The following is a 49611-nucleotide window of genomic DNA, read 5'->3' as shown; positions in this document are numbered from 1 at the left end:
AATCCGGCCAATTTCCTCGCCGCCGTCAAACTCATTGCTACTCGCATCTGGATAAAGGCGTTATGAGTCTACTGCCTAGTTTTCTTAACGAATAATCCTTGGATGCGGCTATCTGATGGTCCCCTGCGGAAATTTCGTGCCACTTTTGATATTTCAGATACTTTACAGTCCCTAGTGGATCGCTGTTTTTTGCTTTTTTTTGCCAAAATTACGTCTCGGGTGGAGTACAGTCGCAGATATTCTCCTTTTTTGGTTTCCTTGGCGCTGGTCTTGATGAGGTCAGGCCTTACTTTGACTTCGCGCAGCTGCCTTGCTTGAGTAGGCCTGTTTTCATCCATCGTCGTAAGCTTCTTAAGGTCCAGCTCGGGTTCGGGTTTCCGGGCCTCCGCCCTGGCGTTCTTCAGAGCGGTGTAATAATTCTTCGCATTGACGGTATGGCGCCCAATCTCGGAGAATTTGACGACAGCGCGGCGCAACAAGCCGCCCAACCGGTAGCCGAAGACGGCGCGCCATTTGTACAGCGCCTTCATCGCCGGATAATTCGGAAAATGGGGGCGCGTATTATAGCGTATCGAGACCTTGTCCAAATTGCGAAGCGTGTCGCGGGTCTCCCCCTTGAACAAGACGACGTTGGTGGCTTTGAAATTGTAGTTGTTGCCGAATTTTAAGATGCCGATGGACATGAAGACCCTCCGTCGTTCGCTTTCGAAACACACTCTAGGTCAGACGCGCCTTAGGCTATGTAATGTGCAACACAGTGTCCGGATGCGGAGCGTTGCTGTCTCGGTGCAAATCGAGCCGGCAGTTCATGCCGTCGGCGGCATTTCGTGTGGGACCATAAGCCCACAAAAAAACGGGGGCCCCCGGCCCCCGGCTCTACGTCCCAATTCCGGAAATCCCTTATCCTATCTTGGGCGCCAAACTGCCGCTCTTATACCGCTTGGCCATCTCCGAAAGCCCGATCGGCTTGATCTTGTCGGCGTGTCCCGCCGTGCCGAAGGCTTCGAAACGGTCGATACAGAGCTTCTTCATCGCCGCCATGGCGGGCGCCAGATATTTGCGCGGGTCGAATTCGCTCGGGTTTTCGGTCAGCACCTTGCGGATTGCGCCGGTCATGGCCATGCGGTTGTCGGTGTCGATGTTGATCTTGCGCACCCCATGCTTGATGCCGCGCTGGATTTCCTCGACCGGCACGCCCCAGGTCGGCTTCATCTCGCCGCCATAGCGGTTGATGATCTCCTGCAGTTCTTCCGGCACGGAGGAGGAGCCGTGCATGACCAGATGCGTGTCGGGAAGCTTTTTGTGGATCGCCTCGATCACATGCATGGCGAGCACGTCGCCATCGGGCTTGCGGGTGAATTTATAGGCGCCGTGGCTGGTGCCCATGGCCACCGCCAGCGCATCCACCTGCGTGTCGCGCACGAATTGCGCCGCCTGTTCCGGGTCGGTGAGCAGCTGGTCGTGGGAGATTTCGCCCTCGATGCCGTGGCCGTCTTCCTGTTCGCCGCCGCCATGCTCCAGCGAGCCGAGCACGCCGATTTCGCCTTCCACCGAGACGCCGCCCCAATGGGCCATGTCCACCACGCGGCGGGTGATGCCGGCATTGTAATCGTAATCGGCGGCGCTCTTGCCGTCTTCGAGAAGCGAGCCGTCCATCATCACCGACGTGAAGCCGTGCTGGATGGCGGTGACGCAGGTGGCTTCGTTGTTGCCATGGTCGAGATGCATGCAGATGGGGATGTCGGGATGGATCTGCACGAGCGCGTCGATCAGTTTCGCCAGCACCACGTCATTGGCGTAGGCGCGCGCGCCGCGGCTCGCCTGCAGGATCACCGGCGAGCGGGTCGCTTCCGCCGCTTCCAGGATGGCCAGTCCCTGCTCCATATTGTTGATATTGAAGGCGGGGACGCCATAGCTGTATTCGGCTGCGTGATCGAGAAGCTGTCTGAGCGTGATGCGCGCCACGTGTTATCCTCCTGTTTCCCTGTGTCGGCGGTGTTGAAGTCTAGTCCCATCCCTGACATTTGCTATTTCAAACGTTTTAAATGGAATTAAACATTTAAGTCTCCGCCTAGGTGCAATCTCGGAAAATGAAAGTCAAGACCGGAAACAATTTGAAATTTTGAAATGAAATCAGTCCTCCGTCATTCCGCTCTTCCTGCCCGGACGGGATAAAATATTTAAATCGATTTTATAAATCCCCGTCTGGTCTTTGCCGTACGTGCCTCATAGTTCGAGGAAACGTTCCGGCGCCGCGTCCTGTTCCCAGCCCTTGCCAGCCGCCCGCCGATCGGCCAAAACCGGAGGCGGACAAGAGAAGGGGCGCGCATGAAATCGGACGATCGCCGCGACGGCATCATGCAATGGCTGCTCGCCGAGGGGCAGGCGAGCGTCGATGATCTGGCGCTTCGTTTCGCCGTGTCCAAGATGACTATCCACCGCGATCTCGACGAGCTCGAACAGAGCGGCTTCCTGCGCAAGGTGCGCGGCGGCGCCACCGTGCAATCCTCCGCCCGTTTCGAAAGCGATTACCGCTACCGGCAGAAAGTGGCCGCCGAGGAGAAGGAGCGCATCGCCCGCGCCGCAGCCGGTCTGATCGAGCCCGGCCAGACGGTGATCCTCGATGACGGCTCCACCTCCGGCCGCGTCGCCGCCCATCTCCTCGATCTCAAGCCGCTCACCGTCATCACCAACAATCTCGGCGTGATCTCTGCGCTCGCGGGCGAGACGGGCGTCAACCTCATCGCGCTCGGCGGCCAGTATTCCAAGAAGTTCAACGGCTTTTTCGGCCTGGTCACCGATGCGGCGCTCGCCTCGCTCTCCGCCGACATCGCCTTCCTCACCGCCTCCGCCATCCAGGGCGCCGCCGCCTTCCATCAGGAACAGGAGGTCGTGGTCACCAAGCGGGCGATGATGCAAAGCGCCGAGCGCAGCTTCCTGCTCGTCGATCGCGGCAAGTTCGACAAGCGCGCGCTGCATCTCTTCACCCCTCTCTCCGCTTTCGCGGGGGTGTTGACCGGCGGGGCGCTGGAGCCGGAGAGGGCGCGGGTGATCACGGAAAGCGGGGCGTGGGTGAGTGTGGCGGGGTGAGCGCGATATGCGTAAATTACATCGGATCTGGTCGGTGGCGCATGAAGTCGAGGATCAGAGTTTTTGCGAGCACTATCGCCTGATCGGCTATTTCCGAACGCGCGAAGAGGCGAGGCGCGTGCTCCGCGACATCAGGACCAAGCCCGGTTTCAGGGACCATCCGAAGGACTTCTTCTTCGGCGCGAACCCGGTTGACGGCGCGGGCGCCTGGGAGGAAGGCTTCGTCACGATGATGGGCGCCGAGCCGATGCAGGAGCGGGACGAACCGTGCGGCGCCCCTGTCGCGCTCACCGCCGATGTCGCCTTCAGCCCGGATGGCCTTTGGCTGGTCGAGCATCGCTATCTTGATGAGTGGGGCTGCGAAAACCACAAGGGCATCGGCGTCTATTCAGCGGTCGAGCTTGCGCGGCAAGCCGTCCGAAGCCGTTTGGACCAGCCGGGGTTCCGCCGCTGGCGTGAAGGTTTCAGCATTCAGCCGATAAGACTGGGGCATGTATTTTGGGTAACCGGCTTCTGATGGCGGTTCCCTATGCTCATTTTCCATCGGCGCGAATTTGGAAAATGTGTGTCTTTGTGGATTTTATTGCGAGTGTTTGCGGTAATTACATATAATTAACGAAAATATACAATCATCAATTGAGTGAGAGTGTAAATCTATTATGTGTAGATTTCTAATGTAAGGATATGCTTTAAATGAATTTGCGAAATTTGGGTATTGGCGCTCGCCTTGCGCTTCTTTCGGCCGTCTGCGTCGCAATCATTGTTCTCACCAATCTGGTGCAGTCAATCTTCGCAGCCTCAATGGACCGCGCGGTCGCTGATGGTGATCGTGAAGCTGGGATTGCCCGCAATATCCTTGACATGAAGGCGTCGTTGCGCGGCATCGAAATCGGTGGCCAGCGTTTGTTGCTGGCTGAGACTGAAAAGGAACGTGCCGACGCCCGGGCTTATCTTGAAAAGCGGCTTCATTCTGCGCGCAAATATTTGGGACTGGCGCAAGCGGACATGGCTTTGGACGCTGACCGCCAGCGCGCCGCCGCTCTTGACCTTGATCTCCAGCGTTTACATGACAAATGGGCCGATGTAGCCGCTGGCGGCAATCGCTCGCATGACCGCTTGGAGGAACTCGTCCCGCTCCGCGATGATCTCGCCAAGCGGGTCGATGACGCCGTGGAAACCGCCAAGTCGGCTTCGAAAGAGGCTGGTCTCGCGCGTCAAAAAATTGCCAGTTATATGTTTTTCATCGCGATGGGCAATTCTGCGGTGTTGATTTTGCTCATGATCGGCCTTGCCGTCATCGGCCGGCGCGCCATCGCCAGACCGATCGTCGGGATCACCGGCTGCATGACGGCGCTCGCCGAGGGCGATCTCGATCGCGACATTCCCTTTGCCGACAAACGTGACGAAATCGGCCAGATGGCCCGGGCGGTGCAGGTGTTCCGGCGCAATGCGCTGGCGGTGCGCGACCTCAATGCCCGCGAAGCCTCGCTTCGTCTCGAAAACGCCGATCTTCAGGCGCGGGTCGCCGCGGTCGTCGCCTCGGCCGCCGGCGGGGATTTCAGCGCCCGCATCGGCCGGCGCTATGACGACGCCGATCTCGCGCGCTTCGCCGAAAGCGTGGACGATCTCGTCGGATCGGTCGAGAGAGGCACGGCGGAAACCAGTCGCGTGGTCGCCGCCCTTGCCGAAGGCGATCTGACGGCGGTGATGCAGGGGCAGTACTGCGGCGTGTTTTCCGACTTGCAGGCCAATGTCAACGCCGCCATGGCGCGGCTCCGCGAACTCATGAGCGAGGTCCGATCCGCCATCGACTTGATCGAATCCGGCTCCGGCGAACTCCGCATCGCCTCGGGCGATCTGGCGATGCGCACCGAACGGCAGGCGGCGGCGATCGAGCAAACTGCGGCCGCCCTCGAGGAAATCACCGTCGGCGTCGGCCAGTCTACACGCCGCTCGGCCGATGTCTCAAAGCTCGTCGCATCTGCGCTCGGCGGCGCCGATCAATCGAGCGAGGTCGTCCGCAGCGCCGTGACGGCGATGGCGCGGATCGAAAGCGCCTCGGGCGAGATCAGCTCCATCATCAACGTCATCGACGAGATCGCCTTCCAGACCAATCTTCTCGCGCTGAATGCAGGCGTCGAGGCGGCCCGCGCCGGAGAGGCCGGCAAGGGTTTCGCCGTGGTCGCGCAGGAAGTTCGCGAATTGGCCCAGCGCTCGGCCGGCGCCGCCAAGGGCATCAAGGATCTGATCATCCGCTCCCGCAACGAAGTCGATCAGGGCGTGGGGCTCGTGACGCGCGCCGGCGAGGCGCTCGAGGCGATCCGCGCCCAGGTGGTCGACATCAACAGCCAGATCAGCGCCATCGCAGCCTCGGCCGGCGAACAGGCGTCCGGCCTCGCCCAGGTCAACGCCGCGATCGGCGACATGGACCAGACAACCCAGAAGAACGCCGCCATGGTCGAGGAAACCGCCGCAGCCACAAGCAGGCTGGCAGAGGAGGCGGTGGTGCTGAACAGGCTCCTTGCCTGGTTCAAGACCCAGCCGGATGCGGGCCGGGCGGGCCATATCCAGAGCCGTGCGGCTTGACGCGTCGGTCTCTTTGCCCGAGGGTCCCCGTCCGGCAATTCGGCCGGACTCCGGAGCATGAAACGCCATGAATTTTCCCGCCGCTGTCGAGATCTGTGTGCAAGGGCAACTCGACGCCTATAACGCCCGCGACATCGACGCCTTCATGCGGTTTTGGGCGGAAGACTGCGGCTACTACGCCTTTCCCGCGACCCTTCTCGCCCGCGGCGCGGCGGAGATCCGCGCCCGCCATGTCGAGCGCTTCCTCGAGCCCGATCTGCACGGCCGGCTCGTCTCCCGCATCGCGCTGGGCGATCTCGTCGTCGATCACGAGATCGTCACGCGCAATTTCGAGGAGGGTCGCGGCGAGGTGGACGTGGTGGCGATCTACGAGATCCGCGACGGACTGATCGCCAACGCCTGGTTCAAGATGGGCGAGAAAAGGTTGGACGGGGAGGGGTGAGAGTTTGGGCTCAACGCGAGGTCCCGACAGGCCTCAGGCGGGCTTCCAGCGCATCGCGGAGACGCGCGCCGTCTCCATCGGATGTGATACTCGTCTCGATGATCTGAGCAAGTTGGATTTGCGCCGGCACATCGCCGACCGAAACATCGAAGCCGTTTAGCCTCGCGAAAAAGCGTCCTGCCGCCCAGGCGGTGCGCTTATTTCCTTGTTCGAAGGCATGAGCCTTGCCGACGCCAAAAACGAGATCCGCTGTAAGACCCGATACCGATCTGTCGCCTTCATAGATAAATCGATTCCGTGGCCTGGCCACCGCCGACTCCAGGGCGCCTCGATCTCTCAGGAAATGCAGCTCCTCCGAGCCTTCCAAAATAGCCGCATTCAGTTCCACGACTTGCTCAGCCGTGATCCAGCGCGGCTCCACCATCAGCGAGCCAGATAATCCATGATCTCCTTGTCGCTCACCAACAAGGCTTTGGCGAACGCTCTGGGATCGATGTCTTCCTGCGCTGGCGAAACGGTGCGCGAAGCGTCACGCGTCTTGGTCACGTGTCCTGCTTCCGTCTTGTTGACAGCAACGGACCGCTCCAGCGAATGGGGATCGTGCTCTCCAACGACGCCGATGGTGCGATCTTTTGTTTTGTGCGTTTCTGACATCTCACGCTCCTATGGGTTGAATATAGCGGATGAATGCAGAATTACCAGCTTTTGTCGCTGACCTGTCTCATGCGTCAATGCTCACCCCAACGCCTCCGTCACCATCTCGGGAAACCGTGCGATCACCGTCACATAAGCCAGCGCGAAATCGGGCGGCGTGGCGCGGGCCTGCTCCCAGTCTCTCAGCGTGCCGACGGGCACGCGAAAGCGCGCGGCGAATTCCGCCTGCGTCAGTCCGAGATCCGAGCGCGTCCTGCGGATGATGCGGGCGCGTTGTCCACGCTCCAGCGCTTCGGCGCTGACGTCGAAATCCTCGTCGTCGTCAGGCGCCGCCATCAGCGCGATAGGTTTTTTCTTCACCGGAATTGTTCCTTCTCACGGATATGAAGCGGGGCCGACCATGACGCCATACAAAGACCCCGGTAAACATCTTCTGTCCAACAAGCCCAATCACCTTGAAACGCTCTTCGCCATCGATTTCCCGGATCGATGGCAGCACGAGATGTGCTTCGTCCTCGAACATCAGCGCGCCGAAGCTCAGGCCAACACCATGCTTCTTTCGATTTGCCGCGTCTTTTTCGGGATCAAATCTGTTGTCGGTCATGACTCATAGTACTGGATTTCCGTAGATGCGCAAGACCAAGTTCCAATGACTAACCCACGATTGACGAATCGTCCCCGCCGTCGCACCTTGCTCACCGGCGCGGCCCGCGCCTCACCTTCTGAGGCCATCCCCGGCATGGCCCTTGCGCGAAGGCAAAGGGAGTTTTCTCGGGTTCATCCTCCGTGGTTTGGTCTGCCGGATGCGGTTGCCGGGGAATGCGCGTCTGGCGTCGAAAGGCCCAATCATGACCGACAACAGACGCTTCAAGCGCCTTGTGCGCGCCCGTGCGGCGAAAACCGGCGAAAGTTATATGGCGGCGCTCCGCCATCTGCGCGCCCCCGAACCCGATGAACAGCAAAAGACGGCCCTGCGCATTGCCGTCTGCCAGACCGGCTATCGCGACGATCCCAGCGATGAACAGGCGCTCAGGACAGGCGGCGAAGAGATCCGCGCGCTGATGCGGCGGGCGAAAGGCGAGGGCGCGCGGCTCGCGCATTTCCCCGAAGGCGCGTTGGTCGCGCCCAACAAGCGTGTGATGTCCTCGCTCGGTCGCCGCGACATCGGCCCGTCCGACTGGAGCCGCTGCCGATTCGATGTGATCGCCTCGGAACTCCGCGCCATCGCCGCCTTATCAGCCGAACTCGGCCTTTCCACCGTGCTAGGCGCGCCGCATCGGCTCACCCCGCCGCATCGGCCGCATAACAGCCTCTATGTGATCTCCGACAAGGGCCGGCTGGTCACCCGCTATGACGAGCGCATGCTGTCCCACACCAAGCTGTCCTTCATGTATTCCCCGGGAGGCGCGCCGCAGGTCTTTACGGTCGACGGACTTCGCCTGGGCCTCGCCATGGGCATGGAGACGCATTACCCCGAACTGTTCATGGCGTACGAGGCGCAGGCGGTCGACGCCGTGCTGTTCTCCACCACGGGCGAGATCCCCGACACCGCGCCGCCCTTCGCCGCCGAGGCGCTTGGCCACGCCGCCAGCAATTCCTTCTGGGTGAGCTACAGCGCGCATGCGCCGCAAAGCCCCGGCGCGCCCGCCGGTCTCGCCGGGCCGGATGGGCGATGGGCGGCGCTGTGCGGAAAGACGGGCGAGCCGGATCTCGCGGTGGCCGACATCACCCGCGACCCCGATCACCCGGCGCGGCCCTGGCGCAGAAAGGCGCGCGCCGATCTCTATGCGGCGGCGCATCCCGCCGATGATCCGCGCAGCGGCGTCCGCACCCGGTTCTGATCCGCAACAATCGATGCAACTGTTCCTCGGTCCGGTCGCGTGTCGCGGTCGGGCCGAACTTTCTTCGCGGCAAACAGTTACCGACTCCAGCAAAAAACTTGCCGCCACCCTTTACAAAATTCGATAGCAGACTAAATGGTAGCACGCTATCGAAAAGGCCGAAACTATGTCGCAGTCGCTCTATGACCAGATGAACCTGCTGACCCGCAAGGTCCGCAAGGTGTTTGACCATCACGCCCGCGCCCGCGGAATAACGCTGGCGCGCGGGCGGCTGCTGCGGCTGTTGGGCGCCGCATCCGAGGGCCTGCCGCAGAATGTCATCGCCCAGGAGATCGAGGTCGAAGGGCCCACTTTGGTGCGCATGCTCGATGGTCTCGAGGCGCAGGGCTATCTTTTCCGCGAAAGCGATCCCGGCGACCGCCGCGTCAAGCGGGTGCGGCTGACCGAGGAAGGCCGCCGCCAATCCGCCGAGGTCGAGGCGCTGGCGCAGGCGTTTCGCGCACGCCTGCAGGAAGGGCTCGCGCCGGAGGATGTCGCCGCCTTCGAACGGGTCATTGTTATGATGTCGAAAAATGTCGAGGCGCTGGCATGAGCGAGGCCGCCGTGACAGCGCAGGCGCCGTCGGCGTCGCGGATCATCCATACGCCCAGGCCGTTCCTTGCCTATGTGCTGACGGCTGTGGCGCTCGGCCTCGCCCAGGGCTTCGGGCTGAACTTCATCGCCGCCAACATCACCCAGATCCAGGGCGAATTCGGCGTCACCACCAATGAATCCGCCTGGCTTTTGGCGGCCTATTACATCCCCAATGTCAGCCTCTCGATCATCCTCATCAAGGTGCGCAACCAGTTCGGGCTGAGGAATTTCGCCGAAATCGCCATCGTCGTCTTCCTCGCCGTCTCGGCGGTGCATCTCTTCGTCGATGATTTCCGCTCGGCGCTGATCCTGCGTTTCTTTGCCGGCGCGGCCGGGGCGGCTTTGTCCTCGCTCGGCTTTCTCTACATGCTCGAACCGTTCGCGCCGGCGCGGAAGATGACGGTGGGCCTGTCGCTGGCGCTCGCCAATCAGGCGCTGGCCGCGCCGCTCGCCCGCATCATCTCGCCGGCGCTGCTCGATATCGGCGGTTGGCATGCGCTCTATCTGCTTGAAGTGGCGATGGCGCTGATCGCCTTCACGCTGGTCTACAAAGTGCCGCTCGGCCCCGTGCCGCGCACCATGACAATCCGGCTGATCGATCTCATCAGCTATGGTTTTCTCGCCACGGGCCTCGGCTGCCTTGCCGTGGCGCTCACGCTCGGCCGCTATTACTGGTGGCTGGAAGCGCCCTGGATCGGCGTGCTGCTCGCCGTCGCGGCGGCGGGCGTCGCCATGACCGTTGTTATCGAGCTCAACCGCAAGGAGCCGCTGCTCGATATCGCCTGGCTCACCTCGCCGCCCATGCTGCATTTCCTCGGCGTGCTCCTGCTGTTCCGCGTCGCGCTGTCGGAACAGGCTTCCGGCGCGCTGGCGCTGCTCACGCAATTGGGGCTCGCGCCCTATCAGCTCACCACGCTCTGGACCGTCATTCTCATCGCTTCTGTCGGCGCGTCCGCCTTTTGCACGCTGATCCTCAAGCCGGGGCGCGAACCCCTCATCCATGCCGTTGCGCTGGTGATGATCGGAACCGGCGCCTGGATGGACGCCTCCGCCACCAATCTTACCCGCCCGGAAAACATCCTCATCAGCCAGGCGTTGATTGCGGCGGGCGGCGGCCTTTTCCTGCCGCCGGCCATGTCGGCCGGTTTCATCGGCGCGCTCAAGAAAGGGCCGAATTACATCACCAGCTTCATCATGGTGTTCATCTTTACCCAGACCATGGGCGGCCTGTTCGGCTCGGCGCTGTTCAGCACATTTGCGACCATCCGCGAAAAGGTTCACTCGGTCGATCTCGTGGCGAGCCTGGCGCGCACCGATCCTCTGGTGGCGGCCCGCGTCACCCAGCTCGGCCAGTCCTACGCCAAGGTGCTCACCGACAAGGCGCTGCTCACGGCCGAGGGCCAGCAATTGCTCGCCCAGCAGGCGACCCGCGAAGCCTGGGTGCTGGCCTATAACGATCTCTTCCTCGCCATCGCCGCCATCTGCGCGCTGGCGCTCATTGCCCTCATTGTCCACACTGCCTGGCGGGCGGTCTTCGTCCGTCCCGCCGCCGCCGCATAAATCTCTGGAACCACGCTCATGTCCCGTCTCGTCCGCGCCATCGCCAGCCTTCTCGCCATCCTCGCCGGCATCGCCGGCGTGCTCCTGATCCTCTATGTCTGGCAATTGCCGCCCTTCACCACCTCGGTCGAGACCACCGACAACGCCTATGTGCGCGGCCAGGTGACGTTCCTGGCGCCGCAGGTGTCTGGCTATGTGCTGCAGGCCCCGGTCACCGATTACCAGCGGGTGAAGAAAGGCGATGTGGTGCTGAAGATCGACGACCGCATCTATGTGCAGAAGGTCCGCCAGGCCGAAGCGACGCTCGCCGCCGACCAGGCGCAACTCGCCACGCTCGAACAGGAGCGCGCCTCCGACGACGCCAAGCTCAAGGCCGCCGAGGCCAAGGTCGACAGCGCCAATGTCGGGTTGGAGACCGCCCAGGCGACTTACGACCGCAACCTCTCGCTCGCCCGCCAGAACGCCATTTCCCAGACTGCGCTCGAACAGAGCGAAAGCGCGCTCGAAGCCGCCCGCGCCAGCCTCGTCTCCGCCCGCGCCGACGCCGATGTCGCCCAACAGGCGCTGGTGTCGATCACGGTGTCGCGCAAGCAATATGAGGCGGCGATCGAGGGCGCCCGCGCCGCGCTCGAACTCGCCCGCATCGACCTCGCCAACACCGTGATCCGCACCCCCTCGGACGGCCGCCTCGGCGAAGTCTCCGCCCGTATCGGCGCCTATGTCACCACCGGCACGCAGCTGATGTCGGTGGTCCCCGACCGCATCTGGATCTCCGCCAATTTCAAGGAGACCCAGGTCGCCGCCATGCGTATCGGCATGCCTGTGACCTTCACCGCCGATCTCCTCAAAGGCCAGCGCTTCACCGGTCGCATTGAGAGCTTCTCGCCCGCGACCGGCAGCGAATTCGCCGTCATCAAATCCGACAACGCCACCGGCAATTTCACCAAAGTCACCCAACGCCTCCCCGTCCGCATCGCCATCGATGAAGGTCAGCCGGCGGCGGAAAGGCTCGCGCCGGGGCTTTCGGTGGAGGTGAGCGTGGATACGGCGGGGTGAGGGGGGCCCGCCGCGCGCCAACCCCGGTCGGAGATTTCCGACCTTGCCATCGCCTCTGGCCTGGGCTCTACAGTCTTCATGCAAAGTCTCAGAAGCACCCTCAATCGGTTCTCCCATCAAAGAGCCGCCCGGTGGTGGGTAGGCGGCCGACCGGATTGTCCTGAAGCCGAATTACCGAGGTTGATCGCGGCGAAGGTCGGTTATCCCACATCACTGGACGACCCTTTCGCAACTGGCGGCATGGTGCGCTTGAACCGGCGACAAGCCGCGCATGTTCTCGCTGTCGCGGCATCCACGAGTCTGGCTTACGACAGGCCGTGTCCGGCAAGATCTGAGGTTGACGCAGCAACTGAGGCAATCGGTGACTTGGCGGACGACGCTGCGTTCTTTGGCAACGGATTGTGGGATCCCGCTGCATTGTCAAGCTGGACGCCGCTGACCGCAGCCACATTCGATTGCGGATTGATTGGCTATGACGCAGAGCAAGCGTTCATCTTCTGGGTCGAGGAAGAAGATTAGGCAGGCTGAGGCGCTACTTCGGACTTCTCCTCAAGGAAAAGGACACAGGTGTCGGCATGACCGACGACAAGTTTGGTTAGGCGGCGTAGACAAATTTGCGAGGGTCGTATGACGTGCTATTATCGCCTTATGACATGTTCCCAGTGTGAAAATCTTGACGAGCTCGTGCGCATCAGGACGCCCTATGAGCTGTTTTCGGTAGTCAGAATAGTGCGGCAGGCGTTAACTGACGGTGATATTGAAGAAATAGATGCTGGTCCTATGAAGGGTAGGACAGCGTTTTCCGATTTAACCGCTAACGGCCCGCTCGACGATCTTTTACTTTATCGGTTTCGTTGCCCCAAATGCTCGCAAAATTTCGAGTTAAGCGCAGAAACGTATCACGGAAGCGGTGGCTCTTGGCGCAAATCTACACCCATTGAATCTGCATGATTGACGCCGTCCCAATCAGTTAATTCAACGTTGCTTTTGGCGACGGGCTTGAGCCGGGGCGATCACACCGAAGCAGAGTTGTGGATTTTGAGGGTTTTGCTGCTAATCGAACCTGAGAACCGTGGGCGAGACAGGCGTCCCGAGCAGACCCGAGCTGTCATCATCGGAATACTCTGGCGGCTTCGATACGGAGCGGCTTGGCGCGAGATTCCGCCCAAACATTGGAATTGGAATGGAAGACACAGCGTTGACAACGGAAGCTGATCGTAGCGTCTGGGACGCCCTCTCCGACACCCCCGAGGAAGCCGCCAATCTCAGGGCGCGCTCGGCGCTGCTCTATGAAATCCGCAAGGCGGTTCTGAAATGGGATCTCCCGCAGGAAGAGGCCGCCAAACGCCTCGGCCTCACCCGTCCGCGCGCCAATGATCTCTTGCGCGGCAAGCTCGCGAAATTTTTGCTCGACGCCCTCGTCAACATCGCCGCCGCCGCCCGGCTCGATATCGAGATCCAGGTGCGGGACGCGGCGTAGCAAGATCGACGCCAGTTCCAATCCCTGACGGTTGACACAAGATTGACAAACAACTCAAATTGTATCGGACTTGTCCTTTGGATCAATTTCGCCCGATTTGACGGCAGCTCAACAAAGAGATGGTCTCCATTCTTCGCTGGCGTCGGCGCTCACGGATTGGGTTTCGTGCGGACCAGTTATCCAGATTTTGTGACATGGTCGAGGATGCCATAAGAAATTTCAGTTGAGGATGGCGGGGATGGAAGAAAATTTGGACGTAAAAAAAGAGAAACTTTGGAAGCTTATTGGTGCGGTCTTTTCTGCTTCGTGTAAAGAAATTGATCGGGATATCTTCGATGTTCAGTATGGGAAAAGCGAAGCCAGTATCGCGACTCAAAAATATTATTCGGAGATGGATAAAATTGAGTTTGCGAGGCGTTTCGCAAATGCAAGTATTCAAGGATTGTTGTTGCGTATTGCTAGTGCGTTCGAAGAATCGGAAGAATTCACGATTTGCTCAGGAAAATCGAATGGCCATTTCATGGATGTTTTGGCGGATGAGGACGATCTGAGGTTTCGCCTGCTGGATGCTTTGGAGGCGGAAGGCGAGCAATATGATGAGCTCGGCAGACAAGTTAATTTCATTGCTGAAGAATTGGGGCTGGGCTCGGTAAAGAAGTGATGATCGACGTCTGTTGATAACACACGTTTTGTACTTTCCATTCTTAAATCTACCGTGTCTAGCATCTCCCTCGTCCATCGCCTCTTGCATTGCTATCAACTTTTACGAGAATCGAAGTCGGCCAAGCCATCGTGGCGTGTTGGAGCGGCCGTCCATCACCCAGCAGGAGGCGGCTAATCTCAAGGCTTACCCCGGCATAGCCAGCGTCGTCCCGATCCCCCTCGTTGACATCATCACCCAAAACACCTCTAACCACCCCATGTTCACCGACCGCACCGCTCTCGAGCGCGCCTATCAAGCCGGAACGCCGCTCGAATTTCTAATGTTCTGGGGCCATCGCCCCCGGAACGATGGCCGCATCGGCGCGTCCTGTCTCAGCCAATGGTGGCCCGCCGTCTTCGAGGTATCGGGTCTTCGCTATCCCACCGCCGAACACTGGATGATGGCGCATAAGGCGCGGCTGTTCGGGGATCATGAGACGGCGGCGAAGATCCTTTCGGCTTTGAGCCCGCAGGAGGTCAAGCAACTCGGCAGGGAGGCGAGGGGATTTGATCCTGATCTCTGGGACCGCGAGAAGGCCGGGATCGTGGAAGAGGGCAATGTTCACAAATTCGCGCAGAATGCCGAGCTTGCGGCCTTTCTCATCGCCACCGGCGAGCAGATCCTCGTGGAGGCGAGCCCGGTCGATCGCATCTGGGGCATCGGGCTGGCCGCCGACCATCCGGATGCGCAAAACCCGCTGCTCTGGCGCGACGAGAATCTGCTGGGCTTCGCGCTGATGAAAGTCCGCAAGCGCCTTGCGCCGCCTGCAACCCCCGCTTAGTCCTGCCGCCTGAGCGCCATGGAATATTTGACGTTGTAGACGAAGAACTCACCCTCCGGGCTGATCACCAGCCCGGTGATGTTGCGTCGTTGAAAATCGTCTTCTTCGGCGGGGTTATTGACGTGCAATTCCACCGTCATTGCGCCGTCTTCACGAATGAGCCGCCAGCTATCGTAGACGACGGATGTTCCCATCACCTCGATGCGCGAGCCTTGGATCGAGACGGTGTAGCTGTCATCGTCCACTCCGATCCAGCTTCCCTGCATCTCCGCCGGCAAGTCGTTGATCTTTGCCTTGTCGTCAATCTTGTCAGAGGCCGAGGCCGGTGAAACACGGCAAATCCCCATAGCCACCCCAATGCCGAGGATCGTTGAGCGGAGAAGAGGTCGGCGCTTGAGGAGACTAAATTTCAGGCGCATGACATGTCTTTCCATTTCGACCGGCCGCTATCACTGCAACAAGGACGGAAAACATCCCACAAATTTGCCAGTGAATTTCGCGGAGCGCAATCTGACCGTCGACAAGAATACGTTTGCCCCAAGCCCGCCGCCGTTCCCGGCGACGGGCCTACGCTCGGCGGCGAAATCGCCCCCGCTTCACGCCGCGGTGCGCATCTCCGCTCTGTACTCCCCCGCCGCGCTGACTGCGCCGCTCAGCCGGAAGGCGCCCACCAGGTCCGCCAGTTCGCGGGAGCGGGCCTGCATCGTGGCGGTGGCGACGTTGGTTTCTTCCACCATGGCGGCGTTCTGCTGGGTCACGCGGTCCATGTCGGTCACGGCGCTGTTGATGTCCTGGATGCCGGCGGCCTGTTCGCGTGCGGAGGCGGCGATCGCGGCGATCACTTCGTCGATCTCGGCGACCTTCTTGACGATGCCGCTCAGCGTCTGGCTGGTGCTTTCCACCAACGCCACGCCGTGCTTCACCTGGTCGGAGCTGGTGGCGATCAGGCTGCGGATCTCCTTGGCGGCTTCCGCCGAGCGCTGGGCGAGCGCCCGCACTTCCGAGGCCACCACGGCAAAGCCTTTGCCGGCGTCGCCGGCGCGGGCGGCTTCCACGCCCGCGTTCAGCGCGAGAAGATTGGTCTGGAAGGCGATTTCGTCGATCACGGAGACGATGCGGGAGATTTCCTGCGAACTCTGGGCGATGCGGCCCATGGCGGTCTCCGCCTGATGCATGATGTCGCCGGTGCGGCTCACTTCCTCGCGCGTCGAGGACGCGACGCGATTGGCGGCGGCCGCGCCCTGGGAGGTGCGGCTGACGGTGGTGGTCAGTTCATGCAGCGCCGCCGCAGTCTCTTCCAGCGCCTGCGCCTGCTGTTCGGTGCGGCGCGACAGCTCCGTGCTCGCGCCGGTCACCTCGTCCATGCCCTGGCTGAGCTCGCCCACCGTGTGGGCGATCTTCTTCATGGCCTCGTTGAGCGCGTCGGTGGCGCGGTTGAAGTCACGCCGCGCGCCTTCGTTCTTTTCGGGCAGCGCCTCAGTGATGCGGGCCGAGAGGTCGCCGGCGGCGAGCGCGTTCAGCGCATCGCCCAGCGTCTTCATCGCCAAAGAATCGGCCTCGGCGTCGGCCGCGCGGGCCTGTTCGAACTGGGCGCGCTGCCGGCTGGTCTCGGTCTCCTGATCCGCCATCAGCACATGCACGGCCGTGGCAATGTCGGTGAAGATCGATTCCATGATGCTGCGCAGATAGGCCTCGCGCTTGCGCGGCGAAAACGTCGTTTCCTTGAGCACCACGAGCGACCATTCCGCCGCATAGATCGACGCCGCCTTGACGATGAAATTGGTGAAGCCGGTCTTTTCGGCGATCGAGCGGATCACCGGCGCCTGCGCGGAGAAATAATCCGCATTGAAATTGCCTTCGCAGAGATGGCGAAATTTCACCCGCTCGCGCGCCACCACATCTTCGGCGAGCACCGTCGTCGAGGGATCGAAATGCTTGTAGCATTTCGTGCTGACCTCGCGGATATGCTTGTCCAGAATGGAGAAAAGCTCTTCGCCCGTGCGACGCTTTTCGCCGGACCAGGGCTGAATATCATTGCCGATCGAATGCATGGTTTTCCCTCTGTAAAATGGGAATACCTATCGCAGTATAGGTTTAATATCGGGTGAATAAATGCAGGTTCACGATGCTGTTTAACTTCACACTAAGCGCCTAAGTATCAGTAAAATATAAATTAGTTTCCTCGTCGTCGCGTGGCGGGGTGATTATATATTGCTAAAGTGAAAATCAGCACGGCGCGACCCCAGGTTTCGGGCGCCGCGCCCGGGCGGGTCATGGGCCCGCTAGGGCGATCCCCTGCCAGCCATGCAGGCAGGTGTAGATCCCGACCGCCAGGATCAGCAGGCTCGAAAGATACGGCGCGCGGGCCGCGATTGTGCTGAAGCCGCTCCAGCGCTTGCCGGCCTGCCGGATACTCAGCGCGGCGAGCGCGCCGACCGAGACCAGCGTCAGCGCCAGCCCAATCGAAAAGCATAGGACCAGCGTGAAGCCCAGCGAGAACTCCTTGAGCTGCAGGCAGAGAAGCAGCACGGTGATGGCGGCCGGGCAGGGGATCAGCCCGCCCGTCAGCCCGAACAGCACGATCTGCCCGGTCGTGGCGCGGCCGTCGGCGAAGCGTTTGCGGACATCGTTGGCATGCGCCAGTTCATGGGCGTCCTGATAGCCGTCGGTGGCGCGCGCCAAACCGCGCATTTCGGCATGCAGCCGGTCGTCTCCCTCCGGCTCCAGAAAAGCGAGGTCATAGGCATGGCTATGGCCGCCATGGCGGAGCGTCAGCCGCGCCATGAACTCATGCGGCTCCTCCACCGCATCGACCGATTGCAGGAAGTCGCCGCGTTCGGTGAACACGAACACCCTGAGCGCGCCGTCCGGCCGCTCGGTGGTCAGCTTCACGTCATAGGCCGACCAGCGCGGCCCGCTTTCCGTCCTGAGCCGCCACACCGCCCGTCCGTCGCCTTCATGGAGTTCGAGCGCCACGGCGCCATAGCCGGTGTCGATCCGCCTGACATCGGGCGCGGGGACGGAATGGACATGGTCATGACCATGGGAATGCGGATGATGATGGCGATGATCCCCATGATGATGTGCATGGGAATGCCCGTGCCCCGCCGCCTCCCGGCCCAACTGATGGTCCCGCCGCACCCGCCAGACCATCCACAGCGCAATGGCGATGATCGCGAGGCCCGAGGCGAGCTGGAAATAGGGCTCGATCGCCTCGGCGTCGAGGCCTTGCCACAGCGTCATGCCGGCGAGCGCGATGCCCCACACCACCGCCGTATGCGACAGCGTCGCCGCCAGCCCCAGCAGCGCGGCTTGCAGCACGGTGCCGCGCACCGCCACGATGAAGGCGGCCATCATCGTCTTGGAATGGCCGGGCTCCAGCCCGTGCAGCGCGCCGAGCAGGATGGCGCTCGGAATGAACAGCCAGGCATGCGCCGAGCCTTGCTGCAACAACGCGTCGAAACCGGGCATGGGCGCTCCTCAGAGATATCTGGCGATGGCTTTGAACTCGTCGATGGTCTTGCGGTCGTCAGGGGAGAGCCTGCCCGCGGCGCTGTCGAGGCAATGGTCGAGATGATCTTCGATCAGCGTCCGCTTGGCGCTGGCCACGGCCTTTTCGACCGCCTGCAATTGCTGGGCGATGTCGAGACAGGACCGTCCGCCCTCGATCATGGCGATGACGCCGCGCAAATGCCCTTCGGCCCGCTTCAGCCGCTTGACGATCTCGGGATGGCTGTCGTGAGGATGATGATGTTCGCTCATCTCATGATCCTATCCCCAGGGAGAGGATAGGGCAATCCAGTCTCGGGCCTTTTCGCAGCAAAATGTCGGACAAGAAAAAGCCCTTGCGAAGCGGGGATTCGCAAGGACTTCGACTGGAGGTCGGGGCGAGGGAGCCCGATGTTATTCGATCACTCTCACCACGGTGTGGGTGCGGGGATCGACGATCACGCGGCGTTCGTTGACCACGGTATAGGCATAGGCCTCGTCGCCCGGGATCGGCGTCAGCGCCACGTCTGCGGGCAGGGGCTCGCCGACCACGATCGGCTGCTCCACCACCACGCGCTGTTCGGGGATCGGCTGTTCCTGCACATAGGTCACCACGCGTTCGGACGGGGGATCGAGCACGGCGCCGGCGGCGAGGCCCACGGCGCCGCCAACGACAGCGCCGACAGGGCCGCCGACGATCGCGCCCGTGGCGCCGCCGCCGGCTGCGCCGGTCAGCGCGCCGTCATTGTCGTCATCGGCGTAAGCCGGGGCGGAAGCGAGGGTGGCCAGCGCCAGGCAGCCGGCGGTCAACAGCTTGAGTTTCATGACAATCTCCTTTTTGATCGATTGCTCGATGCAGCCCTAACGCGGCTTTCGCGCGTTCGGTTCCGCAAGGAAATGCCGGGTCTCAGTCCAGTCGGGGAATGATGATGGTCACTGTCAGCCCGCCTGCCGCATTGGCGGACGCCTCCACGGAGCCGCCATGCGCCTCGATCGCCCGCCTTGTAATGGCCAGGCCGAGCCCATAGCCGGACTCGCTTTCCTGTAGCCGGGTGAAGGGGCGGAAGATCTTCTCGACATCCTCTTTCGACACGGTCGGCCCGGGGTTGCGAATGGCGAGCTCGAGCGTCTGACCATCGGCCGCGACAGTGGCGGCGATGATGATCCGGCTGGCGGGCGGGGAGTATTTGACGGCATTGCGCGCGACATTCTCGATGGCGCGATAGATGAGTTCGCCATTCACCCGCGTCACGAAGCTCTGGACGCCGGAATAATCCATCGCCACGCCCTTGGCTTGCGCCTCGAAGGCGGCGTCGTCGATGATCGCAGCGACGAGATCGAGGACGTCGATCCTCTCCCGTTCCAGCGAAGCGGCGGTGTTGGGGCCGAGCCGCGCGAGCGTCAGGATTTCTTCGACCAGCCCGTCCTGGCGCTTGATTTCCCTCTCCATTCGCGGCAGCAGGTCTTCGAGCCGGGCCGGGTTTTTGCGCAGCAGGCCGACGGCGGCCTGCAGGCGCGAGAGCGGCGAACGCAATTCATGCGACACGTCGTGAAACAGCCGTTTTTGCGCCGCGTCCAATTCTTCGAGCTTGGCGGCGGTGACGTCGAAATCCTTGCCGAGCGTGGCGAGTTCGTCGCGGCGGCGGCCGAGTTTTCCACCGATCCGCACGCGGAAGTCGCCGCCGGCGAGTGTCTTCAGCCCGCTGCGTATCTTCATGATCGGCGAGACGAGATAGCTCGCCAGCAGGAAGGACGAGATCACGCTCGCCATCAAGCCGGCGAGGATCGGCAGGACGGCCGGCGCGTAACGGTCGAAATAGGACACCCGATCCTTGACGATTTCGATGTGATAGCAGGCGAGCTGGCCGCGTTCGTCCAGCCTGACGACGCCATCCTTGTCCGGGCGCACCGGGAGACGCGGCGGCCATTCGGTCTTCCGGCTCCCGAAAGGGTGATCCTGCGCCGGCGGCGGGCCGGCGCCGAAGGCGGAATGATCATGACCACTTTCGCAATCGACCATATCGGTCAGCGGCGCAGGCTTGACCCGAGCAATGATCGGCGGCGTCAGCGTCGCCAGCATGGCGGCATAGGCGCGTGCGCCGTCGATTTCGTCCCGGCGAAGATAGCCGCTCAGCGCTTCGATCGTAAAATATTCGCGGCTGTCGAGGAAGCCGTCCTTCGGCGGCAGCACCTGCAAATAGGCGTTGGCGGCGGCGATGATGGCGATGGCGCCGGCCATGGTCAGCCAGATGGTCAGAAACGAATGCCAGAAGGTGCGACCCATCAGGCGTCCGTCACCAGTTGGTAGCCCTGGCCGCGCACCGTGCGGATCCACGACTGTCCAGTCTCGGTGATCCCCAGTTTCTGGCGGATCGAACTGACATGCACGTCGATGCGCCGGTCGAAGGGCGCGAGCGGCTGGCCGAACACGCGCTTGGCCATGTCCTGCTTGGACACGAGTTGACCGGCGTTGCGGGCAAGCACTTCGAGAATGCTGTATTCGGCTCCGGTCAGGTCGAGCTGCCGTCCCTGCCATTCGGCGCTGCGGGCGCCGATATTCAGCACCAACGCACCCGCTTCCACCAGCCGCGCCCCGGTCTCGCCGAGATTCTGCCGGCGCGAGCGGCGGAGGATGGCGCGCAGCCGCGCGACGAGCTCGTCCGGCGAGCATGGCTTTGGCACATAGTCGTCGGCGCCGAGATTGAGTCCGGTGATGCGATCGACATTGTCGCCTCGCGCCGTCAGCATCAGCACGGGCACGTCGCTGGTGCGGCGAATGCGCTGCAGCACCTCGATGCCGTTCATGCGCGGCATCATGATGTCGAGGACGATGATGTCGAACTGGTTGGAAAGGCTTTCATCCACGCCGAGCCGGCCGTCATGCACCGCGCGCGCATCGAAGCCTTCCTCGACCAGGTATTCGGTGAGAAGCGAAGTCAGTTCGACGTCGTCGTCTATGAGTAAAACCTTGGCCATGCGTTCGGGATACACCCTCAAGTGGTCTTTGCCAGCGATTTTACCTAACTTTACACTACCTTAACCGCACTTAACGCAGGGCGCGCTAATGTCGAAACGGGCCAGGATGACGCCTTGCCGAAAGATGCGCGATTGGGCAGCGAAATGCAAGACCTCTAGGGGTGGAGGTCGCCGGGCGCATCTGTCGGAAGGCAACCTGTGGTCAAGGGGTGAGCATGACGCGACAGCGGAGCCGCCGCAAGCAAGATCTGCCTGAGATGGCCGGTCGCGCTTCGGGGTCGGCTTCCTAAAAAAGATAGGAGCCCGATTTTGACGTTCGAGACATATTTCCATGCCGCCCCGGCGAATTTGGACCGCATGCTGGCAGGCGTTGCTGTAGACGGCGACGAAGTAACGCCGCCGCGGCGAGGGCGCGGCCGGCCGAAGGTCCGCACCGATGAAGAGCAGCGTGACATCATTGTAGAACGGGCCGCTGAAATCTACCTGCGCCATGGCTATATCGCGATGCGGATGGATGATGTGTCGTCGGCATGCCGCGTCTCCAAACGCACGCTCTACCGGCTTTTCCCGAGCAAGGTTCACCTGTTCCGCGCCATCATTGGCCTGATGAACGCCCAGCTGTTCGATTTCGACGACGTCGAACCCGGCGACACCGTGGAGCGCGCGCTGATCTCGATCTTCCGCGTCGAGGTCGATGAAGATACGGACCTGAAGCGCCAGAACTTCCTTAGGCAGGCCCGTCAGGATGCGGCGCTTTCCCCGGAAATCGGCGAAGCGCTGCGCGAGGATTGCATCGATCGCGCCCGTCGTCAGTTGTCAGACTGGTTTGAGCGTTGGAGCGCCGCAGGCCTGCTGAGCGCGACCAATCCCCAGGCCGCCGCCTATATGCTGATGGACATGATTTTCGGCGCTTCGGCGAACGAGCAGCGCACCGGCGCCTCCGGCCGCGCCTTCACGCGCACGTGCATTCAGTATTTTGTCAACGGCGTCCGCTGAGGCGCCGATTGCTCTTCCTGCTGCAAGCGACCGGAGTGACATGATCGCCCGGAGAGTGCTCCATGGGCCCCTGAGCATCAACAAATCCCGCCGCTGTCGCGCGCGGGATTTTTTTGCGCCTGCGGAGTTGCGACGCCAGTGATCATCCGGCGGCGCCCGGACGATCCCTGGCAGCGGAAATCGCGCCGATCGGACCTATTTCCGTCCGCAACTCACCCATTTGGGGGAGGTTCTTCTTGAGAACTTCGGTTAGGTCTCTCACGAGCGATTTATCGACGCTGTTTCAGATTTTGAGTAGCGTCGTTAGTTGTTCGATAAAGCCTTGTTGAGCACCCGACGACAACAAGGGATAGGATGCTTGGGGGACCGGATGATTGCAAACGAACCTGCCCAGATGATCCTGATCATCCTCGCGGCCCTTGCTTATGGCGCGGTCGCGTCCGGCTGCGTGTTGAAAACCCTGTTCGAAGGCTATGCGGCGCGTGCGCAATGGGACGTCTGGCGCATCCTCGGGCTTGCGGTCTGTTTCATCTGGCCGCTCTTGTTTCTTGCCCCGCTGATGCAGCTTGTCTTCCGCGGCAAGCGCGGTGAAAAGGTCGGCATGGACCGCCGCATTGCCGCCAATCCCGGCGCGGGCTCCAGCAGCGAAAGCCTTCGCTCGAACGGCTGACGCGCCTGTATGGCGCATGACCAAAAGCCGCCAGCACTATTGCCGTCGCTTGCGACAGCGCGCTGACCATCGATCAACAAATTCTAAGGGATGGCATGTCGGGAAGCTAGAACTTGGTCGGAGTGGCAAGATTCGAACTTGCGACCCCCTCGTCCCGAACGAGGTGCGCTACCAGGCTGCGCTACACTCCGTAACTCAAGTTGAGGGTCGTATAGACCGCCCCTTTTGTTTCCGCAAGTCATTTTGTCAAAAAAAGTTCAAGGAATTGGGAATCCAAGTGATCCTTTTGAAAACTATGGTCAATTGGCCAAACGCCGATCATCCGGAAGCGTGAATTTCAACTCAGACATAGATTTTGTTGATCTCGGCGAAGGCCTGGGCGGCATCGCTGAAATTGTCGAAGAAGGCCAGGCTTCCCTGATGGAGAACGCTCGCCGAATTGCACATTCGCGCCGCATAGTCCGCGTCGCTCGTGGCGATCAGCACGGTCAGGCGCCCGGCATTGTCCATGAGATAGTTGATGCATTTCTTGCGAAATTTCACGTCGCCGACATTGATCGCGTCGTCGATCAGGATGTGGCTGAAGCCGAGAGACAGGAGCGCGCTGGCCGAAAACCGCCCGCGCGCTTGGTTCGACAGGCTTCTCAGAGGCAGATCGATTTGCCGGCCCATTTCGGAAAAGGCGCTGCAGAATTCGAGGGCATCCGAGAAATTGACGCCGTACACGTCGGCCAGAAAACGGAGATTCTGTCGGCCCGTGAGTCTCTGCGACAGATGGGCGCGAAAATCCATCGCATAGGAAACCCGCCCCCAACGGCGGATCTCGCCCTCCGACACAGTGTCGTTGCCGCTGATCGTATTCATGAGCGTCGTCTTGCCCTGGCCCCTGGGCGCCAGAATCGCGTGGTTTTTCCGGTCAGGGAAAGTCGCGTTCAGGTTCCGAAACACCCACTGGATGCGGTTGCGGCGGTCGCGATAGGCTTTGCCGGCATTTTCAAACGCAATCATATGAACTCGTCTTCATCGTCATCGCCTCTCGCGCGGATGATTTCCTTGCGAAACAGCCGCTCCATCGCCAGCGAGAACAAAAGTAAAACTGTCGAAAAGCCAAGGAGATAGTAGGGCGAGTAGACCGAGATATAATCGAGATAGGAATGCGAGCGCAGCCCTTCCACACAGTGGAGGAATGGATTCCAGATGATGATCTGCAGGAACTCCGGCGGCATGCTGGCCGGCACGAAGATGACGCCCGACGTCATCATCAGCGGCATCGACATCATTTTCCACAAACTGCGCCAGATCGGCACCAGAGCGCCGACTGTGGCGTTGAACATCGCCATGGAGAGGCAGAAAAAGAGGATGAGCAACATGGAGAGCACGAAGCCCTGGAAATCCGTGATGATCTCCGTTTGGAGAATTCGCGCAACTGATGTGAAGAACACGGTGAGGATCACGATCCAGATCACGAATTCGACAACGCAGCGCGCAATCACCGTGTCCAGCGGCTTCACCAGACCGAATTCAAACAGGTTCCGATTGGCCAGGATCGCTCTGCCGCCATTGTTGATCACGGCGCGGACCGCCCGGAAGGCGACGATGCCGGTCAGCAGAAACATGACCGAGCTTTCGCCGAAGGCGGGGTTCATGTTTTTGAAATACAGGCGCGCCAGCAACAGGATGCCCACGAGGACCGCCGGTTCCACGATGGTCCAGGCATAGGCAAGCGGCGACGCGCCGAACCGATTGGCCGCCTCGCGGAATATAAGGCCGACGATGACGCGCAGATTGTTCTGCGCGCCCATCAACACGGATACATTTTGGTGTCGCGGGGATGCGTTCATCGCGTTCGGCAAGTCTCACCAGGCGTTGTTCGGGACAATCAGATCGCATGGTCCTTGAAGGACCGGTAGAAGAACTGTGCAATCAGCCAGACGGCCATCAACACGAGCAGCGATATGAACGAATCCAGAAGGCGCTGCGGATAGAGCGAGATTTCCGGCCGGACTGGCGAAACGAACACCGCGAAATAGCGATCTTGCTTCTGCGCTTCCGTGAGCGAGGTTTCGAAGGCGGCCAGCGCCGTCGTGTAAGCCTGCGTCGAAAACTCCAGCTGCACGGTCAGGTCTTCGAACTTTGTCAGCACGCCTGGAATATTGCCTTCTTCATTGACCCGGCCCGCCTTCGTCGGCTGTTCCGGCGAGTCAGCTTCGTCCGGAAGCGTCATCTTCTCCTTGAGAATGCCCAGCTGGTTTTCCAGACCCTTGATGGTGCGCTTGAGCACAACCACCTGAGGCGCATCGTTCGACACGCTCTGCAGCGCGGTGTTCAAACGGGTCTTGGCGGCCTGGAGTTCGGATTCGAGTTTCTGCGTCAGCGAGAAATCGAGTTGCGACAATTGCTTGGGGTCGATGATCTTCTCGGTCGACCGCAGGCGGCGGATCTCGTTGCGGACCATCTGCAGGCGGGCTTCCGCCCGTTCGACCTGCATCGAGGCGACACGCGTCATCTGCCTGCGGGAACTCTCGCTGAGCGAGTTCACCAGCTTCTCCGAAACCTTCAGTACAGCGTCGGTGATCGCCTTGGAGTCATCCGCCGAAAAGGCGTAGACATAGAGCGTCGTATTGCCCGTGGTCGAGTTGAAGCTGATTTCGACCATGTCGCGCCAGTATTCCGTGAACTTCTCGAGCGGCATGTCCGGCGAAATCCGGTACATGAAGTCGATATTCGGTTCGGAATAATACTGGCGCAGGTCGATGCCCAATTGGTCCCGGACGTCGCGCACCAGCTGCTGCGACTCGATATAGCTCGAAACGATATAGGAGTCGCTCGACTGGACCGAAGTTCCGAACAGGCTGCCGAGCCCCAGGCTCGCCATCGACGACGCGTTCGAACCACGGACGGAAAACTGCGATTCCACCACATATTGCGGGCTGGCGATCACCATGAAGTAGAGCGCGCAGAAGGCGCCCGGAATGACCACGAACAACAGAAACGACACATTCGTCCATGAGAAGCTGAACGCGCCCTTCTTCGGCGCCTTGAAATGCTCCTCCTCTTCCGTCTCCGCCTCCGGTTGCGGCTGAACGCGCCCCTTCTGCTGCGGAGCCAGACCCTCGCCGGCGACCACCGAAATCACGGGAGCGCCTTGCGACAACGTTTCAATGCCGAATGCGCCGCTTCCAGCTTCCTGCGCCTGCTTCTGGCGCTCGGCGCGCTTGCGCAGCCTTTGCTCGCGCTTCTCGTCCTTGTTGAGCGGAAACTGGATGGTTTCGGCATTCTCGTCCGTGGTCTTCGGAACTGTCATCTCTGATTCCAAAAAATACCGGCCGACCGGACAACTGTCCCGCCGACGCCAAGCAAGGGGCGCAAACCAGCATCGGGTGAAAATCCCAGCGGAGTTACGCCAATGAAAAGCCCGTCGGCGCCCCTGACGGCGGGCTGCTATAGGGCTGCAGGTTAGTATATTTCCTTTGCGCCAACAATATGGTGCGGGAAATGTAGGCAAGACCGTCGTTGTGAACGCCGGATCAGCGCCGCGACTATGGTGAATTCTCCTTTACCATTGGTGAACGCGCGCGTAGAGGCTTTGCACCCGCGGCCATCCGCCTTATGAGATCAGGGCGCACCGGGCGAGGGGCGAGGGAGAAAAGCAGAATCCGCGTCATGAAAATCACCCTGATCATTCCTCTTCGGCTGACTGCGGAAACCTTTGAAGGCGAATTGCGGCTGCGGCGGCTGGCCGCTGTGGTTCCGCGTGATCTCTTCGACATCCTGATCGCAGATTACGGCACGTCGAACGCCTGCGCCAAGCCGCTGCGCCTGCTCGAGGCTGGCGGAGTCGAAGTTGTGCGGCATCCGCGGCCGGAGAGATTGTTTTCGATCGGCAAGGTGCGGGATTTCGGCGCGGCGATGGCCCGTAATCCGGTCATCATGTTCAACGACATCGATTTTTATGGCTCTCCGGCGATGTATCGCGCCATCCACGCCGAGGCCATGCGGCGGGATATGGTTCGAAACCGTTTCGATTTCTTCACGGCCCCGATACTGTTCTTGACCGAAACCGGCACGCGGCGATGGTTCTCCGACATGGCGGACGGCTTGCCCTTCATCAAGAGATTCTCGCCCGATTGGCTGGACGGCCAGCCGGATCTCATCCAGTCGACAGCCTTCGGCAGTTCGGCCATCGTGGTCAATCGCGATCATTATCTGTCGCTGGGCGGACATGCGCCGGGCTTTTCGGGACATGGCGCCGAAGATTACGATGTGTTGCATCGCCTGTCCGCACTGGCGCCGAAGGGACCCCGACCGTCATCCTATTTTACCGATTTCCGGGACAACGCTGTTCGCTATTATTGCGGATTTCGCGCATTTTTCGCTCTCTATGGCCTCGAGCCGTTTCAAAGCGGCGTCCATCTCGTGCATCTCTGGCATCCCCGGCGGCGCGAGAAGGGCTATTTTCGGCCCGGCCCAAATTTTCGCCTCCTGCGCCGGCTGATGCGGGCCTTCGACATGTCAGGCGCCATGCCGTTGCCGATACCGGATCCGCGGGGCCGCGGCGTATGGCTCGTCTATTGCCGCACCGGCTCTGATGTGGCCCTGATGCGCCAGCTCCTGCCGCTTTCGGCGCGCTATAGGATACTCATGCGCCGGCGAGCTCCGAATTCGAAGGCGCTGATGACGGCAGCGGCGTCAATGGGCGCCGACACGGTCCTGATCGCTCCCGATGTCGGCGGTCAGGTCGCGATTGCCGGCGAGGCTGATCTCGCCGTCTATCAGTTCGCCCGCCACGCGGGCGAAGGCGCCTATCGTCTGATTCGGCTTGCTGGCTCATCCGCGCCGGGTGAGGGCGATCTCGGCGGCGTGACCCGGGATATCCGCTCCGAGCGAGGGGCGCTGCTTTTCCGCTACTGGATCCGTTTCGAGGGCGGGCCGCTCGGCCGGCTGGAAAGCGGCGACCGGCCATTGCCGCTGTCGCTGGATTCATCTGTTTTTTCTTCATTTGGCGGTCTCGACGCGCCGGCGCGGGTTCGCAGCGCGCGCGTCAAGCCCAAGAAGAAATCCAGTTGGTGGGTGCGGCTGAAGCGCCGCCTGACCGGTTTTTGACCCGTTTGAAGGCCGACATGGCTTCGCCGGTTGCCGGGAGCCGCAAATGGACTTTCCGCGCCGACATGAGGTCGCCACAGTTGTTGCGGATTGCAGGACGCGATCGGCAGCCGGCCCTTGTGTGTTACATCAGGGCCAATTAATGTGCAGGCCGATTGCAGGGTGCGATGCGGGGCTGGTCATTCCGAGATCAGGAGTGCTGAGCTCCTTTTGGGCTTCTCATTTTATTGCGAGGAAGATAGCAACGATGTCGACGGAAACTGCAGAAAAGACACTTCCGCCCAGAAAGCGCATCCAGGCGATCAACAGCGAACTCGTTGCGATCCGTGCGCGCGTTCAGGCTTTGAAGGCCGAGCGGGCGTCGCTCAAGGAAAAGGTCAAGGCCAATGTGGCCGCCCGTGCGGCCAAGAACGCCGCCGGCAAGGCGGTCGACCCGAAGCCGGCCGGCTGATCTCGACGCTTTCGAACGAGCGGCAGGGGGATTGCCCTCCTGCCGGATTCCAAATCATGATGATGATGTTTCATGGCGCATGACGATGTAAGCCCCCGGATTGCAGGCCTGTTGGCAGGCGAAACGACGGCTGCCTCACGATCGGCCGAGCATACCGGGTTTGCGCCGATGCGCGTCAATGTCCACCTAGGCGTCCACAAAACCGCAACCACCTTCATCCAGGCGCAGTTGCATGATCATCGTTCGCTTCTGGCCGATGGCAGCATCCGCTATGCCGGCATTTCCGCCGTGCGGCATAATTTCACCACCCTTTTCGACCGTTTGGCCTGGACCGACGCCCTCGGCGGCGCTGCCAGCCGGCCCTATCTGGGACGGCGGCTGGAGGCGTTGATCCGCAGCCAGGGGCGCGGCGACACCTTTATCCTCTCGGATGAGAATCTGCTCGGCCTGATCTCCGCCAATTACTGGACCGGTCGGCTCTATCCCGGCGCCGGTCGCCGGTTGCGGATGCTCGACGCCATGCTGAAGGGGAAAGAGGCGCGCTATTTTCTGTCGATTCGACGCTATACCGACTACCTGACCTCGTCCTGGCTGCAACTTGCCTCGCGCGGCAGGGCGCCGTCCTTCGACCGCTATCTCGCCAAGTTCCAGCCCGGCTGTCGCGGTTGGGCGGAGATCGTGTCCGACATGGTGGCGGCCTGCGGCGCCGACCGGCTGACCGTCTGGACCTATGACTGGTTGTCCTCGGATCCCGGCCGAGTGTTCGGACTGCTGGCGCCGGGCATCGCCTTCACCGTGCCGGATGAGGAACTGCGCCGCGACGTGCTTCCGTCTCTGACCATCAAGGGCCTGAAGGTGATCAACGAACTCAAGCCGCATCTGTCGGCCAACGAGTTGAAGAATGTCGCCCGCATGATGCGCGGCTTCCCGTTTGACGAGCCCAATCCTCGCCTTGAAATCGCCGATGCGGGCCTCATCAGCGCCTATGAGCAGCAATATCAGGACGATCTCGCCCGCATCCGGGCGCTCGGCGTTCAATTGCACGGCTGAACTCGCAAGCGTCGCGGCTTGATGTTGATCAATGCCGCCTGCGCGGCGCAGGCGCATTCTGCCCCCATGTCATTCAAGGCCAGGAGGCGCGACATGTACAAGAAGATCATCGTTCCCGTAGACATCGGTCAGCTCGACAAGGGCGAGAAAATCCTCGCCAAGGCCATTGAACTCGTTGATGACGGCGGCTCCATCCTGCTTCTCAATGTCGCCGAGGACATCCCGGGCTATATCAGCATCGAACTGCCGGTGGATTTCATCGAGGCCAGCATCAAGGAAGCCGCAGAACAGCTGACGGCGCTCAACGAGAAGACCGGCGCCAAGGCTCAGATTCTCACCCGCGTCGGATCGCCCGCCCGCGAGATCCTGGCGGCGGCGGAAGAGAACGCCGCCGATCTGGTGATCATCGCCTCGCATCGGCCTGATTTCTCCAACTATCTCCTGGGCTCCACCGCCGATCGCGTGGTCAGGCACGCCAAATGCTCGGTGCTGGTCGACCGCTGATCAGTCCATAATCTCAACAAAATCAGAACTCTGGGGAGAAGAGTCCATGCCGGATGTGAATGGCTTCGCCAATCGTCTCAACGCGCGCAAGAGCGAGCTCGAAAGCCGCCTCCGCGCCATCGAAACCGAGCTCGACGCCTCCGCAGGCGCCGATGCGGAGGAGCATGCGCTGGAAGTGGAGGGCGACGAAGTGCTCGAAGGCGTGGGGCAGGCGGGCCTCGCCGAATTGCGCGCCGTCAACGCCGCCCTCGGCCGCATCGCCCAGGGCTCTTTCGGCCTCTGCGCCAAATGCGGCGAACCGATTTCCGAGGCGCGGCTGCAGGCCGTGCCGCAGGCGGCGCTCTGCGAGAACTGCATTCACTGATCTTGGATCAGCCGCCCGACGCCACCGAATAGCGCGTGACTGGCGACAGCCGCCGGACGAAATCGGTCTGGCCGCTGCTGCCGGTCTTGCGATAGATGGCTTTTGCGCCGCTGCGCACGGTCTCATAGGCCACGCCCAGCTTCTTGGCGATTTCGGGCAGCGCCTCGCCCTCGAGCATCAGCGCGGCCACCCGCGCCTCGGCGCGGGTGAAGTCGTAAAGCGTCTTCAACAGCGGAAAGAGCGTCTCGTCGCCCTTGGTGGGGAAGGCGGCCATCACGATCGCCTGCGCGTTCGGGCCGAGATCTCGCGCCATGCGCCGCAGCGGCAGGATATGCATGACGCCCGGCGGCGCCGTTTCCTCCATCGAGGGCAGCGGCAGCGATTGCACCCGGTCGCCGCCGAGTGATGCGAGCGCCTCCGAGAATAGCGCTTGGGCCGCGCTGTCGCGCAGCGCCAGCCTGTTATGGGCGAGAAAGACGACGTAATTGCGAAGCCCGTCGAACTCGGCGTTGGCGGCGACCAGCCGCCCCTGTTCGGTGATCAGCGCCGCCGGCACGCCCGCCAGCGACAGCCCGTTCAACAGCGCCGATTGACGCTGCCGGCGCACCTCGCTCGACAGATTGAGCGCCCGGGCCATATGTGGCCTCAACCCGTTCAGAGCCGCGAGAAGTTCCTGCTGCACCGGCCCTTGCTCCAGCTTGCGCTCGAAGATGATCGACATGCGTCGACCGTCGGCAGCCTGCACGATGGTGGCCGAGCCCATGCCGAGCCCGCGCGGCGTCAGGAAATCCCGGTAGATCGGAATGCGCGCCTTGTCTTCATCACTATAGAGTTGGGTGTCGCAGACGAAATCGAGATCGCCCGACTGCACCAGCCCATAGAGACGCTCGTTGCGCGGCTGCCATCCCTGGTCGAGAAATTCCTGAAAGAGGGGAACGACGCTCGGCGTCAACACCCAGTCGGCGCGCGTCACGTCGTCGATCGCCACCATGCCGCCGAAAAAATCGCCGAGGCGGCAGATCTCGTCCAGCACGCCGATCCAGGCGTCGGGCAGCACCGCCGCTTCATAGATCTTGTCGATGACGCGGCTATGGTCGGGCGATCCTGGGGTGAGCATGAAGACCGTGCTGAATGAAAGGTTTACACGCAATCATTGATGTTTTTTGCGAAAAGTCAAATCCATCAATGTCTCGCCTTCCTTCCGGACGGAGGCGTCACAGCGCGCCGATCGACTTCAGCTTCTTCAGCACCGCTTCCGACGGTTCGCCGGTCACGGGCAGGCGATAGGCCTTTTCGAAGGAGCGGATCGCCGCTTTCGTCGCCGCGCCCGCCTTGCCGTCCACGGCGATGTCGCCATAAGCGAGACCGACCAGCGCCTTCTGGATCAGCATCACGCGCTTCACCGGCGCATCGCCGGATTGCTGTTTGGAAACATCGGCATGCGCGGTTTTCTTCGCAGGCTCGGGATAGGCCGAAGCCGGAATCGGCACCGAGCCCGTCTCGTCCATGGCGCGGATGAGATCGGCCACGTCGTCGCTCTTCTTCACGCTCGCGGTCTTCGCCTGGTCCGGCGGCGGCGAGGCGTCGGTCTCGGCCACGGCGGCGCGGGCGGACTTCATCCGTTCGAGCAGCGCCTGCGACGGTTCGCCGGTGGCTTCCAGGCCTTCGGTCTCCTGATAGAACTGGATGGCGGCCAGCGTCTTCGGACCGCTGACGCCGTCGGCGGGTCCGTCGTAAAGGTTGAGCCCGGTCAGCGCCTTCTGGATATCGGCCACCAGCGGCGAGGGAGCGGGCGCCTGCGGCTGTTGCGCGGCGAGATCTTCTTCACGCTGGATGCGGAACGTCGTCACGCCGGGTTCGCTCGCATGCGCCGCGACCTCGGCATGCGGCGCGGCCTCGTCGCCCCGCGTCGCCATGAAGGGCGACGGATGATGCGGCTGATACCACAGCGCATTGGCGGCGACGAAACTGAACACCACGGAAAAGATCGCCGTCCCCGAGATCAGCCGGGGATAGCGGGCAATGAAGGAAACGCCCGAAAGCCAGACGCTCTGCTTGCGTCTGGCCGGCGCCTTGCGGGCGGGGGCTTTCTTCTTCTCAGGCGATTTTCGCTTCGGCGGCGCCATGCAGCGTCTCCTCTATCGTCTGTGTCCGGGCGCGCTCGACGAGGCGCGGCGGAAATTCGATGGCGTTATCGACCCCGTCCTCGCCCTCGAAGGGCAGGATGACGGTGACCTTGGTTCCGGCTCCCAACTCGCTTTCGATCGAGAAGGAGCCGCCATGCAGGGCCACGAGGCCCTTGACCAGCGCGAGCCCCAGGCCCGCGCCTTCATAGTGGCGCGCATAGGTGCTGTCGGCCTGCACGAAAGGCTGGCCGAGCTTGCCGATCTTGTCGGCGGCGATGCCGACGCCGGTGTCGGCCACGGTCAGCACCAGCTTGTCGCCCTGGCGGGCCGCGTCGATGGTGACAACGCCGCCCGATTCGGTGAATTTGATGGCGTTGTTGGCGAGATTGATCAGCACCTGCTGCACGGCGCGGCGATCGGCCGAGACGTCGCCGAGCTGGCGGGGCACCCGCGTCGTCAGCACCACGCCCTTGGCGCGGGCGGTGAGCGCCAGCATTTCCTCGGTGGCGGCGACCGCGTCGCCGATGTCGAAGGGTTCTTTGACGAGATCGTAGCGGCCGGCCTCGATCTTGCTCATGTCGAGCATGGCGTTGACCACGGCGAGCAGATGCTTGCCCGAGCGGTTGATCAGCTCGCAATATTCCTTCTGCTTCTCGTTTTCGAAGCGGCCGAAATATTCGCCGGTCAGAATGTCCGAGAAGCCGAGAATGGCGTTGAGCGGCGTGCGCAGTTCATGGCTGACGGCGGCGAGAAAACGGGTCTTGGCTTCATTGGCGCCGAGCGCCTCGTCGCGGGCGCGGGCCGCGTCTTCCTCGAGCGCCGCCTCGTGGCCGCGATCGGTGATCTGGGTGATGAAGCCCTTGAGCGCGCCGTCCTCGTCGCATTCGCCGACGAATTCGATGCGGACGGGGCGATAATGGTTTTCGAAGCCGCCGACGGCGAACAGCACGTCGGCGCGGGCGCGCGCCGCGCCGCGGCGGAGATCGTCGATCGCCTGGAGATAGCCGATGCGGCCGGCCACATGCACGCGGTCGATCACCGCATTCGGCTGGATGCGATCGGGCGAGAAGCCGAAGGCCTGCGCGTCGGCGCCGGCGATGGACAATAGCGCGCCTGAGCGGTCGTGACGGGTGACGAGACCCGGCAGGCGCGCAAGAGACGACACGGGCGAGGGCGCGGCAACCGCAGGAGCGGCGTCTTGAGCGGCTTTGGAAGAAGGGCGGATTTCGCGCAGCGCCAGCGCCAGCGTCATCGAGGCGGCGAACAGTGCGGCCGAGGCCGGCAGCGAGGCGGCCAGCGCCACGCCGGCCATCTGCATGCCGGCAAGGCAGATCAGGCCGACCGCGCTCGAGGCGGCGAGCCGCAGGCCAGGCGTGGGCATGGGCCCTTCGCCTGTCTCGGATGCGCGCCCTATCATATGACGCGCCTTGCCGCCGATGTTGCTCAATACTCTCAACGCTTGTGGCCTTCGATTAGCCCTTGGGAACTCTCAGTCCGGAAAATGGCAGCGCGGACTTAAGGAATGGATAAAAACGAACCCGGAACACCGGCGCGACGGCCCGAAAAGTCCAGAAAAGGCACAGATCGGGCCAACTTCGAAGATCGTGGTTAACAGCGCGTAATTGCTTGCATTTTTGATCTTCCGCTGGGTGAGTTAACCTTTGTGGCGGCCAAGTCCCCCTCAATCGCCTGTATTTCCGGCCGGGTCCGCCTTGAAGGTTAACGGTGAAAGGTCGAATTTGAGGAAAATGCAGTTCAAGATTGCATAAACTGCGAGAATATCAAATTTGCCGCAAATTCGCATCGATTCCTCCCCTTTGCCGTAATGGGACGTCAGCATGGCCGGGGTAGAAGTCTGGTCATCGCCGGACGACAAGAGCCGGACGGAGACAAGAGAGCGACAGGCTCCGCCTCCAAGACAAGACAAGACCAAGACCGGGCGAACCGGCGACGAACGACAAGATCGGCAAAGGCCGGCAAGGACGACGGAACCGGACCACGAGAGATCCGGACCGAGAACAGGGCAAGGAATAAGGCTATGTGGTTTCTCCTGAGAACCGCCTTCTGGTTTTCGATGGTGCTGGTCATGCTGCCGATCTTCGATCAGGACGCGACCAACCGCCTGAAGAACGAGGATGGCGTCGAACTCACCGATGCTTTCGGCGCCGCCGCCGGCGCCATCACCTATATGGGCTCGCTCTGCGCGGAAAAGCCCGATGTCTGCGTCAAGGGCGCCGAGACCTTCTCGACGCTCGGAGCGCGGGCCAGAGAAGGGGCGCGCGTCGCCTATTCCTATCTCGATGAAAAATTCGCCGACCCCGCAGAAGTGGCCGCCGCCGACAGCGTGACGACCGGAACCGTGACATCTGACGCAGCCGCCCCCGAGGCCGGCGCGCAAGCCGAGACCGCCCGCCACATCCCCATCCCGACCCCGCGCCCCGCGCACTGACCCGACCGCCTGTCGGCTACCGCCTACTGGCTATTCGCTATTCGCCCCATTCCCCCCTTCGCGGCCGCGCCCTGACCGGCTCCGCCGCGCTGCCTGAAGCGCGCCTCGCTTCTTTTCATGCCCCGCCTCGTCCTTGTGACGCCGCCGCGAAGCCCTGCGCTTCGCGGCTTTTTCTTTGCGCGGATCAAACCGGACAAACCGCCGCTACGGCTTTTCAAGCCCGGCCCGAGCGCCTATATCGGGCGGCAAAGACAGGGAATTGATCATGGCAGCCATCGACGACATCATCAGCGACTTCGCCTTTCTCGACGATTGGGAGGACCGCTACCGCTATGTGATCGAACTCGGCAAGGCGCTGCCCGATCTGCCCGAAGAAGACCGCACGGCTGATAACAAAGTGCGCGGCTGCGCGAGCCAGGTCTGGCTGGTCAGCGAGCCGGGCGAGGGCCAGGACCCCGTGATGACCTTCCGCGGCGACAGCGACGCCCACATCGTCCGCGGCCTCGTCGCCATCGTGCTCGCCATCTACAGCGGCAAACACGCCTCCGACGTCGCCAAACTCGACGCGCTCGATACGTTCAAGGAGATCGGCATGATCGAACATCTCTCGGCGCAGCGGGCGAACGGGCTGAGGTCGATGGTGAACCGGATCCGGGAAGAGGGCGTGAAGGCGGCGGGGTGAGGGGCGTCATCGAACATCCGCCCGATCAGCAGCGCGAATTCCATTAAAGCGCGCTCCGTGCTACAACGGCCCACATGACCGGTGAATTCAACCAGCGGGAGACCAGCGGATGAATGCTCATGCGATTACGGTGCGCGCCGCCTGGGATGGCGAGGCCGACGTCTGGTTCGCCACGAGCGACGACATCGACGGCCTCGTTGTCGAGGCGGCGACCATGGAAGAGCTGGAAACCAAGGTTCTCGCCGCCGTCGCCGATCTTCTCGAACTCAATGGCACCGCCATAGACCAGCCGGAAATCCCCGTGCACATCCTCTCCGAGCACGCCGTCAAAATTCCCAATCCTTGTTTCTGAGTCCGCCATGGCGGGCTATCTTCGCGAATTGAAAGATCTCCTGGTCAAGGCCGGCTGCGTCTATGTCCGACCCGGTCGGGGCGATCATGAAATCTGGTTCAGCCCAACCGCCGCTTCACCGTCGACCACGGCGTCAAGTCCCGTCATACGGCCAATGAAACCTTGAAGCAGGCTGGGCTGCCGAAGGCGTTCTGATTGCACCGTCTTGACACCAGCCGCGTTCATCGCTTCGGATCGCGCGAACCGGGACATGCATCTGCTCTCATATGATCTCGACTAACGAGGCCACAATTGGCGATCAAGCTTTTGGATATCATCAGGGGCGCCGAACCTCACGGCCTGATGCCCGGCGCGACGCTCAACAAAATCGCCCCTCGCTTGGGCCCGCCGGATGGCTGGACATTCCCCTGGACCGACCCGTTCGGCGGTTCGATCCAGTACGGCGACCTGAGGCTCGGCGTGGTTGTGCGCAACCGCAATGTCCTGATCTCCGATTTCTCGGTCGCCCTTTGGGAAACGAATTTTCGGGAGGACGGCGAACCCGTCCGGGCGCCGAAAGCAAAACCCCGTTTCAGGCGCCACGCGCGCATCGATCTCCAGGGCATTCGCGGCGGCATGTCGATCGACGACATCAGATCCTGGCTCCGCCATCATGGCCTGCGCTTTTCGGACTTCGAACAACCAAGTCTCGCCTCTGAGGAAGGGCGGCAGATCGTCGCCCACGGCAACACCCTGTTTTCCTTTTGTCGAGGAGATGGGTCGCCGTGGCTGATGGATGTCGTGGTCTTCGACAAATCCCATACCCTGTGGCCGGTGAGGAATGGGGTTGTCGCCGTTCGCAGGATGCGCGGCAAAACGTTGAGCCCCTGATGTCGTCTCAGTCCGGTTTGAGTTCGCGTTCGAAAGCCGTGCGCGCCAGAGTGATCAGTTGCTCGTGGATTTGGACACGAGACTGTCCTGTCCCATCCGAGCATATGGGTTCGCCGATCTGTTCGATAACGGTCGCCGCGGTCGTCTCAGGCTTGCAGACGCCAAACATGCTGTAGTGGCTTGCATGTTCGATGACGGAATAGCTGCTTTTCGACATCGCCTTCGCAATGCCCGAGGCGAGTGTTGTCCGTGAGATAGTTCCGGGCGATCCAAGATTGACCAATACAAGGGGGATTGAAATCGTGGAAAAGGTCGTGCTCTGAAAGACGTCCACCGGCGCAGGATCGATCGCCATGGCAAATGTGATCCGCTTGTCTCGGTTGTCGCGATCGGCGGTTCTCATATCCATCTCATGGAGATCGACGCCGCTTTGTCTGACCCATCCGCAGAGCGATGCATTGGTGACGTCGCCGTCACAATAGTTTGCCAGACGGTTCGGATCGATGCGTGCTCCTGCCAGCGCCAAGATTGTGCTGCCTCCCATGGAAAGGCCGAGCGCGCCGATTTTGCCGGTCTCAAGGTGTTTGCCAAACAGAGAATGTTTCTCGAGCGCGGTTAAGGTCGCGCTGATATCTCCGGGCCTGAGCCACAGCTTCATCGTTTCCGCTGCTGATCGATAGGCTCCGCCGTTTCCGGGATGAATGGGAGCCGCGACGATGAACCCATGCTCTGCCAAGGGCGCGGCGATCCAGCTCACGGCGTCCGGCGTTCCGCCAAGCCCGGCGCCATGCGAAAGCAAGATCAGCGGGTGCTTTCCGCGCGTGATCGGCGCGTCGAGTATGGCGGAGGTTCCGTTGAAAAATCTGCTTTCTCCAAGCGTGACGGCTGTGCCGCCCGCGTCTGCGGGATGCCAGATGGTCACGGCCAGATCTCGGCCGCGCTCATCGGAGCGTATCGTGATCTGCCGCACACCGACAAAATCGCCGGCGGCGGCGCAGTGAAGCGGCATCAGGAGCGCCGCGAGCGCGCTGTAAAAAATCATTGCAGTTTTCATCAGGAGTTTCACGGCAAGGCCTCTCTTTTGCGGTGTCAACCGCACCCTGCGCCGAGAGACGCGATCCACACGACCTCGAACGCGATTCTGGACGTTCAAAATCGCGATTCAGTTTGCTTGACCGCGTGCTGTTGGATGGGCATTGGCCACGACGGGGATGAGTCTCACGCAGACATCGTCTTGGCATCCACCGGCGTCACCGCTGTTTGCCCACCCGATAATGCCTCTCCAGCGCCAAAAGCGCTGTCTTCAGCATCAGCTTGGCCGATCTCGCCGGCCATTGGCGTTCGCGCTCCACCGTCTCCAGACCCTTCTCGAAGCAGCAGACGTCGAGCGCCACGCCCGAGAGTTCGGGGCCGATGGTCGTGAGCGCGCGGGCGACCCGCAAGCGGGCGGCCACGACATTGTCCTTGAGCTCGACGCCCGCGCCGGGCGCGGCCTTGACGCGGTCGCCGAGACGGGGCTCGTAGCTCGGCGTGATCTTCGGCTGCAGCCCGGCGAAGTGGAAATCGCGCGCCAGCCGCTCGCCGGCGGCGAGCGCTTCGTCGGGAAACCACGGCGCGCCGGATTTGTCCTTCATCCGGGCGAATTGCGAAAGCGGGCTTTCGGCGGCGTTGACGCGCACCGGCTCCGCCGTCTCGCCCTCGATCAGGAAGCCGATCTCGATCATGCGATGCTGGTCGAGCATCGCCTCCTCGCGGGCGGCGCGCTGGCGGCGCAGGAAGGAGCGGGCCTCCAGCGTCGGCGCGACCAGCCCGTTGCGGTCGACCAGCAGGCCGCGGCTGGCGGCGTCCACCACCACCGGCCGGGGGAAATTGGCGGCGCGGCCCTCGGGATGCGTGAGCCTGAGCATTCCGTCGGCCCTGTCGGGGGCGAGGTCTGCGCGGCAGCCGGCATTGCCGAGAAAGCGCAGGAGCTTCTCGATCTCCTTTTTGGTGTCGATCTCGGTCATCGGCTTCACCCCTTGCGGCCGATGGGCGTGAACACGCCCGAGGTCACCGTCTCGATCGCGGTGACCAGCCGGTCGAAACCGGCCTCGTCGCGGCGGTCCTCGACGCGGGCGCAGGCATGTCCCACCGTGCTGCGGTCGCGGCCGAAACCGCGGCCCACCTCGGTCATGGTCATCTGCAGCACCACATGGCAGACATACATGGCGATCTGCTGCACATGGCTCATGATGAAGCGGCGGTTGCGGCCCCGCTGCGGCTCGTCGGCGGTGAGGCACATCATCTCGGTCGCGATCTTCGCCACCACGCCGGAGACGCTGCGCGGCGAGATCTCGCTCCTCTGGCGGCGGCGCCGCGCCCGGCGTCGCAGTTTGCCCGCGCTCGGCGGCGGGCAGGGCTCGAAGGGGAAGGCGTCGCCGCGCCGGCTCCAGTCGGCCACGCGTTTTTCCAGCCGTGCGGCCACATGCGGTTCGCAGAACAGGCCGGTCAGGTCGCGGTCTTCGGAATGGGTCATCAGTATCGCTCCACTATTAATAGGTTAATTTTCCTATTCATAGCGTACAATCCAGACGTTGGAAAGATCGCGACGCAACCGAAAGCCGGCTTCTGAGGTCGCCGTCTGCTTAAGTCCTTGAAATCAAATGTAGGAAAAATTTCCTTTTATGGCAAAGCAAAAGGCGGCCCCGCGGGACCGCCCTGTTTTTCCATGCCGTCAGGCCGAGACTCAGGCGCGCTTCTTGCGGCCCTGGCCGAGACCCATTTCCTTGGCGAGGCGCGAACGCGCTTCGGCATAGGCCGGAGCCACCATCGGGTAGTCGGGCGGAAGTTCCCACTTTTCGCGGTAGTCTTCCGGCGTCATGCCGTAATGGGTCATGAGGTGGCGCTTGAGCGACTTGAACTTCATGCCGTCTTCGAGGCAGATGATGTAGTCGTTATGCACCGACTTCTTGATCGGCACCGGCGGCTTCGGCTTTTCCACCACCGGCGCGGCTGCTTCTGCGGTCGCGGTGTTGGACAGCGCGGTGTGCACGTCGGCGATGAGGGAGGCGAGGTCATTGGCCGGCACCACGTGGTTGCCCACATAGGCCGCCACGATCTCCGCGGTCAGTTCGACCAGCAATTCCTTGTTTCCCGCATTGGCTGCATCGTTCATTTTGTTCTCCTGATCGATCCACTTGCCCTGCTTCAGTTTCTTGCGAACCAGAAGCGATGATCAGAGCCATTGCCGTCGAAGTATATGTCAAACGGCCCGGCGCTACCCCTAGCGCTTAGGCCCATAGGCTTCGTCGATTTCTATTCTTTCAACGGAAACAAACGTTTCCAGGCCTTTTCCCGTCATGCAGCGCCTTGATTGACCGCAGCGTCCCCCATGACGGATCGACTGAATTGAATCGAAATATGACTCTTATTCTGCGAATTAACATCTTTCTTTTGCTTTTCCAATATATTTTTACATACTTTACACAAAGAGCAAAAACTTGCCGTTACGTCACGCTGGAAAAAGGAAACCAATCTTAATAAAGGCTTAAATGACCTGTAAAAACTTCTCGTCCAGCAGTTTTATCGGGGAACTTTTGCGCTTGTTCTTCGTTGACGTTCACCAGCCCAATTTTGATCGCTTCTGATCCACCTCTGCACGTCCTGCGGCAATACTGACGCTGTGTTGATGAACGTTACTCAAAACCAGCGGATCTTTCCCGTCACTTGCTTTTCGCCTCGCCCAAAGCGGCGCGCGCCTTGTCGTCCAGCGCCGGCGGGTGAAAGCCGGCCTTGAGCGCGGCGCGGGCCAGAAGATGGGCGGAAATCGGCGCGGTCAGGAAAAAGAACAGGATGGTCGCCGCCGCCTTCAACCAGATCGAACTCTCTTCGGCGCGCAGCGCCAGGGCGAGCAGCAACAGGCTCGACCCCGCAGCCCCCGCCTTGGAGGCGGCATGCATGCGCGCGAAGACGTCGGGCAGCCTTATGAGGCCGATGGCCGAGATCAGCGCGATCAGCGATCCGAGAACGATCAGCGCGGCGGCTGCGAGCGTGAGGACGGTCCCGGTCATGGCGCGGTCTTCTTTTCGGTCTTGTCGCTCGCCGTGTCGCCGCGCAGTCCCTCGGGATCGCCGGCCAGCGCCAGATAGCGGGCGAAGGCGGCGGTGGTCAGAAAGCCGGTCAGGCCGAGCGCCAGCGCAATGTCGATATAGAGTTCATAGCCGGTCTTGACCGCGATCACCGCGATGAAGCCGATCGCCACGCCCACCAGCTGGTCCAGCGCGAGCGCCCGGTCGGCCAGCGTCGGGCCGCGCAGCACGCGGAATGCGATCAGCGCCATGGCGGCGATCAGCGTGGCGAGCCCGAAATGCACGGAATAGATCAGGATGTCGGCAGGCGTCATGGTTCGAAAGCCTCCTTGATCAGCCGCTGGAAGCCGTTGACGATGTCGTCGCGGGTGGCGTCGGGATCGGGCGCATCCACCGCATGCACCAAGAGATAGCTGCGATCCTCGGCCACATCCACCGTCAGCGTGCCCGGCGTCAGCGTGATGAGATTGGCGAGAAGCGTGATTTCGGCGTCGCGGGTCAAGGTCAGCGGCACGGTCAGAAGACCCGGGCGGAAGCGCATGGTGGGCGACGTGACAAGCCGCGTCACCCGCCATACCGACAGCGCAAATTCCTTGAGAAACACCAGGATCAGTTTGCCGATGCGCCACAGCCTGACGCCATAGCGCAGCGAGCCCGAGCCGCGCGGCAGAAGCGTCAGCACGATTGCGCCGACGACGAAGCCGATCAGCAGCGACAGCCCGGTCGGCAGGCCGGAAAACGCCGCCGCGGCGAGAATGATGGCGAGATGGGCGAGCGCGGCCTTCATGGGCGGCTCCCCATCAGCGCCGAGCCGATATAGGCGGCGGGATCGACAAAGCCGCGCGCAGCGAGATCGGCGATCCCGGCCGCCGGCGCCGGCCAGAGGCCGATCGCCAGGCTGATCCCCGCCATGGCCGCCGCCGCCGCGATCATCGCGCGGCCGGCAGGCGGCGCGGGCAGGGCGGCCGCAGCGGGCCGCCAGAAAGCGAGCAGGATCACGCGGCCCGCCGCGAATGTCATCAGGAAGCCCGAGACGAGAATGGCGGCGGCCAGCCCGTCATGATCGCTGGCGATCGCCGCCTTGATCAGCATCGCCTTGGGCCAGAAGCCCGACAGTGGCGGCAGGCCGGCCAGCGCAAGCAACAACAGTCCGGTGATCACCGTCAGCCCCGGCGCAGCCGCATAGAGCCCGCCTAGCCTGGTTAGCGAGGAGGTTCCCGCCCGCGCCGCGATCACGCCCACGGCGAAATAGAGCCCGGACATCGCCAGCATCGAATGGATCAGATAGAAATAGGCGCCCGACAATCCGGCCTCGCCGCCGATCGCCAGACCCGCCAGCGCGACGCCGATGCCGGCGATCACCCAATGGCCGAGCGCGCGCTTGAGATCGTCGCTGCCGATGGCGCCGATCGCGCCGACCAGCATCGTCAAGGCCGCCACCGCGCCGATCACCGGCGACAGCGCCGCGCCTTCAGCCGGCATCAGCATCACCAAGACCCGGATCAGCGCATAGACGCCGACCTTGGTCAGAAGGCCGGCGAACAGCGCCGCCGCCGCCATGCGCGGCGTGTGATAGGAGGCGGGCAGCCAGGCATTAAGCGGAAAGGCGGCCGCCTTCATGCCGAAGGCGGTGAGATAGAGCGCCGCCAGCGTGCCCAAAGGCAGATCGCCCTGATCCTCAGACACTTTCACGGCGATGTCGGCCATGTTGAGCGTGCCGAAGATCGCATAGAGATAGCCGGTGGCGATCAGAAACAGCGTCGTGCCGACGAGGTTCAGCAGCCCGTATTTCAGCGCCCCGTCGATCTGCTCCTTCTCGCCGCCCAGCACCAGCAGCCCGAAGGACGAGATCAGCAGCACCTCGAACCAGACATAGAGGTTGAACACGTCGCCGGTGAGAAACGCCCCTGATACGCCGGCGATCAGGAACAGCAGGAACGGATAGAAGCCGTAGCGCCGGTGGTTGAGGTCGATCTCCGCAAGCGCGAATACGCCCGCCGCCAATGTGACGACGCCCGCGACCAGCGCCAGCGCCGCCCCGCCGACATCGACGGTGAAGGCGATGCCGAATGGCGGCAGCCAGCGCCCGAGCGCCAGCGTCACCGGGCCATTGACGGCCACATGCGCGAGCAGAGCGATTTCCGCAAGGATCATCAGCGAAAGTGTGGCGAGCGCGATCGGCGCATGCCAGTCGATGCGACGGCGGATGGCGGCGAGAACAGCGCCGGCGGCGAGCGGCAGCGCCACCGGCAGAATGGTTAGCCAGGCCTCCGGCGCGGCGTCGGGCGCGTAAACTTTGGCGAGATCGATGCCTGTGGCGGCGGCGAGGAGCGTCTGCATGTCAGTAATCCCTCGGCGGCGCGGGCGCATCCGCAGGCTCGGAAAAGCGCAGCGAGGTCGTGTCGTCACTCTCGAGCGTCTGCCGGGCGCGATAGGCCAGCACCATCAGGAAGGCGAAGAAGGAGAAGGAAATCACGATCGCCGTGAGAATCAGCGCCTGCGGCAGCGGATTGGCCGCGGTCGAAGCCAGCACGTCGCCTGATGTGATCACCGGCGGGATTTCCCGCGTCATGCGGCCGGCGATGAACAGCGTCAGGTTCACCGCATTGCCGAGCAAGGACACGCCGAGCATGATGCGGATGATGCGGCTCGACAGCATCAGATAGATGGCGGCGGCGAAAAACAGGCCGGCGAGCAGGATGAAGGGCGCTTCGGTCATGGGTCCTCCCGCTCCTCGAGCGCGAGCAGAATGGTCGAAAACGCCCCGAGCACCACCAGATAGACGCCGAGATCGAAGCTCATCACGGTGGAGAGATCCACGCCCGCGACCTTGAACCACAGTCCGGTCATGAACGGCATGCCCGCCAGCCAGGAGACCAGCCCCGACACGGTCGACAGCAGCAGCCCGCCGCCGGCGATCGCCATCGGATGCGCCTTCAGCGCCCGCCGCGTCGCCTCGACCCCGAAAGCCAGCGCGTAAAGCGCAATCGCGGAAGCCGCCAGCAACCCGCCGATAAAGCCGCCGCCCGGCGCATTATGCCCGCGCAGCAGCACGAAGACCGAGAAGACCAGCATCAGCACGGTCAGGAAGGGCGCCATGGTCTTGAGGATCACGGAGTTCATGCGCGCTCCTCCTCGCGGTCGGGATCATTGTCGGCCGGCGCGGCGTGGCTGGTTCGCAACCGGATCAGAGCGAGGATCGCAAGTCCGGTGATGGTCACAACCGCGATCTCTCCCAGCGTATCCGAGCCGCGGAAATCGACGATGATGACATTGACGACATTGGCCCCATGCGCGAGCGTCTTGGAATAATCCCCGAAAAAGGCCGACAGCGTGTTGTCGAACGGCGTCTCCAGCACTTTGAGCAGATAAAGCGCAAAGCCCAGCCCGCAGGCCACCGCGATCACCGTATCGAGAACGATCTGGCTCAGGGGCCGGTGATCGCTGACATTGAGCCTCAGCCGCGTCATGATCAGCGCCAGAATCACCACCGACAGCGTCTCGACCATGAACTGGGTGAAAGCCAGATCCGGCGCGCCGAACAGCAGATAGAGCACCGCCACCGCAAAACCCTGAATGCCGATCGACACGATCGCCGTCAGCCGGCTTTTCGCCGCCAGCACCGCGAACAGGCCGAATGTGGCGATGGCGATGAAGCCGGCCTCATGCGGCTGCAGGTCGCGCGGCCAGGCGGGCATATCGGGCCATTCGCCATGAATGCCCATGGGCAGCAACAGGCTCGCGGCGATGAAGGCGAAGACGGTGGTGAGATAGAGCTCGAGCCGTCCGGTCTGCAGCCGGTTGAGGCCGGCATGGCTCACGGTCACCAGAAGCGAGACGAACTGGTCGAAGCCGCGATCCGGCCCCCAGCCGATCGCCGCGAGCAGCCGCGCCATCAACCCACGCAAACCGGTCAGACCCCAGAGCATCACCGCCGCCAGCGCAAGCGTCAGCACCGACAGCCCGAAAGCCAGGCTGACATGCGGCAAAGGCGAGGCATGCACGTCAAGCGCCGTCCCCGCCGCCGACGACGCCATCGGGCTCGACAGCAGATGATGGAACGGCCCGGACGCGAGCCCCGCGATCAGCCCGAGCGCGGCGAGCGCCACCGGTCCGGCCATCAACAGCAGAGGCCCGTCATGGGCGTGTTTCGGCGTCTTCTTTTCAGCACCGAGGAAGGGCAGCAGCGCAATCGCAAAGCCGATCGCCCCCATCATCGCATTGCCGGCGATCGCCGCAAGAAGCGGCAGCATATTCCAGCCGCCTGCGGTCAGCGCCGCATAAATCTCCTCTTTCGCCATGAACCCGGCAAACAGCGGGATGCCGGCCATGGAACAGGCGGCGAAGAGCGCCGCAGCGAAGGTGAGGGGCATCTTGCCCCGGAGGCCGGAGAGCAGCGTGACGTCGCGCGTGCCCGCCTCATGGTCGATCACGCCGGCGATCATGAACAGCGCGCCCTTGAACAGCGCATGCGCGATGAGATACAGCACCGCCGCCTCGATGGCCTTGTCCGAGCCGATGCCGGTCATCATGGTGATCAGCCCGAGCGAGGCGACCGTGGTATAGGCGAGCATCAGCTTGAGATCGGTCTGTCTGAGCGCCAGCGCCGCCCCGATCACCAGCGTGACGCCGCCGAACAGCGGCAGCGCGATCTGCCAGAGATCCATGTCGCCGAACACCGGATTGAGCCGGAGCAGCAGATAGACGCCGGCTTTCACCATGGTCGCCGAATGCAGAAACGCCGACACCGGAGTCGGCGCCTCCATGGCGTTGGGCAGCCAGAAATGGAAGGGAAACTGCGCCGATTTGGTGAAGGCGCCGATCAACACCAGCACGAGCGCCGCGCTCGCCCAGGGATGCGCCGTCACCTCAGCCGCCTTGGCGACCAGCCCCGACAGCGTCGTCTCGCCGCTCATCACCGTCAGCGTCATCACGCCGGCCAAGAGCGCCAGCCCGCCGCCGCCGGTCACCAAAAGCGCCTGCAACGCGCCGCGCCTTGACGCCGCCCGCTGATGATCAAAGCCGATCAGCAGGAAGGAGGAGATCGAGGTCAGCTCCCAATAGACAAACAGCATCAACAGATTGTCGGAGACCACCACGCCGAGCATGGCGAAGGAGAACAACAGGATGAAGGCGAAGAACCGCCCCTGCGGCTCATGCCCCTTCAGATAGCCGCCGGAATAGAGCACGATCAGCACGCCGATGCCGGAGATCAGCAGCGCGAATGTCAGCCCCAACCCGTCGAGCCGCCAGGCGTAATCGAGCCCGAGCATGGGCGCCCAGGCAAACCCGCCCGTCACCGCCGCCCCGCCTGCGACCTCGGGCAGATGGCTCGCAAAGATCACAAACGGCGCGGCCAAGAACAGCGCAAGCGGCCAGGCCGCCTTCTCCTGCAACCGCCGCGTCAAAGCGGGCGCCACGAAGGCGCCGAGCAAGGGCAGGAACAAAGCAGCGGTGGTCATCCCGGTCGCTGACACTCTCTCAACGCCTCCAAAATTCATCGGTCGCGGCTAGAAATAGGGGGGAATAGCCAGGGGCGCCAGCAAAAACGGGCATTTGCGCCGGTAAACTCGGTCTGACGGGTTTGTGATGAGGGGGTTGTCCACAGGGGGGGAGGCCGGATCAATGTTGTCCAGAAGGAACAAGGGTAGGCCTTGAGATGAGGCTTGCAGTTTTAGGCGGTTGTTTTTTTGCTGAAGGTTGTGCGCCTCCCCCCCCCCGGCGCCCATGACAAAAGCAGCCGATTCCGAAATTTATTTTTTCCGGGGTGTGGCCCATGGCGCAGCGTGCTTAATAGCAGATGCACAGAACTAATCTTTTTCTGTCATTTTGCGATGACTTGTGGATTGTGCAGCTTGAAGTTGGCGATCTAAATAATAGTATCAGCCTTTGGTGACAGAGAGTATCTTTGCTCGCCTCAATTTTCTTATAGCCAGCGGCAAACGTGAAAACGAAAGACGGCATAAGCTGAATGTATGACTTTACGCGGAAGCGTTTTGATAACCGCATTCTTGATCGGGAAGATGCTGGCGTAGCATTTGAGCGCTTTGTCGACGAATTCCTTCGGTTGGACTTGCCCGGAGAAGATCTCGTACGGGGATTGGCGCGCGGTCCAGATGGGGCCATCGATATTTCTGATGCAAGGCAAAAAATCAAACGGATCGTCGAGTGCAAATTTATAGGCGCCGATACAGAAGCAACTGCTGCGGACCGTTGGAGTGACGTAAGGCAGCATCTTGAAAACAACCTTCTGCCTCTCGCGCTCGGGGATGAGAGCAGAAGGAAAAAGTATCGCCCCTGGTTGCGCTCTGAAGGCGAACTGAAAACCTACACCTTCGTAGCCTCTTCGATATGCTCCAGCGCAGATGAGCGAAACCAGTTACGGAAATCCATTTCAGATTTCTTTGTACAATGCTCAAAGAAACATCAGGAGTTTAGCCATCTCGCGCATGTGGAAATCGACCTTCGTTACTGGGATGACCTCGTTGGGAAAAGCGCTCATTTCGCGCCGCTGTTCTACCGTTGGTTTGGAGGCTTCCCGCAGGGATACAGCGAGATTGCCCTTAGCTTCGGGTCCGAGGGCGGTTTTAAGCAATTTCTGGCCAGCCGAAAACTGCCCTATTTCTCACGCGATACCTATATGGCGGAGACCGAGCAGAAACCGGTTTCGCAGTTTGACGGCATTCTCCAGTTTCTCACCCAGGGCAACGACACCCGCGCGCTGGTTATTTGCGGCCCCGGCGGGGTGGGCAAGACGCGTCTTTCGATTGAGCTATGTGAGCGCGCGCGGGCAGCGGGCTGGTGGCCGATCCGTCTTGATCGCAGGGCGCGTGTCGCCGAACTGGACTCGATCTGCCAAAGCCATGCGGAGACGGCAAAACTGCTTGTTTTTATCGATTATGCCGAAGCCTTCTTGGAACTCGATCAAATATCCGAGGCGGCCACAAGGCTTGCCTCCGATGGCCGGCACCGGCTTGCGATCCTGGCTTCGACGCGTTCGAGTTCTCTTCAACAGGTTACCGACCGGCTCATTGACCTTCAGCCTGAAACAACGGACCTTTCTCAGCGCATAGGCCCGGATGGGTATGCGGATTGGGTCGTCAACAAAATCACCAGCCATTTCGGCATTCCCCAAGCGGATGAAATTGCACGAACCTGCAAGGGGCTTCCGGTGATGGCGGCATTCGCCGGATTCCTTTTTCAGAAGGATCGTCAGCAGTTCAACCGTCAGTTCGAGAATTTGGCGGCCGTCAGGGATTTCTCGGACTGGGCTTCAGCCCGGCTCAGGGCACTTGAAGAGCGCTTCAGGGCGCAACCGGTCCAAAGCCTGCTGGCCGATCTTGTAGTACGCCTGCCGATGGCGAAAGCCGAAGCGGATGCCTTTCGGGCAAGCGACGGCTTGCGGCGTGATGTCTTCGACATATTGAAAGCTGACCGTTGGATCGAGGCGGAGGGTGATGCGTATTCCGCAGCTCACGACGTGTTGGCGGACGCGATCCTGGCGCGCCACCTGTCTGCGATGCCGGGAGCTGAGCAGGATAGACTTCAGGATCTCGGCTTGGCGGCCCTGACGGAAGACCGCCTGGACCGTTTCATTGCGGCCTTGGATCGACTGGGCGATCATCCCGTGTTCGAGAAGATGTCCGGTAAGGCGCTGGTTGAAGCCTTGATGGCGGGCGATCCCGAAGAGACGCTCACCATGCTTCCAGTGCTCATCAAAAGCCGGCTGATGCGTCCCCCGGACTTCATTGCCCTCTTGTCATCCTCCGACGTGGTCAGGGCTCGCTTGGCCGAAACACCGGAGGCCCACTTGGCCCTTGCGCGAGTTGCTGAATGGGCAGCCACAAAAGGCCGAACTGCAATCGATCGGGCGGTGGCGGAACAGGCCTTGAACGCGCCGCTTGCCGCTGCTGTTGCCTTACAGCATCCGAGCAATCTCGTCCTGCGTTGCGCACATTCATTCGACCCCAAGCGATTTCACGATGATGTGATAAAGGAGATTGGCTCGGCACCCGTGGCGATGGAGAGCCATTATCTCATCGTCTCGCTGTTGAAATGGGGAGCACAGCCGGACGAGGTCTTGCCACATCTGAAGCCATGGCTTGCCGAAAACAGCACGGCATTGAAGGCGAGTTTTGTCTACCAAGCCTGGCTGGACGCTGGCGGCGAGGTCGGCGCAGTGCGGGACAATTTGCTCCTCTGGGTGGCGGAATATGGCGCAACACCGGAGGCGCAGTTCGTCTACCAAGCCTGGCTGGACGCTGGCGGCGAGGTCGGCGCAGTGCGGGACAATTTGCTCCTCTGGGTGGCGGAATATGGCGCAACACCGGAGGCGCAGTTCGTCTACCAAGCCTGGCTGGACGCTGGCGGCGAGGTCGGCGCAGTGCGGGACAATTTGCTCCTCTGGGTGGCGGAACATGGCGCAACACCGGAGGCGCAGTTCGTCTACCAAGCCTGGCTGGACGCTGGCGGCGAGGTCGGCGCAGTGCGGGACAATTTGCTCCTCTGGGTGGCGGAATATGGCGCAACACCGGAGGCGCAGTTCGTCTACAAAGCCTGGCTGGACGCTGGCGGTGAGGTCGGCGCAGTGCGGGACAATTTGCTCCTCTGGGTGGCGGAATATGGCGCAACACCGA

55 protein-coding genes, 1 tRNA gene and 1 pseudogene are annotated in these 49611 nt (G+C 62.0%); 25 read left to right on the top strand and 32 right to left on the bottom strand.

Features of this window, described 5'->3' with window-relative positions; all coding sequences use genetic code 11:
- Positions 1-68 precede the first annotated feature (68 nt).
- Positions 69-683, bottom strand: coding sequence for a hypothetical protein (locus E8Q41_RS25410; RefSeq protein ID WP_137158360.1), 615 nt, complete (start codon positions 681-683; stop codon positions 69-71).
- Between the two features lie 217 nt (positions 684-900).
- The gene (fba, locus tag E8Q41_RS25405) at positions 901-1965 is read right to left on the bottom strand and encodes a class II fructose-bisphosphate aldolase (RefSeq protein WP_137158359.1); all 1065 of its coding nucleotides are present in this window, start codon (positions 1963-1965) and stop codon (positions 901-903) included.
- A gap of 363 nt (positions 1966-2328) precedes the next feature.
- On the opposite strand from fba, the gene E8Q41_RS25400 reads away from it, so the two are divergent.
- Both E8Q41_RS25400 and E8Q41_RS25395 read left to right on the top strand, forming a co-directional pair.
- On the top strand, positions 2329-3090 hold the full coding sequence (locus E8Q41_RS25400; protein WP_137158358.1) for a DeoR/GlpR family DNA-binding transcription regulator: 762 nt from the start codon (positions 2329-2331) through the stop codon (positions 3088-3090).
- Positions 3091-3097: 7 nt separating this feature from the next.
- A complete protein-coding gene (locus E8Q41_RS25395; protein WP_137158357.1) occupies positions 3098-3607 on the top strand; it encodes a hypothetical protein in 510 nt (169 codons plus the stop codon).
- 281 nt (positions 3608-3888) lie between these two features.
- On the opposite strand, the gene E8Q41_RS25720 is transcribed toward E8Q41_RS25395, so the two are convergent.
- Positions 3889-4059, bottom strand: coding sequence for a hypothetical protein (locus E8Q41_RS25720; RefSeq protein WP_170976623.1), 171 nt, complete (start codon positions 4057-4059; stop codon positions 3889-3891).
- A 36-nt stretch (positions 4060-4095) separates the two neighbouring features.
- Here E8Q41_RS25720 and E8Q41_RS25390 point away from each other — a divergent pair, with 36 nt between their 5' ends.
- On the top strand, positions 4096-5676 hold the full coding sequence (locus E8Q41_RS25390; RefSeq protein ID WP_170976622.1) for a methyl-accepting chemotaxis protein: 1581 nt from the start codon (positions 4096-4098) through the stop codon (positions 5674-5676).
- A 67-nt stretch (positions 5677-5743) separates the two neighbouring features.
- Complete coding sequence (locus E8Q41_RS25385; RefSeq protein ID WP_137158355.1) at positions 5744-6118, top strand: nuclear transport factor 2 family protein; 375 nt, start codon at positions 5744-5746, stop codon at positions 6116-6118.
- 10 nt (positions 6119-6128) lie between these two features.
- Here E8Q41_RS25385 and E8Q41_RS25380 read toward each other — a convergent pair whose 3' ends face one another.
- The 4 genes from E8Q41_RS25380 to E8Q41_RS25365 all read right to left on the bottom strand — a co-directional run bounded on the left by E8Q41_RS25380 (position 6129) and on the right by E8Q41_RS25365 (position 7376).
- A complete protein-coding gene (locus E8Q41_RS25380) occupies positions 6129-6542 on the bottom strand; it encodes a type II toxin-antitoxin system death-on-curing family toxin (RefSeq protein ID WP_137158354.1) in 414 nt (137 codons plus the stop codon).
- On the bottom strand, positions 6542-6772 hold the full coding sequence (locus E8Q41_RS25375; RefSeq protein WP_137158353.1) for a hypothetical protein: 231 nt from the start codon (positions 6770-6772) through the stop codon (positions 6542-6544). Before E8Q41_RS25375 ends, E8Q41_RS25380 begins: the two co-directional genes overlap by 1 nt.
- A gap of 81 nt (positions 6773-6853) precedes the next feature.
- The gene (locus tag E8Q41_RS25370) at positions 6854-7132 is read right to left on the bottom strand and encodes a helix-turn-helix domain-containing protein (protein ID WP_137158352.1); all 279 of its coding nucleotides are present in this window, start codon (positions 7130-7132) and stop codon (positions 6854-6856) included.
- On the bottom strand, positions 7095-7376 hold the full coding sequence (locus tag E8Q41_RS25365) for a BrnT family toxin (RefSeq protein WP_137158351.1): 282 nt from the start codon (positions 7374-7376) through the stop codon (positions 7095-7097). Before E8Q41_RS25365 ends, E8Q41_RS25370 begins: the two co-directional genes overlap by 38 nt.
- A gap of 244 nt (positions 7377-7620) precedes the next feature.
- Between E8Q41_RS25365 and E8Q41_RS25360 the strand changes: the two genes are divergently transcribed.
- From E8Q41_RS25360 to E8Q41_RS25325, 8 genes are all read left to right on the top strand, one after another.
- Positions 7621-8613, top strand: a complete 993-nt coding sequence (locus E8Q41_RS25360; RefSeq protein ID WP_137158350.1) for a carbon-nitrogen hydrolase family protein — start codon at positions 7621-7623, stop codon at positions 8611-8613.
- 166 nt (positions 8614-8779) lie between these two features.
- Complete coding sequence (locus E8Q41_RS25355; protein WP_137158349.1) at positions 8780-9205, top strand: MarR family transcriptional regulator; 426 nt, start codon at positions 8780-8782, stop codon at positions 9203-9205.
- A complete protein-coding gene (locus E8Q41_RS25350; protein WP_137158348.1) occupies positions 9202-10806 on the top strand; it encodes an MFS transporter in 1605 nt (534 codons plus the stop codon). The genes E8Q41_RS25355 and E8Q41_RS25350 overlap by 4 nt, the downstream gene beginning before the upstream one ends.
- An 18-nt stretch (positions 10807-10824) precedes the next feature.
- Positions 10825-11862 carry an HlyD family secretion protein gene (locus tag E8Q41_RS25345; RefSeq protein ID WP_137158347.1) on the top strand — a complete coding sequence of 346 codons (1038 nt, stop codon included), beginning with the start codon at positions 10825-10827 and terminating at the stop codon, positions 11860-11862.
- Between the two features lie 366 nt (positions 11863-12228).
- Complete coding sequence (locus E8Q41_RS25715; protein WP_170976621.1) at positions 12229-12381, top strand: hypothetical protein; 153 nt, start codon at positions 12229-12231, stop codon at positions 12379-12381.
- Positions 12382-13045: 664 nt separating this feature from the next.
- Positions 13046-13342 carry an XRE family transcriptional regulator gene (locus E8Q41_RS25335; protein ID WP_170976620.1) on the top strand — a complete coding sequence of 99 codons (297 nt, stop codon included), beginning with the start codon at positions 13046-13048 and terminating at the stop codon, positions 13340-13342.
- Between the two features lie 238 nt (positions 13343-13580).
- Positions 13581-14003: a hypothetical protein gene (locus E8Q41_RS25330; protein WP_137158344.1), complete on the top strand. Its 423-nt coding sequence runs from the start codon at positions 13581-13583 to the stop codon at positions 14001-14003.
- Positions 14004-14139: 136 nt separating this feature from the next.
- The gene (locus E8Q41_RS25325; protein WP_246660322.1) at positions 14140-14826 is read left to right on the top strand and encodes an NADAR family protein; all 687 of its coding nucleotides are present in this window, start codon (positions 14140-14142) and stop codon (positions 14824-14826) included.
- On the opposite strand, the gene E8Q41_RS25785 is transcribed toward E8Q41_RS25325, so the two are convergent.
- The 7 genes from E8Q41_RS25785 to E8Q41_RS25290 all read right to left on the bottom strand — a co-directional run bounded on the left by E8Q41_RS25785 (position 14823) and on the right by E8Q41_RS25290 (position 21291).
- Positions 14823-15245, bottom strand: coding sequence for a hypothetical protein (locus tag E8Q41_RS25785; RefSeq protein ID WP_205910426.1), 423 nt, complete (start codon positions 15243-15245; stop codon positions 14823-14825). The genes E8Q41_RS25325 and E8Q41_RS25785 overlap by 4 nt on opposite strands.
- 177 nt (positions 15246-15422) lie before the next feature.
- Entirely contained in the window at positions 15423-16877 is a 1455-nt protein-coding gene (locus tag E8Q41_RS25315) for a methyl-accepting chemotaxis protein (RefSeq protein ID WP_137158343.1), read from the bottom strand.
- 220 nt (positions 16878-17097) lie between these two features.
- The gene (locus tag E8Q41_RS25310; protein ID WP_137158342.1) at positions 17098-18297 is read right to left on the bottom strand and encodes a nickel/cobalt efflux transporter; all 1200 of its coding nucleotides are present in this window, start codon (positions 18295-18297) and stop codon (positions 17098-17100) included.
- A gap of 9 nt (positions 18298-18306) precedes the next feature.
- On the bottom strand, positions 18307-18588 hold the full coding sequence (locus E8Q41_RS25305; protein WP_137158341.1) for a metal-sensing transcriptional repressor: 282 nt from the start codon (positions 18586-18588) through the stop codon (positions 18307-18309).
- 141 nt (positions 18589-18729) lie between these two features.
- Complete coding sequence (locus E8Q41_RS25300; protein WP_137158340.1) at positions 18730-19140, bottom strand: DUF1236 domain-containing protein; 411 nt, start codon at positions 19138-19140, stop codon at positions 18730-18732.
- A gap of 82 nt (positions 19141-19222) precedes the next feature.
- Positions 19223-20599, bottom strand: coding sequence for a HAMP domain-containing sensor histidine kinase (locus E8Q41_RS25295; protein ID WP_137158339.1), 1377 nt, complete (start codon positions 20597-20599; stop codon positions 19223-19225).
- Positions 20599-21291, bottom strand: a complete 693-nt coding sequence (locus tag E8Q41_RS25290) for a response regulator (RefSeq protein ID WP_137158338.1) — start codon at positions 21289-21291, stop codon at positions 20599-20601. The genes E8Q41_RS25295 and E8Q41_RS25290 overlap by 1 nt, the downstream gene beginning before the upstream one ends.
- Positions 21292-21600: 309 nt before the next feature.
- Here E8Q41_RS25290 and E8Q41_RS25285 point away from each other — a divergent pair, with 309 nt between their 5' ends.
- Complete coding sequence (locus tag E8Q41_RS25285) at positions 21601-22287, top strand: TetR/AcrR family transcriptional regulator (protein ID WP_137158337.1); 687 nt, start codon at positions 21601-21603, stop codon at positions 22285-22287.
- A gap of 370 nt (positions 22288-22657) precedes the next feature.
- On the top strand, positions 22658-22957 hold the full coding sequence (locus E8Q41_RS25280; protein WP_137158336.1) for a hypothetical protein: 300 nt from the start codon (positions 22658-22660) through the stop codon (positions 22955-22957).
- A 114-nt stretch (positions 22958-23071) separates the two neighbouring features.
- Here the strand turns inward: E8Q41_RS25280 and E8Q41_RS25275 are convergent.
- From E8Q41_RS25275 to E8Q41_RS25260, 4 genes are all read right to left on the bottom strand, one after another.
- Positions 23072-23148 (bottom strand) — tRNA-Pro (locus E8Q41_RS25275).
- 151 nt (positions 23149-23299) lie between these two features.
- Complete coding sequence (locus E8Q41_RS25270) at positions 23300-23965, bottom strand: ATP-binding cassette domain-containing protein (protein ID WP_137158335.1); 666 nt, start codon at positions 23963-23965, stop codon at positions 23300-23302.
- Entirely contained in the window at positions 23962-24759 is a 798-nt protein-coding gene (locus E8Q41_RS25265; protein ID WP_246660323.1) for an ABC transporter permease, read from the bottom strand. The genes E8Q41_RS25270 and E8Q41_RS25265 overlap by 4 nt, the downstream gene beginning before the upstream one ends.
- 77 nt (positions 24760-24836) lie before the next feature.
- On the bottom strand, positions 24837-26261 hold the full coding sequence (locus E8Q41_RS25260) for a hypothetical protein (RefSeq protein WP_137158333.1): 1425 nt from the start codon (positions 26259-26261) through the stop codon (positions 24837-24839).
- 359 nt (positions 26262-26620) lie between these two features.
- Here E8Q41_RS25260 and E8Q41_RS25255 point away from each other — a divergent pair, with 359 nt between their 5' ends.
- From E8Q41_RS25255 to E8Q41_RS25235, 5 genes are all read left to right on the top strand, one after another.
- Positions 26621-28060, top strand: a complete 1440-nt coding sequence (locus E8Q41_RS25255; protein WP_170976618.1) for a hypothetical protein — start codon at positions 26621-26623, stop codon at positions 28058-28060.
- Positions 28061-28307: 247 nt separating this feature from the next.
- Positions 28308-28511 carry a hypothetical protein gene (locus E8Q41_RS25250; protein WP_137158331.1) on the top strand — a complete coding sequence of 68 codons (204 nt, stop codon included), beginning with the start codon at positions 28308-28310 and terminating at the stop codon, positions 28509-28511.
- A gap of 72 nt (positions 28512-28583) precedes the next feature.
- Complete coding sequence (locus tag E8Q41_RS25245) at positions 28584-29561, top strand: hypothetical protein (RefSeq protein ID WP_137158330.1); 978 nt, start codon at positions 28584-28586, stop codon at positions 29559-29561.
- A gap of 93 nt (positions 29562-29654) precedes the next feature.
- Positions 29655-30065: a universal stress protein gene (locus tag E8Q41_RS25240; protein ID WP_137158329.1), complete on the top strand. Its 411-nt coding sequence runs from the start codon at positions 29655-29657 to the stop codon at positions 30063-30065.
- Between the two features lie 46 nt (positions 30066-30111).
- Complete coding sequence (locus E8Q41_RS25235) at positions 30112-30429, top strand: TraR/DksA C4-type zinc finger protein (RefSeq protein WP_137158328.1); 318 nt, start codon at positions 30112-30114, stop codon at positions 30427-30429.
- Positions 30430-30436: 7 nt separating this feature from the next.
- Here the strand turns inward: E8Q41_RS25235 and E8Q41_RS25230 are convergent, their stop codons facing one another.
- The 3 genes from E8Q41_RS25230 to E8Q41_RS25220 form a co-directional block, all read right to left on the bottom strand.
- Complete coding sequence (locus E8Q41_RS25230; protein WP_137158327.1) at positions 30437-31546, bottom strand: helix-turn-helix transcriptional regulator; 1110 nt, start codon at positions 31544-31546, stop codon at positions 30437-30439.
- A 97-nt stretch (positions 31547-31643) separates the two neighbouring features.
- Positions 31644-32555, bottom strand: coding sequence for a peptidoglycan-binding domain-containing protein (locus E8Q41_RS25225; RefSeq protein WP_137158326.1), 912 nt, complete (start codon positions 32553-32555; stop codon positions 31644-31646).
- Entirely contained in the window at positions 32527-33936 is a 1410-nt protein-coding gene (locus E8Q41_RS25220; protein ID WP_137158325.1) for an ATP-binding protein, read from the bottom strand. Before E8Q41_RS25220 ends, E8Q41_RS25225 begins: the two co-directional genes overlap by 29 nt.
- Before the next feature lie 657 nt (positions 33937-34593).
- On the opposite strand from E8Q41_RS25220, the gene E8Q41_RS25215 reads away from it, so the two are divergent.
- The 5 genes and pseudogenes from E8Q41_RS25215 to E8Q41_RS25195 all read left to right on the top strand — a co-directional run bounded on the left by E8Q41_RS25215 (position 34594) and on the right by E8Q41_RS25195 (position 36908).
- Positions 34594-35004 carry a DUF5330 domain-containing protein gene (locus E8Q41_RS25215; protein WP_137158324.1) on the top strand — a complete coding sequence of 137 codons (411 nt, stop codon included), beginning with the start codon at positions 34594-34596 and terminating at the stop codon, positions 35002-35004.
- Positions 35005-35269: 265 nt separating this feature from the next.
- Positions 35270-35686, top strand: coding sequence for a SufE family protein (locus tag E8Q41_RS25210; protein WP_137158323.1), 417 nt, complete (start codon positions 35270-35272; stop codon positions 35684-35686).
- A gap of 109 nt (positions 35687-35795) precedes the next feature.
- Positions 35796-36038, top strand: a complete 243-nt coding sequence (locus E8Q41_RS25205; protein WP_137158322.1) for a DUF1902 domain-containing protein — start codon at positions 35796-35798, stop codon at positions 36036-36038.
- A 7-nt stretch (positions 36039-36045) separates the two neighbouring features.
- Positions 36046-36233 (top strand): annotated as a pseudogene (locus E8Q41_RS26075) (type II toxin-antitoxin system HicA family toxin).
- A gap of 96 nt (positions 36234-36329) precedes the next feature.
- Positions 36330-36908 carry a hypothetical protein gene (locus E8Q41_RS25195; RefSeq protein ID WP_137158321.1) on the top strand — a complete coding sequence of 193 codons (579 nt, stop codon included), beginning with the start codon at positions 36330-36332 and terminating at the stop codon, positions 36906-36908.
- A gap of 7 nt (positions 36909-36915) precedes the next feature.
- On the opposite strand, the gene E8Q41_RS25190 is transcribed toward E8Q41_RS25195, so the two are convergent.
- The 11 genes from E8Q41_RS25190 to E8Q41_RS25140 form a co-directional block, all read right to left on the bottom strand.
- The gene (locus tag E8Q41_RS25190) at positions 36916-37974 is read right to left on the bottom strand and encodes a dienelactone hydrolase (RefSeq protein ID WP_246660321.1); all 1059 of its coding nucleotides are present in this window, start codon (positions 37972-37974) and stop codon (positions 36916-36918) included.
- A gap of 184 nt (positions 37975-38158) precedes the next feature.
- Positions 38159-38914, bottom strand: coding sequence for a DUF6456 domain-containing protein (locus E8Q41_RS25185; protein WP_137158320.1), 756 nt, complete (start codon positions 38912-38914; stop codon positions 38159-38161).
- A gap of 5 nt (positions 38915-38919) precedes the next feature.
- Entirely contained in the window at positions 38920-39423 is a 504-nt protein-coding gene (locus E8Q41_RS26070) for a helix-turn-helix domain-containing protein (RefSeq protein WP_246660320.1), read from the bottom strand.
- A gap of 210 nt (positions 39424-39633) precedes the next feature.
- Complete coding sequence (locus tag E8Q41_RS25175; protein WP_137158319.1) at positions 39634-40062, bottom strand: MucR family transcriptional regulator; 429 nt, start codon at positions 40060-40062, stop codon at positions 39634-39636.
- Between the two features lie 547 nt (positions 40063-40609).
- The gene (gene mnhG / locus E8Q41_RS25170; RefSeq protein WP_137158318.1) at positions 40610-40957 is read right to left on the bottom strand and encodes a monovalent cation/H(+) antiporter subunit G; all 348 of its coding nucleotides are present in this window, start codon (positions 40955-40957) and stop codon (positions 40610-40612) included.
- Positions 40954-41289, bottom strand: a complete 336-nt coding sequence (locus E8Q41_RS25165; protein ID WP_137158317.1) for a cation:proton antiporter — start codon at positions 41287-41289, stop codon at positions 40954-40956. The genes mnhG and E8Q41_RS25165 overlap by 4 nt, the downstream gene beginning before the upstream one ends.
- The gene (locus E8Q41_RS25160; RefSeq protein WP_137158316.1) at positions 41286-41762 is read right to left on the bottom strand and encodes a Na+/H+ antiporter subunit E; all 477 of its coding nucleotides are present in this window, start codon (positions 41760-41762) and stop codon (positions 41286-41288) included. Before E8Q41_RS25160 ends, E8Q41_RS25165 begins: the two co-directional genes overlap by 4 nt.
- Complete coding sequence (locus E8Q41_RS25155) at positions 41759-43315, bottom strand: Na+/H+ antiporter subunit D (RefSeq protein WP_137158315.1); 1557 nt, start codon at positions 43313-43315, stop codon at positions 41759-41761. The genes E8Q41_RS25160 and E8Q41_RS25155 overlap by 4 nt, the downstream gene beginning before the upstream one ends.
- Before the next feature lies 1 nt (position 43316).
- The gene (locus tag E8Q41_RS25150) at positions 43317-43694 is read right to left on the bottom strand and encodes a Na+/H+ antiporter subunit C (protein WP_137158314.1); all 378 of its coding nucleotides are present in this window, start codon (positions 43692-43694) and stop codon (positions 43317-43319) included.
- Positions 43691-44098 (bottom strand): Na+/H+ antiporter subunit B, encoded by a 408-nt coding sequence (locus tag E8Q41_RS25145; protein WP_137158313.1) that lies wholly within the window; start codon positions 44096-44098, stop codon positions 43691-43693. The genes E8Q41_RS25150 and E8Q41_RS25145 overlap by 4 nt, the downstream gene beginning before the upstream one ends.
- Positions 44095-46437, bottom strand: coding sequence for a putative monovalent cation/H+ antiporter subunit A (locus E8Q41_RS25140; RefSeq protein ID WP_246660319.1), 2343 nt, complete (start codon positions 46435-46437; stop codon positions 44095-44097). The genes E8Q41_RS25145 and E8Q41_RS25140 overlap by 4 nt, the downstream gene beginning before the upstream one ends.
- Before the next feature lie 509 nt (positions 46438-46946).
- Here E8Q41_RS25140 and E8Q41_RS25135 point away from each other — a divergent pair.
- Positions 46947-49611 (top strand): hypothetical protein (locus tag E8Q41_RS25135; protein WP_205910425.1); only part of this gene is annotated, 2665 nt, incomplete at its 3' end.

The organism is Rhizobium sp. FKL33, from assembly GCF_005222915.1.
Lineage (GTDB): Bacteria > Pseudomonadota > Alphaproteobacteria > Rhizobiales > Rhizobiaceae > Rhizobium_E.
Note: the sequence above shows the minus strand (reverse complement) of the source record. Positions and strands in the feature narration are given on the sequence as shown.

Excerpts from the sequence above, each read along its gene's own strand:
- E8Q41_RS25410 (WP_137158360.1), bottom strand. The coding sequence starts at position 683 with ATGTCCATCGGCATCTTAAAATTCGGCAACAACTACAATTTCAAAGCC.
- E8Q41_RS25400 (WP_137158358.1), top strand. The coding sequence starts at position 2,329 with ATGAAATCGGACGATCGCCGCGACGGCATCATGCAATGGCTGCTCGCC.
- E8Q41_RS25395 (WP_137158357.1), top strand. The coding sequence starts at position 3,098 with ATGCGTAAATTACATCGGATCTGGTCGGTGGCGCATGAAGTCGAGGAT.
- E8Q41_RS25720 (WP_170976623.1), bottom strand. The coding sequence starts at position 4,059 with ATGAAGCCGCTTTTCAAGATAAGCCCGGGCGTCGGCACGTTCCTTTTC.
- E8Q41_RS25390 (WP_170976622.1), top strand. The coding sequence starts at position 4,096 with ATGGCTTTGGACGCTGACCGCCAGCGCGCCGCCGCTCTTGACCTTGAT.
- E8Q41_RS25385 (WP_137158355.1), top strand. The coding sequence starts at position 5,744 with ATGAATTTTCCCGCCGCTGTCGAGATCTGTGTGCAAGGGCAACTCGAC.
- E8Q41_RS25380 (WP_137158354.1), bottom strand. The coding sequence starts at position 6,542 with ATGGTGGAGCCGCGCTGGATCACGGCTGAGCAAGTCGTGGAACTGAAT.
- E8Q41_RS25375 (WP_137158353.1), bottom strand. The coding sequence starts at position 6,772 with ATGTCAGAAACGCACAAAACAAAAGATCGCACCATCGGCGTCGTTGGA.
- E8Q41_RS25365 (WP_137158351.1), bottom strand. The coding sequence starts at position 7,376 with ATGACCGACAACAGATTTGATCCCGAAAAAGACGCGGCAAATCGAAAG.
- E8Q41_RS25360 (WP_137158350.1), top strand. The coding sequence starts at position 7,621 with ATGACCGACAACAGACGCTTCAAGCGCCTTGTGCGCGCCCGTGCGGCG.
- E8Q41_RS25355 (WP_137158349.1), top strand. The coding sequence starts at position 8,780 with ATGTCGCAGTCGCTCTATGACCAGATGAACCTGCTGACCCGCAAGGTC.
- E8Q41_RS25350 (WP_137158348.1), top strand. The coding sequence starts at position 9,202 with ATGAGCGAGGCCGCCGTGACAGCGCAGGCGCCGTCGGCGTCGCGGATC.
- E8Q41_RS25345 (WP_137158347.1), top strand. The coding sequence starts at position 10,825 with ATGTCCCGTCTCGTCCGCGCCATCGCCAGCCTTCTCGCCATCCTCGCC.
- E8Q41_RS25335 (WP_170976620.1), top strand. The coding sequence starts at position 13,046 with ATGGAAGACACAGCGTTGACAACGGAAGCTGATCGTAGCGTCTGGGAC.
- E8Q41_RS25330 (WP_137158344.1), top strand. The coding sequence starts at position 13,581 with ATGGAAGAAAATTTGGACGTAAAAAAAGAGAAACTTTGGAAGCTTATT.
- E8Q41_RS25785 (WP_205910426.1), bottom strand. The coding sequence starts at position 15,245 with ATGCGCCTGAAATTTAGTCTCCTCAAGCGCCGACCTCTTCTCCGCTCA.
- E8Q41_RS25315 (WP_137158343.1), bottom strand. The coding sequence starts at position 16,877 with ATGCATTCGATCGGCAATGATATTCAGCCCTGGTCCGGCGAAAAGCGT.
- E8Q41_RS25310 (WP_137158342.1), bottom strand. The coding sequence starts at position 18,297 with ATGCCCGGTTTCGACGCGTTGTTGCAGCAAGGCTCGGCGCATGCCTGG.
- E8Q41_RS25305 (WP_137158341.1), bottom strand. The coding sequence starts at position 18,588 with ATGAGCGAACATCATCATCCTCACGACAGCCATCCCGAGATCGTCAAG.
- E8Q41_RS25300 (WP_137158340.1), bottom strand. The coding sequence starts at position 19,140 with ATGAAACTCAAGCTGTTGACCGCCGGCTGCCTGGCGCTGGCCACCCTC.
- E8Q41_RS25295 (WP_137158339.1), bottom strand. The coding sequence starts at position 20,599 with ATGGGTCGCACCTTCTGGCATTCGTTTCTGACCATCTGGCTGACCATG.
- E8Q41_RS25290 (WP_137158338.1), bottom strand. The coding sequence starts at position 21,291 with ATGGCCAAGGTTTTACTCATAGACGACGACGTCGAACTGACTTCGCTT.
- E8Q41_RS25280 (WP_137158336.1), top strand. The coding sequence starts at position 22,658 with ATGATTGCAAACGAACCTGCCCAGATGATCCTGATCATCCTCGCGGCC.
- E8Q41_RS25270 (WP_137158335.1), bottom strand. The coding sequence starts at position 23,965 with ATGATTGCGTTTGAAAATGCCGGCAAAGCCTATCGCGACCGCCGCAAC.
- E8Q41_RS25265 (WP_246660323.1), bottom strand. The coding sequence starts at position 24,759 with ATGGGCGCGCAGAACAATCTGCGCGTCATCGTCGGCCTTATATTCCGC.
- E8Q41_RS25260 (WP_137158333.1), bottom strand. The coding sequence starts at position 26,261 with ATGACAGTTCCGAAGACCACGGACGAGAATGCCGAAACCATCCAGTTT.
- E8Q41_RS25255 (WP_170976618.1), top strand. The coding sequence starts at position 26,621 with ATGAAAATCACCCTGATCATTCCTCTTCGGCTGACTGCGGAAACCTTT.
- E8Q41_RS25250 (WP_137158331.1), top strand. The coding sequence starts at position 28,308 with ATGTCGACGGAAACTGCAGAAAAGACACTTCCGCCCAGAAAGCGCATC.
- E8Q41_RS25245 (WP_137158330.1), top strand. The coding sequence starts at position 28,584 with ATGGCGCATGACGATGTAAGCCCCCGGATTGCAGGCCTGTTGGCAGGC.
- E8Q41_RS25240 (WP_137158329.1), top strand. The coding sequence starts at position 29,655 with ATGTACAAGAAGATCATCGTTCCCGTAGACATCGGTCAGCTCGACAAG.
- E8Q41_RS25235 (WP_137158328.1), top strand. The coding sequence starts at position 30,112 with ATGCCGGATGTGAATGGCTTCGCCAATCGTCTCAACGCGCGCAAGAGC.
- E8Q41_RS25230 (WP_137158327.1), bottom strand. The coding sequence starts at position 31,546 with ATGCTCACCCCAGGATCGCCCGACCATAGCCGCGTCATCGACAAGATC.
- E8Q41_RS25225 (WP_137158326.1), bottom strand. The coding sequence starts at position 32,555 with ATGGCGCCGCCGAAGCGAAAATCGCCTGAGAAGAAGAAAGCCCCCGCC.
- E8Q41_RS25220 (WP_137158325.1), bottom strand. The coding sequence starts at position 33,936 with ATGCCCACGCCTGGCCTGCGGCTCGCCGCCTCGAGCGCGGTCGGCCTG.
- E8Q41_RS25215 (WP_137158324.1), top strand. The coding sequence starts at position 34,594 with ATGTGGTTTCTCCTGAGAACCGCCTTCTGGTTTTCGATGGTGCTGGTC.
- E8Q41_RS25210 (WP_137158323.1), top strand. The coding sequence starts at position 35,270 with ATGGCAGCCATCGACGACATCATCAGCGACTTCGCCTTTCTCGACGAT.
- E8Q41_RS25205 (WP_137158322.1), top strand. The coding sequence starts at position 35,796 with ATGAATGCTCATGCGATTACGGTGCGCGCCGCCTGGGATGGCGAGGCC.
- E8Q41_RS25185 (WP_137158320.1), bottom strand. The coding sequence starts at position 38,914 with ATGACCGAGATCGACACCAAAAAGGAGATCGAGAAGCTCCTGCGCTTT.
- E8Q41_RS26070 (WP_246660320.1), bottom strand. The coding sequence starts at position 39,423 with ATGACCCATTCCGAAGACCGCGACCTGACCGGCCTGTTCTGCGAACCG.
- E8Q41_RS25175 (WP_137158319.1), bottom strand. The coding sequence starts at position 40,062 with ATGAACGATGCAGCCAATGCGGGAAACAAGGAATTGCTGGTCGAACTG.
- mnhG (WP_137158318.1), bottom strand. The coding sequence starts at position 40,957 with ATGACCGGGACCGTCCTCACGCTCGCAGCCGCCGCGCTGATCGTTCTC.
- E8Q41_RS25165 (WP_137158317.1), bottom strand. The coding sequence starts at position 41,289 with ATGACGCCTGCCGACATCCTGATCTATTCCGTGCATTTCGGGCTCGCC.
- E8Q41_RS25160 (WP_137158316.1), bottom strand. The coding sequence starts at position 41,762 with ATGAAGGCCGCGCTCGCCCATCTCGCCATCATTCTCGCCGCGGCGGCG.
- E8Q41_RS25155 (WP_137158315.1), bottom strand. The coding sequence starts at position 43,315 with ATGCAGACGCTCCTCGCCGCCGCCACAGGCATCGATCTCGCCAAAGTT.
- E8Q41_RS25150 (WP_137158314.1), bottom strand. The coding sequence starts at position 43,694 with ATGACCGAAGCGCCCTTCATCCTGCTCGCCGGCCTGTTTTTCGCCGCC.
- E8Q41_RS25145 (WP_137158313.1), bottom strand. The coding sequence starts at position 44,098 with ATGAACTCCGTGATCCTCAAGACCATGGCGCCCTTCCTGACCGTGCTG.
- E8Q41_RS25140 (WP_246660319.1), bottom strand. The coding sequence starts at position 46,437 with ATGACCACCGCTGCTTTGTTCCTGCCCTTGCTCGGCGCCTTCGTGGCG.